We start from the raw sequence: 47518 nt of genomic DNA, 5'->3' as shown, positions 1-47518 counted from the left end.
TCTTAAATAAGGGATAAAAATCCAAATCGTAGTGAGTCCTTTAGGACTCTCTACCCTCTTAAATTAAGTGAAGAAAGCCCTGAAGGGCTTACTACAGGTTATGAACACTGAACCGGGAAAAAATAACGAGAGTATTAGTATTTTAGGGGATTTCTATCCCTAAATTATGGCGTTGAGTGCTATTCTTAAATAAGGGATAAAAACCCAAATCGTAGTGAGTCCTTTAGGACTCTCTTCCCTCTTAAATTAAGTTAAGAAAGCCCTGAAGGGCTTACTACAGGTTATGAACACTGAAGCGGGAACAAATAACTGGAGTATTAGTATTTTAGGGGATTTCTATACCTAAATTATGGCGTTGAGTGCTATTCTTAAATAAGGGATAAAAACCCAAATCGTAGTGAGTCCTTTAGGACTCTCTTCCCTCTTAAATTAAGTGAAGAAAGCCCTGAAGGGCTTACTACAGGTTATGAATGATATTCCAGGTTGGCGTTTATCTTTAACAAGTGCATTACACCGAAATCGCCATTTAGTTTATTCTCGTTATTTCCAATTAGCAACGGTTGGTTTAGAAGGTCGTCCGGCTAATAGAACGGTTGTTTTTCGAGGGTTTTTACCGGAAACCAATCAACTGCAAATAATTACGGATAGTCGCAGTCAAAAAGTTAATCAAATTCAGAATCAGGCTTGGGGAGAAGTCTGTTGGTATTTCCCAGAAACCCGTGAACAATTTCGTCTATTTGGGGAATTAAAATTGATTTCCGATAGCCATCCTGATTTAACCTTAACCACCGCTAGAATAACCCTTTGGCAATTTTTATCAAATGCGGCGAAACAACAATTTTACTGGCCAGATTCTCGCCAACCTCGTTCAGAATCTACCGCTTTTAACCCCCTAGCAATTATTCCCCTTGAACCTCCATCTAATTTTATTTTATTATTACTTGAACCCCAGGAAGTTGATCATTTAGACCTCCAAGGAGAACCTCAAAATCGTACCCTTTATTATTATGATTCTGAACAAGGTTGGTTCACAGAAATTGTTAATCCCTAAACAGGCTGTTAACCGTCAACCGTTAACCGTCAACAGCCCACCTTTGATCTCAATTTCCTCTGGCGGCTTTAACATTGGGTACAGCAGAGCCATAATTGACTCGACACCCCAAATTAAATAAACTAGAACTACATTCTAGGGGAACAACTTGTTCACCTAATAAGGCGCTACAGCTAACATAATTATCATTATTTGTATCTTTCAACACACATTCAATGGGTTTCGCTCCCGAACTTTTTGTCCACAGTTTCATCCCAAATTCTGCAACCCAATGTTGATAAAAGAAAGCCAAAATCCCAATTCCTAACAGCACAATTGCCAGTAATGTAATTCTGACTTTCCAACTACTCAGAATATTCCCCAAAAACCCTTTGATACTGTCCATGATTGATGCAGTCATCGGGGTTGCTGTATCTACAGGTTGATTCTCTGTCATAGTATCGTTCCTCTAAAATAAGGGCTGCTGAGGTTAAATCCGATTTAAGTTTAACGCTCAGGGTCTTACTTTCGTATTTTAACTGACTTTACTGAAGTTCAAACTGGATTTACACCAATAGGTATAGGGATTTTTAGGGACATCCCATTAATATACTAACGCTATTCTGCTTTAATCTTATCTAATAATTGATAAAAAGGTTGCCAATTATCCTCAACGGTAATCGGTTCCCAAATTGCCTCAATTTCAGGACGAACAATCACCACTTGAGGATTATAGTCTTTTAACCGTTGTTTGATTTCATCGAGTTCGGGATAGGATAAAGTTTGTAAATGATGATAATACAGTTGTCGCCAACGATCTAAATGCTGCATGGGTTCAGCGTCTTTTAAAATATTTTGCGGTTCGTCTTGCCATTGCTCACAAAACTGTTCTCGCAGTTGAATAAAAAAGTCATGATAATGAATCAAATTATCTTTAAGTAAATTAATCGTAATTTGCAAAAGTTCTTCCGCTTCTGGTGTGGGAATTTGGGAAAATCCTAAACGATTGATCATCCGTTGACGATAGAAATCTCGATAATACTGTTGAAATAAAGTTAACCCGGTTTGAAGGTCTTCTGAAGGAATGACTAAAGATAATGGTTTTTGTAATAACTCTAAGTTTCCCTCACAAACAAAGGGTTGATTTCCATAACAATATAATCCTCCATAATCAAAATAGGCGGCGGTAAATCGGAGGTTATAGTGAGGCATAAAAGCGTAGGGGCCATAATCGAAACTTTCCCCCGTAATTGACAGATTATCGGTATTTAAGACCCCATGACAAAACCCTGAAGCCATCCATTGTGCGGCTAATTCTGCGACTCGTTTCACTAATTCGGCATAAAATAAAGCATAGCGATCGCGTTCTGATGTTAAATTAGAATAATAATAAGTAATGACATGATCTAACAATTTTTCGATTAAATCCGGTCGTTTAAAATAGTGTAGTCGTTCAAAGGTTCCGAAGCGAATATGAGAGCGACTAAACCGCACCATAACGGATGAGCGAGTCGGGGAAGGTTCATCTCCTCGCCAGAGTTGTTCTCCGGTTTCAATTAAACTTAAACAGCGAGACGTTCTAACTTTCATGCGATGCAACATTTCGGCGGCTAAAACTTCCCGGACTCCGCCTTTTAAGGTTAGTCTTCCATCTGCATTTCTGGAGTAGGGCGTTCTTCCCGATCCCTTTGTGCCAAAATCATATAATTCCCCATCAATTCCCCGCACTTGACCATATAAAAACCCCCGTCCATCTCCCAAATAGGGGTTATATTCTCCAAATTGATAACCGTGATAGCGCATGGCTAATAAGGGTTGCACGGTTTCAAATTTGCCAAAGGCTTCGATAAAATGCTCGTCTGTAACGGTTTCAGGGTTGAGTCCTAACTGGGTTAAAACTGCATCATTACGAAACCGCAGAATATGGAGCCCAAACTCACTGGCTGCTACAACATCGGAATAGTCACCGCCTAACGCCTCAAATGCGGGTTCATAGTCGAGGTGCAGGAACGGATTAGACATAAAATCCCCAATGATAACTTATTGACAATATTAGCCTAATTTTTAAATCCTGTCAATTTCTTATGTTTAAAAATCTTAAATTCCCTATCAGATATCCAGGGATAAATGCTATTATTTTTCATGAATCATTAGCCCTATGGTGCTACGGGAAGCGGGAACAGGGAACAGGGGTAATACTTCTAGCTGTTTCAGATCAGTTTTAAATTATTACAACCTATTTGGGATTGCTATATCTCAATATTTTTAAATAGAAAAATAAAACAGGAGTTAAGTCAATGAGTGAATTAATTAAAGCAATTCAAACGGGAGAAATTGAGAAAGTTCAAGCTTGTTTCAATCAAACCCTTGATCTAAATGCTCAGGATGAAAAGGGAAATACGGCATTAATTACCGCCATTAATTTAGGGCAAAAAGAGATAGTAAAACTATTATTAGAAGCCGGAGCCAATGTCAACAGTAGCGATAATGATGGTTGGACTCCCTTAATGGAAGCCTCAGCGAGTGGCAACTTAGAAATTGTGCAGTTATTATTAGAGTCTGGTGCAGAGATTAACGCTAAAACCAATTTTGATTTAACCGTATTAATGGCAGCCGCAGGAAGCGGACATAAACCGATTGTCGAATTCTTATTAAATCGAGGAGCAGATTTAACCGCTAAAGATCAGAATAGTTGGACAGCTTTAATTTGGGCTGCTTCTGAGAAACATACCGAAGTTGTAGAATACATTAAACAATTTCGAGATCATCATTAAAATAGGGAGTGAAGCGGGCAGGGATACCCGCTTACAATCCACTATCTAACCGTCTTATTCATCCTCATCATCCTCATCATCTTCGTATTCATCATCAATCAACTCATCATCGAGAATAGAGGACAATAAAGGATCATCTTCACTATCTTCATAGAACGCTTTACTGGTTTTACCGGGTTTCGCAGGAGGAGTTTCCCGTTCAAAACTGCTATAAACCCGTGCAGTTTGGTCATCCAAAACCACATCTCGCAGTTCGTCTTCGTCCTCTTCATCCAAATACAAACTGCCATTATCAAAGCCATAGTCAGCACCACCCGCTTCCTCATAGGCATTGAAACCAGTTCCGGCCGGAATCAGACGTCCGATAATCACGTTCTCTTTCAGACCCCGTAACCAGTCGGATTTTCCTTCGATAGCCGCTTCCGTCAAGACCCGTGTGGTTTCTTGGAAACTGGCGGCGGAAATAAAGCTATCGGTATTTAACGATGCTTTGGTAATCCCCAATAACACAGGAGTATATTTCGCTGGAGCGCTTCCAGTAATGGACATGGCATCATTCACCTGTTCCACCTGGCGCAATTCTACCAGTTCTCCAGGTAACATCGTTGTATCCCCGCCATCATCAATCCGCACTTTCGAGGTCATCTGACGGACAATCACCTCAATATGTTTATCGGAAATATCAATCCCCTGAGACTGATAAACGGACTGCACCTCGTTCACCAAGAAGGTTTGACACTGTTGGAAACTGCCCAAGGCCGCATCATACATTCCTTCCCCTTGTTCGAGATAATGATCATAGAACACTTCCAAAATCTCGTGGGGATTAGACGGGCCATCGGTTAGAGGTTGCCCCGCATCTACTTTTTGACCCTCAGAAACTAACGGGGTTTGACCAGAGTTTAAGGGATAATCCGTAACAGTGCCATCGCTTTCGACCACCCGCAGTTCAGCAATATCCTCATCCATCGAGACTTGGGCGGTTCCAGGGCGTCGGGCTAAAATACAAGCTTCCTTGGGTTTACGGGCTTCTAATAACTCTTCAATCCGAGGCAACCCTTGAATAATATCTCCGGTTTTGGCTCGTTCAAACACCAGTAACACCAGGTTATCCCCCCGTTGTACCAAGTCTCCATCCTTAACATGGAGAATTGCACCCGGAGACACCCGGTAAGGACGACCCCGACGCAGTTTGATTTGATTGGCTGCAACCGGAGTGGTTCCGCCGCCCGTAATCTTATCGCCAATCGCAATCACTTGACCGGATTCAGGTAAGGTGAATCCTGGGGCTATTTCCATCCCTGCGACTATCAGTTGACCCAGTTTAACGGTTGGTTGCACCCCTCCCGGCAAGTTAATAGTCATCGTATCCCGTACATTCGCACGCAGCGTGATTGTAATCGGTTTTGTCCACTGTAAGCTAAAGAAACTGCTCAGGAGTTTTGTAAATGGTGGAACCAACTTGGCTAAGTCACCTACCTTGAGAGTGGTACCAACGGCTGCGATTTTGTTACCTTCAAGCGCAATTTCAATTAAGCTATGTAGTCCTTGCTCACCTAAAACAAAACCAACAGTTTCAGCAACATATCCTAACCCAGGAATAAGAATTAACTCTTTTAATTTTCCTGTTAATTCTTTCTTAGGAAGCCCAACAAGAGACATCAGATTACTAAGACCAGTAGCACCCTGATTAATGATCTCGTCTATGAAAACTGATGCTAGGATAGCCAATGCCTTTTTGATAATTGGTATTTGAAAACTAGCAGGCAGCTTGTTGAAAATTGCATCACTAATTGTTTGAATAAGTTCGATCCGAACTGATCCAATTGTCGTTATCGCGCCGACTCCTAGAGGTATTGTTGAAAGAATAGATGCAAAAGAAGAATCAGCAATTGCATTAGCTAATAGATCGGCTAAGAATTCTATTGCTTCAGCCAGTTTATTTTTCCACTCAAGCCCTAAATTGACATGACTAGAGATAGAAACAACCTGCCCAGATATTGGAGATAAAAATCCAGTAGCAATAGGTTGCCCTTCAAGAATATTATCTCCTTCTGTGACTAAAGGAATTGTTCTGACTTGTAATGTCAACTCTTCAGTCTCGCGCACCACCAAACAACGGCGCAGAATTTCCGACCCCGACCGAATCCCCTGAATAATGCCATATTCCTTACACAGAATCTCGGTGCGGGTGACAACGGCCCCTTTCTCAATTTCTAGTCCGTCGTGAACCAGTAACCGCGTCCGGGTGCTTCCCTGAGTCGCATCAGCCGTTACGTCCCGACGAATCACCAAAGATTCTAAAATCACTAACTGTAACCGCATGACATCGGGGCTACTTTCATCAGGAAGTAACTCAATATCAGCCGCTAACTGCGGGGCTTCCGTGCCAATACTAATCACCAACTGGGTTCGCAGGAGTTCCACCCCTTCCACAGAGCGCACCCGTTCCCCATCTTTGTAGGTTAACCGTTGCACGGCTCGTAGAGCAATGGACTCATTTAAAGACTCCTGAGACGGCACGGGTGGGGTTTCGGGAACGCTAAATTCTACAACGGGACGCAACAACAATGCAGGGCCTTCGGGGGTTTCCACATATTCCACATAATGCAAGTCTGGAGAGATAATCCCTGGAATTACCTCTTGACCGGGATTAACAATCTGGCCATCAATCGCCATCACCATTTCCGGGTCATCCACTAAATGTAATTCCCCCGGTTTGATCACGATTTCTCGGAGAATATCATTTTTCTGAGTTACTTCGATCACTCCGTTGGTTTGACAGAAGATATCCTTGACCACTTCGGTTCCGGCTTCTACATACTGTCCATCCTCAGTTAAAAGTAAGGAAATATCCTTATTCACCTCATGGCATTCTTCAGGAATCCATAACAGAGTTCCCCCCTGGGTGACTTCATAACCCTGTTTCCCCTTACCCCGTTTGGCGACTTCCACCCCGGCGTATTTGATAATCCCCCCGGTTTTTGTCCGGTAGCTATCGTCCATGAGTTCCGCAATTACATCATGGTTTTCTACCTTGGAACCGGGACTAACTTTCAGCAAGAAGCGGTGATTACTATTGGTCTCAATAATATATTGTTCCCGTCCCTGCATTTGTACCAACCGCACCAAGGCTTCATCCAGCAGCACAGAGGCGGTAATAATCTCAATTTCACGGGGTAACTCATCGGGGCCAATTTGTTCGCGAATTCGGACTAATCCCCCATGTTCAGAGACGAGTTTGGTTTGGGCGAGAACGCTTCCGGGTTCTACCGAATCTCCGTTTTTCACCGCAGGTTCAGCCCCAGGAGGTAAGTTATAAACTTCTCCCCCTAAAACCCAAATCAGACCCCCCCGTTGGGCGATGCGGGTCATATTTCCTTGACGGTCGGTTTTTTCTTCAGGAACCACATCCGCAAACTTGACTTCCCCAGCCAAATCCGTCGCTACGTCCTTCGTTGCTTTTTCGGTGGTTTTCCGGGCTGTCCGACCTCCGGCGGGAATTTCAGCTAAGATTTGGTCAGCCTTCACCCGTTGACCCTCTTGAACAACAATGGTTGTCCCTTGGGAAAGACTGTGTTTTTCTTGTTTCTTCTCCCCAGTCTCCACCACAATATGGCCATTGCTTTCCACAATGAACGCATCATCTCCGTGACGGGTACGGAAGGGACGGGCGCGTAAGGTTTTCGGGAACTTAACAACTCCATCACTATGGGCGCGAATTACCGCAGCGGCTTCGGCGGTAAACACCCCCCCGGTGTGGAAGGTTCGCATCGTTAACTGGGTTCCCGGTTCGCCAATACTTTGAGCCGCAATAATTCCAATGGCTTCCCCTAAATCCACATTATGACCGTGGGCTAAACTCCAGCCATAGCACGTTTGACAGACAGAGCGGTTGGCTTCACAAGTCAGGGGTGAGCGTAAAAACACCTCCTGAACCCCAGCATCCTGAATGGCGACAGCTAACTCCTCACTAACCGCCTGATTTTTAACCGCCTGTTCCCCTTGATATTCAACAATTTCTCCGGTTTCGGGATGGCGAACATCTTCCCCTAACACCCGACCCATGAGTCGGTCTTTGAGGGGAATTAACACCCGGTCGCCATCGGTCATGCTGCGAATCCGAATTCCCCGTGTTGTTCCACAGTCAATTTCCCGCAGAATCACATCTTGGGAAACGTCTACTAAACGACGAGTTAAATACCCAGAATCGGCGGTTCGCAAAGCGGTATCTACCAACCCTTTCCGCGCCCCATAGGAAGAAATAATATATTCTGTTACCGTTAAACCTTCACGGAAGTTGGTTTTAATCGGTAAATCGATAATTTCCCCTTGGGGGTCAGCCATTAATCCCCGCATTCCCACTAACTGACGAACCTGGGAAATATTTCCCCGTGCGCCAGAGAATGCCATCATATAAACAGAGTTTAACGGATTACTGGCTTTGAAGTTTTCTACCACATGATCTTTTAAGGTTTCGGAAGTACCATTCCAAGTATCAATTACCTTTTGGAAACGTTCAACTTCAGTAATTTCCCCCTTCATATAACGGCGTTCTGTGTTGCGAATTTCTTCTTCTGCTTCTTCTAAGAGCACTCGTTTGGACGGGGGAACTTGTAAATCATCTACACTAATCGAAACCCCAGCTTTTGTGGCATAGCGGAATCCCAAATCCTTTAATTCATCAGCAATTTGGGCGGTTCTGGCTGTACCATGATTCATAAAAGCCCAGGACATTAATTTTTTTAATTGTCCTTTATCAATCACTTGATTCCGAAAGATTTTTTTCATAATAGGGAATAGGAAATAGAACGTAGTAAGCCCTTTAGGGCTGAGAGTCCTGAAGGACTCACTACTGTAGTAAGCCCTTTAGGGCTGAGAGTCCTGAAGGACTCACTACTGTAGTAAGCCCTTTAGGGCTGAGAGTCCTGAAGGACTCACTACTGTAGTAAGCCCTTTAGGGCTGAGAGTCCTGAAGGACTCACTACCGTAGTAAGCCCTTTAGGGCTGAGAGTCCTGAAGGACTCACTACTGATTATTGATGACTGAAAACACGGTTTTATTGAAAATCACCCGTCCTGGGGTGGTACGAATATATTGAGTTAGAATATTACCCTCCTTATCTTCTCGAACTCGACGTAAGAGTTTACCCGTTTTCTTACCCACATAGGTTTTAGTAATTATCCCAGTGAGAGCATCCTCCTGTTCAATATTGACCTGTTCAGCTTCATCGGATAACATTTCTCCGTCAAAGCGTACCATCACATAGGAATGTAACTCTAAAGACCCTTGTTGATAAGCAACAATGACATCCTCCAAATCGGCAAAATAACGCTCTTTTTGATCTTTAAATTTGGGATTTTCTGCGGTTAAATAGTAACATCCCAAAACCATATCCTGACTAGGGGTAACAATCGGTCGTCCCGTCGCTGGAGATAGAATATTATTGGAAGCTAACATTAATAGTCGAGCTTCCGATTGAGATTCAATAGACAGGGGAACGTGAACCGCCATTTGGTCACCGTCAAAGTCAGCGTTAAAAGCTGGACAGACTAACGGATGCAACTGAATCGCCCGACCATCCACTAAAATGGGTTCAAAGGCTTGAATCCCTAAACGGTGCAATGTCGGGGCACGGTTTAACATCACCGGATGTCCTGAAATCACCTCTTCTAAAACATCCCACACACTGGCATCATTGCGTTGAATCAGTTTTTTCGCCGCCTTAATATTATTGACTAATCCTTGACGAATCAAACGATTAATCACAAAAGGTTGGAACAATTCAATCGCCATTTCACGAGGTAAACCGCACTGGTGCATCTTTAATTTTGGCCCCACCACGATGACAGAACGACCCGAATAATCTACCCGTTTTCCTAATAAGTTTTGGCGGAATCGTCCCTGTTTCCCTTCAATAATATCCGACAAAGATTTTAACGGCCGATTATTCGCTCCAACCACCGTTCGACCTCGGCGACCATTATCAATTAAAGCATCAACCGCCTCCTGTAACATCCGTTTTTCGTTACGGATAATAATTTCAGGCGCTAAAATTTCTTGCAATCGAGCTAATCGATTATTGCGGTTAATCACCCGACGATATAAATCGTTTAAATCCGAGGTGGCAAATCGTCCCCCATCCAACTGCACCATCGGGCGTAAATCAGGCGGAATCACGGGAATCACATTCAAAACCATCCATTCTGGTTTAGAACCCGTAGCCACAAAATTATCAATTACCCGCAACCGTTTAATTAATTTGGCACGTTTTTGACCCTTGGCTACGGCAATTTCTTCCCGCAATTTCTCCGCTTCTTCTTCTAAAGGAATATCCTCCAATAAACGAGCAATGGCTTCCGCCCCAATTCCCACTTCAATACCCGTTAAAGTGGATTCTTCACTATAAATTTGGTCTTCAATTTCTAACCAAGTATCTTCAGTTAATAACTGTTTATAAGACAAGCTATCATGGTTGCCTGGATTTAACACCACATAGGCATTAAAATAAACCACTTGCTCCACATCCCGCAATGGCATATCTAATAGAATTGCCATATAACTCGGAATCCCCTTGAGATACCAAACATGGGTAACAGGAGCCGCTAATTTGATATAACCCATGCGATGACGACGGACACGGGATTCTGTCACCTCCACCCCACAGCGTTCGCAGACAATTCCACGATGTCTGACCCGTTTATATTTGCCACAATGACATTCCCAATCCTTGGCAGGGCCAAAAATTCGTTCACAAAATAGCCCGTCCATCTCCGGTTTTAGGGTTCTGTAATTGATGGTTTCGGGTTTTGTAACTTCTCCCACCACTTGACCATTCGGCAGCGTTCTCTCGCCCCACTGACGAATTCGTTCTGGAGACGCTAATCCAATTTTAACGTAATCAAACCGTTGTTCAAGTTTAGCCATGTTTCAGTTATCAGTTATCAGTTATCAGTTATCGTAGGGGCGGGGTACCCCCGCCCGTACCAGTCAACAGTCAACAGTCACAAGATTGATTATTCGTCTTCTTCTTCCACTGAACTACTTAAGTCATAAGTGGGTTTAGCGGGAGCAAAGTTATTCGCAGTGTAGGTCATGCGAGTTGCAGGAATATCAGCCATTAAGTCTACTTCCACATCTCGACTTCCTCCTTCGTCGGTGGTTTCCACTTTATGTACCGCAATATCCAAACACAAAGATTGCAACTCCCGCATCAACACTTTGAAGGATTCTGGTGTTCCGGGACGGGGAATAGTTTTGCCCTTAACAATGGCGTTGAGGGCTTCATTACGTCCCTGCATATCGTCGGATTTGACCGTTAACAACTCCTGCAAAGTATAAGCCGCCCCAAACGCCTCCAACGCCCACACCTCCATTTCTCCAAACCGTTGACCTCCTTGCTGTGCTTTCCCTCCCAAGGGTTGTTGCGTCACCAACGAGTAAGGGCCAGTAGACCGGGCGTGAATTTTATCATCCACTAAGTGAACCAGTTTCAGCATATAGGCAATACCCACCGTCACGGGTTGGTCAAAGGGTTCTCCGGTGCGGCCATCATAAACTAAGGTTTTCCCCGGATAATTTTCATCAAATAACCAATTTTTCTTGGTTTTATCACGGGCTTGGCGTAATTTCGCATGAACGGTTTCCCGTGACATTTCAGACCCGTGCATTTCATCAAAGGGAACGACTTTGAACCGTTTTTTCAGGTTTTGACCCGCCCACCCTAATAAACATTCAAAGATTTGACCAACGTTCATCCGGCTGGGTACACCCAAAGGATTTAACACAATATCCACCGGGCGACCATCGGGTAAATAAGGCATATCCTCAATGGGCAAAATCCGAGACACAATTCCTTTATTTCCGTGTCGTCCGGCCATTTTATCCCCAACTTGGATTTTGCGTTTTTGGGCAACATAGACCCGCACCACCATATTCGCACCGGGGGGAAGTTCATCTCCTTGTTCACGGGTAAACACCCGCACATCCACCACCCGACCTTTCTCACCATTGGGAACCCGCAGGGAGTTATCCCGCACATCCCGTGCTTTTTCTCCAAAAATCGCCCGCAGGAGTTTTTCTTCCGGCGGTTGGTCAGATTCCCCTTTCGGAGTCACTTTCCCCACTAAAATATCCCCAGATTCAACCCAAGCTCCAACGCGGATAATTCCACTCCCATCGAGTTGACGCAGGGAATCTTCCCCAACGTTAGGAATTTCACGGGTAATTTCTTCGGGGCCGAGTTTGGTTTGTCGGGCTTCAATTTCGTATTTTTCAACGTGGATAGAGGTATAAATATCTTGTTGTACCAGACGCTCACTAATTAAAATCGCATCCTCGTAGTTATACCCTTCCCAAGGCATATAGGTCACTAAAATATTGTGACCCAGAGCCAACTCCGCCCCCTCCGTTGAAGAACCATCCGCTAGTACCTGTCCAGCTACCACTTGATCTCCTTCATAAACCAAGGGACGCTGGTTTAAACAAGTATCTTGGTTAGAACGTTGATATTTTTGTAATTCGTACTCGATATAGCCAGCGTATTTTTGCTTCCATACCGAGGGCTGTTTGGTTTTGAGGTCGAGGTCGTCGTATTCGCGAATCAGGAAACTTTCTTCGCTAGAAGTAGACTCGGCATCTACCGACAGGGATTTGACAATAATCCGAGAGCCATCAATATAGCTGACTTCCCCGTCTGTCCGAGACACAATCACCATCCCACTATCACGGGCAGCCTGAGCCTCTAACCCGGTTCCCACTAAGGGCCGTTCAGGACGTAACAAAGGCACAGCCTGACGTTGCATATTAGACCCCATCAAAGCTCGGTTCGCATCATCGTGTTCGAGGAAGGGAATTAAAGAGGTTGCTACAGATACAATTTGTACCGGAGACACCGCCGCATAGTCTACCTGCATGGGAGTTGTCGTGGTGAACTCCTGGCGATAGCGCACTGGAACAATTTCCCCTAAAATTGTCCCCTCGGCATCGGTACTGATATCTCCCGGCGCGACCCGCAAATCGTCTTCCTCATCAGCCGTCATGTACACCGCAGGTAAATCCAGGCGGACTTTGCCATTCTCAACTTTATTATAGGGAGTGGCAATGAATCCGTAGGGGTTGACCCGTGCTAAGGTTGCCAAAGACCCAATTAACCCGGCGTTTGGCCCTTCAGGGGTTTCAATGGGACAAATCCGACCATAATGGCTGGGGTGAATATCCCGCACCGCAAACCCCGCCCGTTCACGGGTTAATCCTCCAGGGCCAAGGGCGGATAAACGACGTTTATGGGTCAGTTCCGCCAAAGGATTCGTCTGATCCATAAACTGCGATAATTGAGAACTACCGAAAAACTCTTTAATCGCGGCAACAAGGGGTTTGGGGTTAACCAAAGACGCAGGAGTTAAAGCATCGGCATCACTTACCGTCATCCGTTCCCGAATAATCCGTTCTAAACGGTTTAACCCGACTCGGACTTGGTTTTGCAGCAGTTCTCCCACCGAACGTACCCGACGATTTCCTAAGTGGTCAATATCATCGGTTTCGCCGATATCGTATTCCAGGTTAACTAAATAATCAATCGCTGCCAGAATATCAGTAGACGTTAAGACCCGTGTGGTGTCGGGAATGGTCAGCCGTAATTTTTTATTGAGTTTATAGCGTCCCACCCGACCCAAATCATAGCGTTTGGCATCGAAGAAACGGTTATTGAGTAACTGTTCCCCTCCGGCTACCGTTGGGGGTTCCCCAGGACGGAGTTTGCGGTACAGTTCCATTAAGGCATCGTCTTCGGTAAATTCTCCTTCCCGTTCAATGGTTTTTTCAAAGTATTCGGGATGGCGTAACGCATCAAAAATTTCGTTATTAGTAAGACCCAAAGCTTTTAATAAAACTTGGGCTGATAGTTTGCGGGTTTTATCAATTCTCACCCACACTAAATCATTTTTATCGGTTTCAAATTTTAACCAAGCCCCTCGGTTAGGAATTAAGGACGCGCTATAAGTCCGCCGTCCGTTTTTATCAATTTCAGATTTATAATAAACCCCTGGACTTCTGACAATTTGGTTAACAATAACTCGTTCAGCCCCGTTGATGATAAAGGTTCCCCGTTCGGTCATCAAGGGTAAGTCTCCAATAAAGACTTCTTGTTCTTTAATTTCTCCTGTTTCTTTATTAATTAAACGAGTCGGAACATACATCTGCACGGCGTAGGTACTATCCCGCCGTTTGGCTTCATCGACATCATATTTGGGGCGCTTGAGTTTATAATCTTTGGCTAAAAAATGCAGTTCCAACTTACCCGTATAGTCGGTAATGGGTGAAAAACTTTCCAACTCTTCAATTAGCCCCGCTTCCAAAAACCAACGAAAGCTTGACCGTTGAATTTCAATTAAGTCAGGAAGCAAGAAAGTAGGTTCGTTGTGGGTTAGATTTGCCATTTATCAGTTATTAGTAATCAGTAATCAGTTATCAGTAATCAGTTGTCAGTTATCAGTGATCAGGTTTTCAGTTATCAATGAAGAGTTAATGGTTGATAGTTAGTCGTTTATAAATGTTAGCTAAAAACCACAAAACTCATAACTGATGACTGATGACTGATAACTGATAACTGTATTAGGCTCTCCGCACGTCTCTACACTGATAATTGAAACAGTTGACAAGCATTATGGGTGGTTTGTTGACAGAGGGTTTCTAGGGGAATGTTCCGCAGTTGAGCAACCGTTTCTGCAACATGACGCACAAAGGCAGGTTCGTTGCGTTTTCCGCGTTTAGGAACAGGGGCTAGAAAAGGACAATCCGTTTCCACTAAAATCCGATTAGAGGGAACTTGACGAGCGCAGTCTTGAATAGCAATCGCTTTTTTAAACGTCACGGTTCCACTAAAGCTGATATACAACCCTAACGCCAAAAACTGCTCTTGTTCTTCCGGGGTTCCTCCCCAACAGTGCATCACCCCAGAAACTGTCCCCCGTTGTTCCCAAAATTTTTGTAAGAGATGAATCAGGGTTGCGGCTGCATCCCGACAGTGAATGATCACAGGTTTATTCAATCGATAGGCAATCTCTAGCTGTTCGGTGAACACCTGGATTTGTTGCTCTCGGTTATCGGCTTTATAAAAATCAAGCCCCATTTCGCCAATGGCAACGACTCTATCATCGGATTGGGCGAGTTGGGTAATGGTTTCCGCCGAGGTAGAATTCCAGAGTTGGCTATCCAACGGATGCAACCCAACAGCAAAGCTGAGTTCAGGGACTTGATTAGCAATATCCTGTATCTCCTGAAATTCTCCAGGATGAACACAAGAATGGACTAAACGAACGACTCCCGCTTCTTGCCATCTCTGTCGAATTGCCTCTAAGTCGGATGCCAATTCTTTAAAATTAATATGAACGTGGGTATCAATCAGTTGCATAGTCTGTATAGTCACAGTAATCAGTTATTAGTTATCAGTAATCAGCAATCCGTTGTTTCGTCCCCGCTTTCTTGTGGGTTCACAATAGACAACTGTTGACGCTTCACTGTTGACTCTTCACGATTGACTGTTGACTCTTCACTGTTTACTGATAACTGTTTACTGATAACTGATGGGTTAGGCAGCAACGGTTTGGTGACGCTTTAAGGCTCTTGCCAAGCGAGATTTTTTGCGTGCACCATTGTTAGGATGCAAAACCCCTTTTTTGACAGCTTTGTCAATTTTACTAAAGGCAGCCGACATTTGTTGATTGACGGCGGCGAGATTATCGGTTGTAGGGTCAGCCCCGTATTTATCAACTGAGGTCAGACATTTTTTCATTAAGGTTTTAACGGCTGACTTGTACGATTTGTTACGCAACCGATTGCGCTCTGCAATTTCGACTCGTTTGACAGCAGATTTAATATTGGCCATAGGTTCTGGTTGAAGAAGACGCAGGTATTCCGATTAGAGATACTAAGTTACAGACCTACTACTATAACATTTATTTTGTCAAATTCAACCCCACTTCCTATGGACTCACAGGAAGCCAAAAAATTCTCGATTCTGGCATTCTAGCAAAAAAAAATCGGTTTCAAGCCCCATCCTAGAAGGACAGCTTTTTATGCTATACTCAATGGGGTATGTATCCCCTGAGTATTGGCAAGGAAGCAAGGGGGATAAGTTCTGAAACTGTGGTCAGTTTGGCCCAGCCCTTAGAAAGTGAATCCTTGTTGTCTGTTTCCTATCTCGGCCCTAGTTTCTTAAGGTTGGCACTCCGAATCACCATGCTGCGAATTATTACTCAGTGGGTTGAAGCACAAGCTGAATTGCGACGGATCTCTGACCGTACCCATGATGACACGATGATCCATAAAGAGGCAACGGTGCGGGAGGTGCTGCAAACAGTTCGGCGTCAAGGGGATAAAGCACTTCTCCACTACACGGAAGAATTTGATCAACAGACCTTAACATTAGACCAATTGCGGGTGAGTGGTTCAGAGTTAGACGCAGCTTACCAACAAGTGTCTAAAGAATTACTCAATGCCATCCAGTTGGCCCGCAAACAAATTGAAGCCTTTCACCGCCAACGGATTCCCAAGTCTTGGGTTCAGTTTGAAAATGACGAGGTGGTTCTCGGAAAACGATATACTCCCGTTGATCGGGCTGGACTTTATGTACCGGGGGGTAAAGCTTCGTACCCTAGTACCGTGTTGATGAATGCGGTTCCGGCCCAAGTCGCTAAGGTTCCTCGGATTGTCATGGTCACACCCCCAGGGCCAGATCATAAAATTAATCCGGCGGTTTTAGTCGCGGCTCAGGAAGCCGGGGTACATGAAATTTATCGGGTCGGGGGAGCGCAGGCCGTTGCGGCTTTGGCCTATGGCACGGAAACGATTCCCAAAGTGGATGTAATTACCGGCCCTGGTAATATTTATGTGACGTTGGCGAAAAAATTGGTTTATGGAACCGTGGGCATTGATTCCCTAGCGGGGCCATCGGAAGTTTTAGTGATTGCGGATAGCTTGGCGAACCCGGTTCATCTGGCGGCGGATTTATTGGCCCAAGCGGAACACGATACCTTAGCGGCGGCGATTTTATTAACAACGGATTCAGCTTTAGCCCGACAAGTGGTGGCTGAAGTGGAACGGCAGTTAGTCAATCATCCCCGACGCACCCTAACCGAAAAAGCCATCGCCCATTATGGTTTAGTGGTTGTCGTCGAATCCTTGGAAGCGGCAGCCCAGTTGTCCAATGAGTTTGCCCCCGAACACTTGGAATTAGAAGTGGCCGAACCTTGGGATTTACTCGAAAGTATTCGCCATGCCGGAGCCATCTTTTTAGGGTGTTCGACACCGGAAGCCGTTGGGGATTATTTAGCTGGCCCTAACCATACCTTACCGACATCCGGCGCCGCCCGTTATGCCTCAGCGTTAGGGGTGGAAACCTTTATGAAACATTCCAGTTTAATTCAGTATTCTCCAACGGCTTTACAGAAGGTGGCTGGGGCCATTCAAGTCTTGACCGCAGCCGAAGGTTTACCGTCTCATGGGGACTCGGTACGCCTAAGAATGGAACCTTAGAATCAGCGACTTCTCTCAACATTCATGGGGATGTGTAACGTCTTGCCTTTAGAATAGGAGTTTGAGTCCTGCTAGATTTCAAATTCCAGATTTTTCAATTGTTTTAGAGGAGACGTTGCTGTGCTGAATACGATTTTGGTTGCTGTGGATGATTCACCGACTGCGAAGTTTGTGATTGAGGCACTGGGCCAACTACAATTGCAACCCACAACAAACGTGATCTTCTCTCATGTGGTGCCAACGGTGGCATCGGATTTTGATTTGGTGGCTGATAGACCTCATCTGGGTAGTGATGAGTTTCCTTATCGTCATATTGAAAAGCAACTTCGCGGTTATCAGGATCAGTTAGATTGTGAAAGTGAAATTGAAATTGTGGCAGGTGACCCAGCAGAGGAAATTATTCGGTTAGCCAATATTTATCAAGCGGATTTGATTATCATTGGCAGTCGGGGACTAACGGGGGTCAAACGAATTTTACAAGGGTCGGTGAGTTCTCAGGTGGTTTCAGAGGCGAATTGTTCGGTTTGGGTGGTTAAGGAAGTTGAGGATTAGTTGAACATTGCGATCGCTACATATCTCCCCCCGTATTAAGGAACGTTGGGGGGATCATCCATCGCGCTGATAACTGTATTTCTGATTAGGAACGAGATTGACTGGCTTGCAATTGTTGTAACATTTCCTCAGAACTTTGGGCGGGTTTATTACATTTTAATCCCTGACAAACTAACCCGATAATATCATTAGGAAGGGTATGATCTGCTTTAAAAATAATAGCGGGAAAATATTGAACACTCAATGCTGAAATTTGTTGGGGAGACGTTCTAACTAAGGTATTATTCCGATACCAATCTAAGGCTGTAAATAAACTGGGACAGGCTTGGGGGGATTTTTGCATCACCGAACTAAAGGCGGTTAAGCCTTGTTCAGCTAAATCTAAAAGTTCCAGATTTTCTGTTAATAAAAACAGACGGACTAAATTAGAAATTGCTACCCCATTGGCGGCGGTCGTTGCATTATCAATATAGCTGCGTTCGCGAATTAATAAATCTTCTCCTGTGTCTTTAGCAGTATTAAAATATCCGCCCAATTCCACACTCCAGAGTAAATTATTAAATTCTTCTTGAACTTTTTTGGCTTGTTCTAACCAATAATCTGACTGTACAGAATCAGTTGTTACCGTTAAACTGGCTTGATGTAAATCAATCAACGCTTTAATCAATAACGCATAATCTTCAGATTGAGCAACAACGTCCGGTTGTCCTTCATAATTTACCCGATGTAAGCGTCCATCTATCCACTGGTTTTTAAGAATAAATTGAGTGGCTTTTGTAGCTAATTCTAAATATTCAACGTCTCCCAAAACTCTCGCGGCTGTGGCTAAACCAGAAATCATTAAACCATTCCAAGCGACGATCATTTTAGTATCTGTAACGGGGGGAATTCTTCCTAACCCAGGATAGGTTTTTGCTTCTTGATTATTACGAGCCGGAGCAAAGGTTTTTACCGTTTCTGGTAATTCTCCATAGCGAACTTTAAAAAGTTTTGCTAAAGCCGATTCAATAATATGGTTGAACTCATCTGCATTGGTTCGTTGTAGAACATTTTTTCCTTCAAAATTTCCCGCTTTTGTAATCGTAAATTGTTCTTGCAAAACGGCATATTCTTCGGGGTTTAAAACTTTTTCTAGTTCGCTATTATGCCAAACATAAAAGGCTCCTTCTTCCGGTTCTGATTCATCGGGAGCGGTAAAATTATCGGCATCTTGAGACGCATAAAAATACCCTTCTGGAGCCGTCATTTCCCGTTTTAACCAAGCCACTGTTCCTTGTATTGATCGTTTAAACGCTGGTTTTTGAATTCCTGCACTCCATAAATTTGCTAAATATTCAACAATTTGTCCATTATCATAAAGCATTTTTTCAAAGTGGGGAACTGTCCAAGTCGGGTCAACGGTATAGCGATGAAATCCTCCCGCAACGTGATCATAAATTCCCCCTAATGCTAAATCTAAACCCCGTTGAGTACAAGCTTGTTTAGCATCATATTGATCCTGAATATTAAACCGAATTCTTCGCAAAGCCATGTCTGTATAGGGAATCATGGGAAACCTTGGCCCCCCATATTCATTGCGACTAACAACCCCGGTATTGGCTTCTAATCCTTTTTGTAATAAATCTTCCGTTAATTCAGAAATTGGTAAGATTGTAGCTTGTTGCAAATGCGTCATAATTTCATCTTTAAACGCTTGCAATTTAGTTTTTTCTAAGTCATAAAATCGACGAATGGCTTGTAAAACTTCTAAAAATCCAGGTCTACCATAACGGGGTTCTAAAGGAAAATAAGTGCCTCCATAAAAGGGAATTCGTTCATCAGGAGTTAAGAATATATTTAACGGCCATCCCCCTTGACCCGTCATCATTTGTAAAGCTTGCATATAAATACTATCAATTTCTGGTCGTTCTTCTCGATCTACTTTAATCGGAAGAAAATGTTGATTCATATATTGGGCAATTCCTGGGTCAGAAAATGCCTCTCCTTCCATCACGGTGCACCAATGACAACTCGAATAACCAATAGATAGAAAAATCGGTTTATTGGCTAACCGTGCTGTTTCTAAAGCCTCGTCACACCAAGGCCACCAATCAATGGGATTTTCTGCGTGTTTGCGAAGATAAAGACTTTTGGATTCAGAAAGACGATTAACCATGAGAAATACCTAAAAATTTATTAAGATTCAATTAGTTTAACATTTTGATTTGCTGATCGGTGGGTATTAATTGAGGTTGAGTTGGGTATTAGGAATTTATGGTTTAATATTAAGTCTGGGTAGAGACGCGCCAAAAGCCTTACGGCATGGCGACCCCATGGCACGTCTCTACGGGGATTATTTATTATATTCAGGGTTTTAATATTATGGTTTCTCGCCGACAGTTTAATCAACTTGCTGCTTATTTTTCTCTGGGATCATTAATTCCTCCCTCTATTTCTAAGCTGTTTAATTTTAACACAACAGAAGCCGAAATTCAACAGGAATTCAAAACATTATTATCGATTTTAGATCCAGAAATTGAACTTTTAGTCCCCACCTATTTAGGCAATGATCAACGGCGTTTTTATGGTCGAGGTGTGCCTGAAAATATTAAACAAATTCATAAATTTCCATTAGGAACCGGGGTTACTTATGTCGGACGAACTCGTAAAGTTTGGAGTGGGGCAGGATGGACAGGACAACCCACAATTACAAAAGATCGAGGGAAAACCTATTTAATTATAGGGGCATTTGACTATTATTTAAGGAAAATTGAGTTAGAGACACAGCAGGAAATTTGGAGGTATAAATTTGATGATGTGATTAAAGGAACATCCAGTATTTATATTGATGAAACAGCAACGGATGAGAATCGGATTGTTGTTTTACAAGGCAGTCGTAGTAGTTTATCTAAAGGCGGATTAGCCACCAGTTTTCGGGCAATTTCCTTTAGGACTGGAAAAGAACTTTGGAAGCTAAATTTACGTCCTACCCCCAGTTATAGTCGAGATAATGATAGTTCTCCTTTATATTTAGGAGATGGAGTCATTTTTAATGCGGGAGAAAATGCCATTGGTTATTTTCTCAATAGTTCGGTTAAAACGGCGGAAAAAAAATCAGGATTTTTACAACCTCAAATTTTATCGGAAGTGAAACTCTATCAAGATGGAGATAGTAGCCGACATGGGGGAAATTTAGTCAGTGAATCTTCTCCATCGCGGTTAGGAAATCGAATTTTTATGGCATCGGGTTCAGGACATATTTATGGAATTGATTTAAAAACGCGAAAAATTGTTTGGGATTTTTATACAGGTTCAGATATTGATGGTTCGGCGGTTATTTCTCAAGATGGCAAGCTATTCTGTGCAATTGAAAAACAATATATTCCGGCAAATGGAGGGATTCTTAAACTCAATCCTAACCGGAAACCGAAAGATAGTGTGGACTGGTTTTTACCGACTAAAAATCAAAAATTTAATACTTGGGATGGCGGTATTATTGGTTCTGTGGCGTTGAATGATGAATATAACCCCGATGGATTTCCGGCTATTTTTGCCACCAATGCCATTGATGGGTATTTATATATTGGATCTCAAAGGATTACCACCGGAAAAACAGTCACTGGGCCCTTAGGAACGGGACAATATAAAACCCCTATAATTTTAGTACAGGAGAAAATCGGAGCTTCGATTTCAACGCCTATTTTTACCGATGGTTATAAATTAGTGACGGCTGGATATAATGGGGTTTATTTATTTAATTTATATTGGGAAGAAGCGAGAGCCAATCAAAGTAATGTCATTCCTAACGAACGGGGGGAATATTATCGGTTAAGAGTGGAACAAACGGGACGATTTAAACCGGAAGTTTCTTTCGAGTCAACTCCTGTGGTTTGGCAGGGTCAGGTGATGATTTGTGGACGGGATGGGGGATTATATACCTTGGGTTAATTGAATCAACTCAGTTTCGCCATGATGATCTCGTTTTTGGTGTGAACCTCTGCAAAATTTTCTAAGTCTAGTTACTATAAAAGTAGGTGAGTAGATTCATTCCAAGAGGTCATTCTGAATTAAGGCGTTGGAGTCCTCGATAAACGGAACTCAGACCTTTTCTGAATCACTTCTAAATAGACCCTGATGTCTACGACTTCTAATAAGGAGATTAGGATAATTCTTATGACAAACTCAGATACTCAAATCAGCCGTACCTATTTACAGGAAGATATACAAGAAATTCTCTATATTGCCATTTGTCGCAAACAAGATAATGAGGAAATGACTCGTCAAGATTTGTTAGAAATTGCTAAAGATTTAGGAATTTCTTACCACGATTTAGAACTGGCTGAACAGCAATGGCAGTTACAGAAACAAGAAGCCGATGAAAAGTTAGTCTTTAATGTCTATCGTCGAAATCGACTGAAACAAAATTTAATTCAGTTTGCTATTGTTAATGGTTTCTTGATTTTAATTAATCTGGTGATTGCTCATAGTATTGGATTTGCAGCGTTTGTCTTTCTATTTTGGGGATTATTTTTAACCCTCAGAGCTTGGAAAACTTATCAAACGGAAGGAGAGGATTATGAAACGGCTTTCAAAGCATGGCGCTTGAAAAAAACCGTTGGCAAATCCATTAATGCTTTTGCGGATAAAGTTTTAAAAGGATTGCAGTCTTAACGGATGAAATAGAAGAACTCGGCAAGAAACTGATGTAGAGATGAGTAAATTTACCGCTTTACATGAGTTTCTCCCGTTCAGGCTTAAGTATTTCTAACAATTAAAATATATTGCATAATTTAAACAAATGTAAACTTGAACTGAGTGCAAATAAATGTTGCAAACTGACACACTTTCTAATTTTTCCCCTAAAATAATAAGTATAGAAGACTGACTGATTCTTATGAGGTGAGGCAGTATGAACATCTTAAAATCTGTTAAGGAAATGATGACCTATCTGACGGAAGCCGCAGGACGGATGTTTGTCGTCAGTGATGATATGTACCCCGAAGTCGGTACCCAACCCTTTGAAGGAACTCCCAACAAAGATCCGCGTTGGAAACACTAAAGATAACAACACAATTGAATGTGTGATTACCCCTTGTTTTTTCTCTTGTTTTCAAGATCACTTTAAATCCCTCGTAATGGTTTACGGGGGATTAATCTTTTTAGAGGATTTGATTAAGAAAAAAAGCTAAGGACGCACTTCCAAATGGAACAGTAAGATTATCAATTCCATATTTTGAAAATGTTTCTAACGTCGTTGCTACAAAGGCTACAACTATTGAAATTATCCAAGTTGGTTGATCATTTCCCTGAATAACTAACAAAATGCTAAGGGAAATCATAAAACTAACGCATAGCATGGTTAGGGAACCTTCCCAACTTTTGCAACTTCCTAAAAAACAATATTGATGTTTACCCCATTGTTGACCAATCACGGCGGCTAAACCATCCCCCCAAGCCATGATTAAAATCCCTAAAGCAGCATATTGAGGTTGTTGAATTGTCCAAAACCAACCGATTAAAACCCCAATACTAATGGCATAGAAAAACGTTCCTAAACTGTTTCGTCCAACACTATTAATACTGGGAAGAATAGGAGTTTGATAGGAAATAATGGCAATGATTCCTGAAATTACACTAGCAGCAATTCCCACCCATGCGGGAATCTGTAACCACCACGCTAATAGTATCACATTTCCAGTTCCGATATGCACAATTTTTCGGGAGACTTCAGCATTCACTGAAAAAACGCGGTTGAGTCCTTCTGCTATTACTAAAATTAAACCTAACCAAACCGCAACTAACGTGATTTGGAATCCTAAAGAAGGAATTTCAGTTAAACTCGGCATGGAATTAATGGGGTGTAAATTAATCTAAACTATTAGTATACGCTGATTGTTGTATTTTCAGAATTCCTCTAACCTTTATTCTTTTTAAGTATGTCAGAACTCAGCTACTCCAATGATGTATTATCTAAGCATCAATTTTTGGTCAAAGAAAAATTTGGTCAAGTTAATGTTTACGGAAAAAATGCTCAATAAGATGCTTTTCTACAATCTCAGATTACAAATTATTGAAAATTACCATAGATTTATATCAATGGTTTTCATTAATTATGAAAATACTATTGTTCATTCAAACACTTCAGTCACCCCATTTCGGGATGATTGGATAAATTTTTAACAATAGTATTGCATTAACGGACTCTAACTTATATATTGAGACTAATTTGCTTTATTCTCTAGCATCATCTATTCAACTTCAATTCACCTTTCACTATGTCCCGCAAAAAAACATTTTTTGAATCCCTAACCCATTGGTTTAGCGACGAACATTTTTTAATGATATTAGAAGAAGTTCAAGTTGCGATCGCTAAAACCTTATCCCTTGCCATGGTGGTGATCATTGTAGTTTGTTGCGGTCAATTAATTTTATATTTAACTCAAAAATTACTAACGGATTCTACTTTAATATTTAAAGTTTCTTTATTTGAAATCTTTGGATTGTTTTTAAATGTCTTAATTGCATTAGAAATATTAGAAAATATATCGTCTTATTTAAAAAAGCACGTTATACAAGTTGAATTAGTCATTATTACATCTTTAATTGCTGTTGGTAGAAAAATTATTATTTTTGATTTGGATAAAAAAGGAGGTCAAGATTTAATTGGGCTGGCGTTGGCTGTTTTAGCATTATCCATTAGCTATTTAATCGTTAAGCTGAATAAAGGGAAATAAAAACTAACATACCATAACTTAGGGGTTTAAGGGTGCGTAACTTCACGAAAAACCCTTCCTAAAACTGGAAATAAAAAGTATAAAATCATACAAACCCTGTCAGTTTTCCCCTATCTATATTATTGCCAAATACACCCCCAAGCAGAAAAACCTTAAGTTCACAAATTGTATCATTCTATCAAGCCAAGATCAACTAAACTAACAACCAGCCAGAAATTCAGCATTCAGTCTTTTTAACGCTTAATTCTATGGAAACCCTATTAAACCAATTTTGGCATTTTGTTTCAGGAGCATTTACCCTTAACCCAGATGTCTTTAAAGAAATTAGCACCCTACCCAATAGGTTAACGATCGCATTAATGATAGTTCTAGCGGCGGGTTTATCTCAATCCATTGGACAATGTATTGTTTTATTCGCCAATAAAGTTAAACCTGTTCGGTTTGTATTAAGTTTAGGAATTTCTGCGATTGTTTTTACCCTCAGTTATGGATTATGGGCAACAAGTATTTGGATTACCAGTAGTTTAATTTTCAAGATTCCACTCAGTTTTAGCTTGATTTTTACAATCGTAGGGGTGAGTTACGCCCCCCAAATGTTAGGGTTTTTAATCGGTTTACCTTATTTAGGAATTGCCATTGGGGTATTCCTTTCAATTTGGAGTTTACTCGCTCAATTTGTAGGATTAGAAACCATTGCCATTTTTGATGATTGGTCAGCTTTTATTTGTACTTTAATTGGGTGGGTTGTCTTACAAATTCTGCAACGAACTATTGGTCGTCCGATTTTAGCATTTAGCCGTTGGTTATCAAATTGGGCGGCGGGTACTTCATTAATTACAGACCCAAAACAATTAGAGCAAATGCTGATGGATGGCAGTGATCCGCAACTGGTTACTGTTGGTAAAGAACTTTGGTTAGAAGCAGAACAGCAAGAAGAAACACCCCAACGAAAACCCTCATCAATTATTAAATTTATTGCTCTAGCAGCCTTAGCTTTATTATTAATTTTAATCTTGACCCCCACCGATAAAAATCCTTTTTACATCTGGTTTGGATTATTAAATGATTCTTTCCGATTGGCTTTAAAATTAATTCAATATAGTTTAATCGCCCTGTTAATTTCTATTATTTTAACTCCCCTAGAATCCTTAAGCTGGTGGGCGGGATGGTATGGAGTTCAACCGTTACAAAATCCGGGGAAATTAGTATCAGAAGCTTGCCCAGATACTCCCATCAATCATTATGTTGTGTATTTAGATGGCATCAATCAAGGTTCCTATCAATATTTACCTGAAGTTGAACGCTTTTTAGATGATTTAGCAGCAGCCACTCCTGATAATATTGCCATTGTTAAAGGGATTATGCCCTATTCTGTCACCAATAATCCCTTAACTCAAAATCGACCTTTTGCCTTTTTGTGGCGCATTGTAGACTCGATGGCGGTTAACAATCCTGCCAATCCCATTGGGTTTATTATTAATGCTCGCAATATTGTCTCGGTAGCGGTTTCGGCTGATCCTCGTTATGGCCCGATTCAAAATCAAGGTTTAGCGCAGGTTTTGTATAATAGTTTACTTAACTATGGTTATCCCCTCGGTAGTTCGATTCCGGTGACGTTAATTGGCTATAGCGGTGGTGGTCAGATGTCAATGGGGGCTGTAACCTTCCTCAAACGCACCCTTAATGCTCCGATTACAGTAATTTCTATTGCAGGGGTTATCAGTGGAAATACGGGGGCAATGGTGACAGAACATCTCTATCATCTGGTGGGTGAAAAAGATAGTGTTGAAAAAGTGGGGGCAATTATTTTCCCTGGACGCTGGCCAATTGCGTTATTATCCAATTGGAATTGTGCTAAACGCCGAGGAAAAATTAGTTTTATTTCTTTAGGGCCCGTCGGACACAATATGATGGGTGGCCCGATGGGAGATGAGAAACTCCCAAATGGTAAAACCTTTCTGGAACAAACCGTTGATATTGTCACTGGAATTTTATTAGAAAATTGGGAACTGACCGGGTTAGCGCCGGAAACGCTGAAAAAACCCAGTAACTATGAACGCTACAAACGAGCGGCTTTTAATCAGATTAATTATTATCCGATTCAACAAACCCTTGATTCTCCCTATTATCAACCCGTAGGAACGTGGATTGGTCGCTTAATTTTACCCGAAGAATCAGACCGTCAGCGCGTCAAAGGCGTGTTGTTTGAAATTTATCACGCGGACGAAAAAAATCAACATCGAATCGGTCAAATTGTCAATTTGAGATGGGATTTTGATAACCCCACTGTTAAATTAAGAGTACAATTAGTCACCCAAGATTTAAACTTTATTGAGCAGGTCAGAGTGAGTGAATCCCAGGGAAATATTCACCCGGAACGGATTAATGGTTGGTCAAAAGTTGATCCTTTAGAATCTATCGCCGGAGCTAGACCCCAGGATGATGTGATTGTTGTGTTAAAAGAGCCTGTGCTTTTAAAAGATACCGGAGCAGAACCTCCAAGTCTTTATATTCAGCATGATCCTGTAGAAATTACTGGGCGATTTTATGGGTTAGTTACGGTTGTTCAAAATTTAGGAAAAGACCTCTTTTTAGTTCGTCATTATCAACCTGAATCTCAAGGATTTGATGGCCCCGAAGAACAAGTGTATTTACCTTCTGTGGTAGCTAATCGAGATGGGATTTTGTCTTCGGTTAATCAAGATTTAGAACGCTCTCCAATTAATCCTTCAGGATGGTATATTTTTGGGCAAAAAAATATCGATGGTCAATTTGTAGTTCAAGCACTCGCACCGCATCGATTATTTTCCCTCAATCCAGATGTTGTGATTTCGGGACAACAACAAACCCTAGATTATATTAATCATGAATACTGGAAAAATAAAGTTACCCCCAAAGGGGAAATTAAGACGATTTTACTCAATCCTAATCAGGAGAATTCGATTTATTCTGTTCATCCTGAATCCCTTTGGCAAGAAGGTGATCGCGCATTATTAATGCACGTTTATGGAGGCATTGGAGGCCCTAATGGAGATCATACTCCCTTTGGGATTTACTTCGGACATTTTGCCTATGGCATAGCTACGGTTGTGCGCGATCGCATCACCCAAGAGTTACGCTTTAATATTGAGTATCGCCAAATTTATACCCATAATTGTGATGGGATTATCTCAGGAAATTTAGACTGGACACGCTATAGCGGTGATCGTCAATTTGGGTGGTTAGGATGTCGTCCTTTTACCGATATTCTGATTAAATTTCCTCCCCTAACTCAAGATTATGATTTTGATGGGTTCAAATTTTCTCCCTTGGATGTGGTGATTAATGAACTTGATATTATGACGGCTCGATATCGCATTGGAGATGGTACGGGAACCACCTTTGTGAGTGCGATTAATTCCTGTTCTCAAGATTCCAGTCAAGCTCTGTACTTATCTCTGAGACGAATGCTGGCTCAATTTGAATTAAATCCCCTATTAATGAAATGGTTGCGAGAAAATCCTCACCATGAACAAACCGAACGATTCTTCCAATTAAATACCTTAGTGAGAAGTTTAGAAAAGATCTTAACACCGATGGGAAAAGTCAGGAAAGATTGGCAATATAGTGCCCCAACTTTAGGTCGTTTTCCCGAAGAAACTCCCTTAAAAACCTTGTCTCGATTAGCGGACAGTTGGCGATCTTTATTACCTCGATTAATTAACGATCAAATCGCCATGATCTTTCTACAATTAGGAGCTTATGTCTGGATTCTCCGTACCAATCAAGTCGGCGGAAACGATTCCTCGATTGAACCCCTAATTCCTACAGATTTTTGGTTTGGTATTCCTAAACTGGAACACTTTAAATATGATTCATGATCCCCAAATCTTCTAAAAATGGCCCAATCCTGATTGTAACTTCAGATTTATTGCGAAAATGAACGTCTAATAACGGTAAAATAAATTCCGTTCAGAACCCCCAGTTTAGGTTGGCATCCCAAACCCTGATGTTTGTGATTCAATTTGGGATGACCACAAAACTGGGGATTGTTCACAAGGTCAAATCAAAACTTCGTGCAATTATCCAATCGTTCTAACCAGTCCACCCTAAACCCGTTACCGAGTACAACCTCAGAGTTACCCTTTACTCTTCAAGACGTGAAAGCTGCGATTCCCGCCTACTGCTTTGAACCCTCGGTGTGGAAATCTCTGAGTTACTTCTTTATTGATATTTCCATCATTGCAGCCCTTTATTTCATCGCCTATAAACTCGATTCTTGGCTATTTTTCCCCATTTTCTGGGTGATGCAAGGAACGATGTTTTGGGCGTTATTTGTTGTGGGCCATGATTGCGGTCATGGGTCTTTCTCAAAAATCAAATGGCTCAATAACTTAATTGGCCATCTCTCCCATATCCCCATTCTGGTTCCCTATCACGGTTGGCGAATTAGCCACAGAACTCATCACGCCAATACAGGAAATATTGACACTGATGAAAGTTGGTATCCGGTGACGGAAACTAAGTTTAATATCATGCCTTGGTATGAAAAGCTATTTCGCTTTTATATCCCTTTATTGGCTTATCCGATTTATCTATTTCGGCGCTCTCCCAATCGTCAAGGGTCTCATTTTCTTCCCAGTAGCCCCCTATTTAAACCGTCGGAAAAATGGGATATTATTACCAGTACATCCCTGATGATTGTTATGGTAGGGTTTTTAGGATTCCTGACTTATCAGTTTGGATGGCTGTTTTTTGTCAAATACTATTTCATGCCCTATTTAGTATTTGTAATGTGGCTGGATTTGGTCACTTATTTACATCATACGGAAGCCGATATTCCCTGGTATCGGGGGGATGATTGGTATTTCCTGAAAGGAGCATTATCGACTATTGACCGCGATTATGGCTTTATTAACCCGATTCATCATGATATTGGGACTCACGTTGCTCACCACATTTTCTTGAGTATTCCCCACTATCATTTAAGAACAGCCACAGAAGCGATTAAACCCCTTTTAGGTGACTATTATCGTTACTCTAATGAACCGATTTGGAAGAGTTTTATTCAATCCTATTTGTCTTGTCATTTTGTTCCTGATCACGGTTCAAAAATCTATTATCAATCCGGTTGGAATTCTGACAAAACTGTTGATTAAAGACTGATCAATTCAGATGCGGGGTTTCAGGTTAGAAATCCCGTTTTTTTTCTTTCTACAATTAGAGTATCCGTTTATGTCTTTTTACAAGCAAAACCTAGAAGCATTTCTGCAACTGTTACAGGAACAACCTCAGTTATTTACTGAGTCAAAACGTCAAGAATTACTGGCTGTAATTGAACCGCTACCGGATGAGATTGAAACGTTATCCATTGCGATCGCCAGTTGGTATGAAACTGATGATGAAATTGTGGATGCTCAGTTAGAAATCCTGAATAATTCTATTTTAATGGCTAATAATCCGTCTGGCGATCGCACCACCGAATTAGCATTAGCCCGTTTTCCTAAAAATAACATTGAAGATGTTCCTAAATTGAATCAACCGTTAAACAAAGAAACCTTAAAAACTGCCATTCAAAAATTGATTAACAATTCGTAATTCGTAATTCGTAATTCGTAATTCCCTTATTTAAGCCTTTTCTGACATAAGTTTCTATCTTCAGGACTAACCATTAAATTTGTTTTTAAATAATCTTTTACCCAATGGCAAGCATAAGCAAAATCATTCAAGCTTAAAACCTGATGTAAATCCCATAATATAACAGTCTTATCAGCACTCGCTGAAATCAGGGTTTTGCTATCGGGACTAAACTTAACATCATCAACTTCATTATCATGAGCATTCAAAGTTTTAACTAAACTACCATCCATTTTCCAGAGTTTAATTGTTTTATCTTGACTAGCAGAAGCAATAAAATGCTGGTCAGGACTAAAAGCCACCGCCATAACAGTTCCAGTATGTCCCGTTAAGGTATGTTCATCAACAAAAGATTTCAGTGATGGATTCCACCGCCATAATTTTACCGTTTGATCTCGACTAGCTGAAGCTAAAACCTGTCCATCAGGACTAAACACGACATCCCAAACCCCATCTTGATGACCCGTTAAAGTTTGTAACAGTTGACCTTGAAAATTCCAGATTTTAACGGTATTATCGTCAGAACTAGAGGCAATCCATTGATGTTCAGGTTGAATTGCAATTCCCCAAACTTGACCCTTATGACCCTCCAAGTAGGAGCGAAGTTTGCCATCCAGTCCCCAAATATTAATGTGTTTATCCCAACTTCCTGAAATCATAGATTGACTATCAGGACTAAATTTCACATCCCAAACCCCCCATTTATGTCCCTCTAGGGTTTTATAGGGTTGGGTGTTTAACAATCCTGTCTGAGTTCTTTGCCAAAGTTTAATCGTTGCATCATCAGAGGTTGAAGCTAACCAGCGACCATCAGGACTAAATTCTACCCGATTTACCCGCCACTGATGTCCAGTTATCAAGGTTTGTAATAATCGACCTTTCTTTGTCCAGAGTTTAATGGTTTTATCTAGGGAAGAGGAAGCAATGATTTGACCATCCGGGCTGAAATTAACACCCCAAACGGCATCTTGATGTCCAATCAAGGGCATGACTAAAGCATAGCCAATTTTCGAGAGTTTAATACTTTTATCCCAACTTGCAGAAGCAAGAGTTTCACTATCGGGACTAAACGCAACAGCACTAACTTCTCCCTGATGTTGCCATAATGTTTTATAGGGGTTATAGAGGGAAGTCGTCGAATCTTTTCGCCAAAGTTGGATTTGTTGATTCCGAATCGCCCCTGCTAAGAATTTGCCATTAGGACTAAACGCCACACCCCAAACTTCATCTTCAAAGGGGCCAAAGGTCTGGAGTAACACCCCCTCCCGACTCCAAAGTTTAATTGTTTTATCCCGACTGGCGGAAGCCAACTGTTGACTATCAGCACTCCAAGCCACCGACATCACTTCAGCTTGATGTCCGGTGAGGGTTTTTAACAATGTGCCATCGGATTTCCAAATTTTAACCGTTTGATCTTCACTTCCAGAGGCGAATCTTTGACCATCGGGACTAAAGGAAACGGTTTTAATTTTTTTTGTATGGGCGGCTATGGTTTTTAACAGTTTCCCGTCTATTGTCCATAATTTAAGGGTTTGATCAAAACTCGCAGAAATGAGTGTATCTTCTGTGGGACTAAAACTCACAGCCATCACCGGGTCTTCATGTCCACTCAGGGTTCTTAGGTATGTCCCGTCCGTTTTCCAGAGTTTAATCGTTTTATCGTTACTGGTGGAAGCCAGAAGCGGTTGACGGGGACTAAAAGCAACACTAAAAATAGCATCTTGATGGCCGATTAAAGTCTTAACCAATGAACCATCGGGTTTCCAAAGTTTAACTGTTTTATCTAAACCCCCAGACGCAATTAAATCTCCTTTGGGACTAAACCCTACGGAATGGATAAGGCTGGTATGTCCCAAGAGTTGATTATATTCTTGAATTCCATAAACGGATTTTTGTAAAGTTAACTGCACACTTTCACGGGTTTTAGAATCAACATTGGGTAAGGTTTGTAATTGTTTATAAGCTTTCATCGATTGAATTAACGCTTCAAATCGTTGATTTAGGGCAAATAAAGCTTCAGAAGATTGGCGTAAGGCTTTCATTTCATTGGTTTTTGCTTGTTGTTCATTCACCCTCGCTTGATGATATTGAAACCAACTAATTCCACTTAATCCCATCGCAATAATTAAAGCACCACTCACTGATAACAGTAAAAATCGTTGCAGTTTTGCCGTTTGTTTTTCTTGAATAAGACGAGCTTCTACTTCCTGCATTCGGGCGGCTTCTAAAGCTTGCTGCATTTCCCGACGGTCTAATTCTTCACTTTTAGCTAAAAATTGATAATCTAAATCACTAATACTGCGACCACTTGACCAATTTTGAGCTTCTTTTAAAGCTTGTCCTCGTAAGAGTCGGGAAGAATCTTGTTGATTTGATTGTAACCAGGCATCAAAAGCTTGAGAATAGGGACGCAGGCTACTAAGTTGTTGGGTAACCCAATCGGGATCAAATACTTCTTGATAAATTCGGTTTTTGACCCAGAGAATTCCGCCAGTTTTGATGACTAAACCGGATAAAATTAGTTCTGATTGTTCGTTACTATCATCAGTAACAACTTCTAACCCCTGGAGAATATTTTGATAGATACCAAGGATTCTTCCTAAACGATACTGATTATATTCTATGCGGTTACGGATGGTTTTTAAATGTTCCGGTTCATCTTGAGATTCCCATTTATAAATTATATGCGATCGCACTAAAGATTCTACCCAAAATCCTTCTGTCCCAGGGGGAATTGTTAAAACGTCATTGAGGGTATCCTGAGCAGAATTAAGTACCAATTGGCAGATTTTTTGAGTTAAAAAGGGTTGTCCTCCTGTCCATTTAATAATTTCCCGCATCACAGCCTGAGCATTTGTAATTTTTTTCTCTAAACCTGGAATTAACGGTTTAACTTCATTGAGGGTAAAGCCTTCTAATTCAATAGCTGTGCCAATATTAAAGGGGGTACGACTGCGATCAGAAATTAAATCGGACGGTGTAGCAACCCCAAATAAAGCAAAGCTAACCCGGTTATATTCAGGATTAATTGCTCTTTGGTTATAACAAAATCGAATAAAGGCAAAAAAATCATCAACTTTAAAGTTTAAACTTAAAATACTATCAATTTCATCTACAAAAATAATTAATTTTTTATCGGGAAATTGAGTCAATAAAATATCCTCTATAAAGTTACTTAATCGTTGAACTACTGAAATATCTTCTTCTTCTTTCCACCAATTCTTTAAATTAAATTTACCTAACAGGTTAAAGCCGCGCCATAATTCGCTAACAATTCCTTTATACCATTGTTGCGCTGTTACCATTTCGCTGCCAATGCGCGTCATATCTAATGTTGTACACTGAAAGTCTTCTTGTTGTAAACGATAACGAGTTTTAACCAGCAAAGAGGATTTCCCCATTTGTCGAGAATTTAAAACATAACAAAAATTCCCTTGATGTAATTCAGCATACAAATCTGAATCTGCTTTTCTCACAACATAAGTCGGAGCATCTTGGGCTAAACTTCCCCCAATTTGATAGTTAGAATAAATCATGAGATCTAGGGCACACCGAACAGCTTAATGGGTAGCAGTATATTATTTTTTTGAGCCTCTTGCCTTAAGATCCCGATTAATGGTATAGGATGACAGAACATTTTAATCTGCTTAAAAATTTAACACAGATGAACAAAAAACTGGCTGTTTCTCTCTTGACTCTTCTCTTTACCGTTAATTTTCCTTTATTAGGTTGGGCTGAAACCGTGTTAGAAAAAGTAAACCGGACAGGGGTGCTGACCGCAGGGGTGAGGACGGATGCGGTTCCCTTTGGTTATACTGACAACAATAACGCCTTACAAGGATATTCTGTTGATTTAATTAAATTGATTCAACAGCGTTTAGAGAAACAATTGAATAAACCGATTAAATTAGAATTAAAAACCGTCACCTTAAAAAATCGATTTACTCAAGTAGAAACAGGTCAATTAGATATTGTTTGTGAAGCCACCAGCATTACACCAGAACGAGAAGAAATGGTTGATTTTTCCATTCCCTATTTTACCAGTGGAATTCAACTGCTAGTCCGAGAAGCGGATGCAGAACGTTTAGATCCCACAAAAGCCTCAGAAACTCAATTAGAAACTATCCGAGAAAATAATATCACCGTTGGATTTTTACTCGGAACCACAACAGATGATGAATTCCGTCCGATTTATCCTGAAGCAAAATGGCAAGTTGTGGGTAGTCGTGCGGATGGAATTCGTCGGTTAAGAGCAGAAGAAATTGATTTAATGGCGAGTGATGGAATTCTATTATTAGGTGAATTATGGGAACAAGGGGAAGATTTTAAAGGGTTTCGTTTAGTACCTGAACAACCTTTAACCTTTGAAAATTACGGCTGTATTTTACCTCAAAATAGTGCTCAATGGGGAACCTTGGTTAACCAAACCATTACCAGTGAAGAAAATACTCAACTGTGGAATCAATGGTTTGATCCTAAAACAGGGCGTTTTCCTTACCAACGTTTTCAAAGTAAAGCTAAACCTTAAAAGGGGAAAGTCCTCTCCTTTTCCTTTTTATTCCTAGTATCATTAATGTCAAATTCAACTGAAAACCTCTGATTAGATCCCCCTAAATCCCCCTTTTTAAGGGGGACTTTGAATCTAATCCTTTAGCTGTTTTCAGATTTGTAAAATGTAGGTTTTAACCATGGGAGGACGGAACATTCGGTTTGATTAACCGTTGAATACTAACGTATATTGCTAATAGGATTACTCCTGCGGATAGAAAACTAAACAAAACCGTTCCCATTGTGAATAAACCTACAACCAGGGTACGAACTGCTGTTGATATTTGAATCACCGTAAAATTCTCGGATTGAATCGGTTTGTTAGCGAATTTTTCAGCGATAATATGGGTTAATTTATAAAAGACTAAGGCAACTCCCCCATACATTAACCCATTTGTAATACAACGGAATAAATTAATGGCATCTGTTTGTGAGGTCGTTTGAGGTGTTTTAGAAGTTGGTTCAGTCATAGTTTATGAGTGTGCTAAACGAATACCAGTAGAAATAAATTTTGCTGTCCAAAACTCTAATTCTGGATTAGCGATTTGGGTTTTTACAGCTTCTAAAACCCGTAAAGCTTCGGCTTCAGATTCTGTTAAGGCAAACACCGTTGGCCCGGAACCGGACATCATGGTTCCCAGAACACCTTGAGCCTCAAAAGCTTCTCGCAGTTGTAAGACTTGGGGATATTCGGGTAAGGCGACTTTCTCTAAATCATTGTGCAGTAATTGACCAATTTCTGCCCCATCTCGGTGCATAATGGCAGAAACCATCGGCCCAGAATGAACCCGTTGTTGACGAGTTTGTAAATCCTGGGCTGCTGAAATGTAGGTATCGTTAAACTGTTGACGATAGGTTTTATAGGCCCAAACTGTCGAAATTCCCAAGTTCCGATATTTGGCTAAAACCACATACAAATGATCTAAATTTGTGAGGGGAGAAAGTTGTTCACCCCGTCCCGTTGCTAAAGCAGTTCCACCTTGAATACAAAAGGGAACATCGGAACCAATTTGAGCCGCTAATTCTTCTAATTCACTTTGAGTTAAACCTAATTGCCAGATTAAATCTAAACCCACTAAAACCGCCGCTGCATCCGTTGAACCTCCGGCTAAACCTGCGGCTATAGGAATATTTTTTTTGATATTAATTTCCACTCCCCCAAATTGTGCCATAGCATCGGGGAATTGTTGGGCTAATAATGCCGCCGCCCGATAAGCTAAATTGGTTTGATCATTGGGAACTTCTGCATGGGTACAGCGCACACTAATGGTATCAATTCCAATCGATTGAATGTCAATTTGATCGGCTAAACTAATACTTTGGAGTACCATTGCCAATTCGTGATATCCATCGGGGCGATCGCCTATAATTTCTAAGTAGAGGTTAATTTTTGCCGGAGCAATTAAAGAATAGGAACGCATTTGTATTCACAAGACAAACAAAGTTGTTGATTGTTTACAGGTAAGGGCGGGGTGACCCCGCCCCTACAACTGTTGATCGTTGACTGATAGTTCAGTCCATAAACAGTTACTCAAATTTACCCATTGTTCAACACTGAGGTCTTCGGCGCGAACTTGGGGGTTAATCTCTAATTGTTCCAGTAATTGGGTTAATTGATCTCGACTGACCACACTTTGTAAATTATTTCTTAACATTTTGCGTTTACTGGAAAATCCTAATTTGAGTAAAGTTTCCAAATATTGGGGGTTAGAGGCGGGATGTTCGATGGGACGGGGACGCAAACGAATCACCGCAGAATCCACTTTTGGCGGGGGATAAAAGGCTTTTGCGGGGACATCACAAATATAATCGCAGTCGGCGAGATATTGGACTCGAACAGACAACGCCCCAAAGGTTTTAGACCCTGCATGGGCGGTGATACGTTGAGCGACTTCTTTTTGAACTAACAGGACAATTAATTCATAGGGGTTGGGGTTTGGTTCCCCAATGGTTCCTAATAATTGTTCAACAATTGGCCCGGTAATATTATAGGGAATATTAGCAACAACTTTATTGGGATTTTGGAAATTGGGAAAATCCTGTAATTGCGTTGCAATATCTAAGGTTAAAATATCCCCTTGTAATAATAAAAAATTCTCTTTATTGCCTAATCGTTTAACCAGATTTTTGCATAAATCCGTATCAATTTCAACCGCAACAACAGACGTAGCTCCTGATAACAATTGAGTCGTTAAAATCCCTGTTCCTGGGCCAATTTCTAAGATTCGATCTGAGGGAGATAATGACGCAGATTTAACAATTTTACTTAACGCTTTTTCACTGCGTAACCAATGTTGAGCAAATTGTTTTCGAGGTTGGGGCGATCGCATAGATGAATTAAATAATGGGACTACCATGATGATGAATTAAATACCATTGATTTGCCATCCGAGTATAAATATTCGTTGCCATTGATGTTGCTTGCAGGCGACGGCGACCGACAATTTGCATCACATTTTCTGTTAAAATAACATAAGCAATATCTCCATTAATTTCCGTTGAGATAATTTGGGTTTCAATTTCTAAATATTGAGTGGCTTTAAAAATTTGCTCCCAGGAAGCTCGAATAGCTTCCCATCCTTTCACCGCTTTCCGTCCAGGATGAATGCAAACCGAAGCAGTACCCTTTGACCAAAGGGTACTCATGGCTTCTAAATCCTGTTTTTCAAAAGCTCGATAAAATGCTTTATTGATCGTTAATACCAGTTGTTCATCCGTCATAACGCTGAAGTAGGGTGAGGGGGTGAGGGAAAGCAGAATAAGCGGCTCTCTTCACAAGTGGCCCGAATTATGTCAGTATCATTTCCAGCATCAGGTGTTAGGGATTGGTTAACGGTTAACCGTTGGCTATCAACCGTCAACATCAAAATGTGACAGACTCGCTCAACTTCTCACCCAAATTAGGCCGTGTCAAATCGAACTCAATTGTTAGTTAGTCGTGTTTTAGTGGCTGTGATTGCCATGACCACACCACAAATTGCTCAAGCTACGGAAATTGTAGCTCAAGCCAACCCCCAAGCCAACAAACAGCTTAATGATTTGTTAGAACAGGGCCGAAAGTTGGTGGATGCTGGAGATCTGGAAAATGCCATTACCATCTATACCCAAGCGGTTGCTTTAGATCCTAGAAACGCTAAAATTTATTCAGGGATTGCCTATTTAGAAGCGTTACGCGGTAACTTCCAAGTTGCGGCTCAATATTATCAAAATGCCTTAATATTAGAACCGAATAATGCGGATTTTCAGTATGGTTTAGGGTTTAGTTTAGCCAATTTACAACAATATGATGCGGCGGCGGATGCCTATCGTCGGGCGACAATGCTCAAACGCGATAATATTCAAGCCCATCAAGGGTTAGCCGCAACCTTATTCCGTAAAGGGGACTATACAGGGGCAATTCGAGCTTATCAAACTATTCTCACCCTTGACCCGCGTAATTGGCAAGCTTATTCTTCGATGGGAATGGCATTTCTCAAGCAAGAAAACGTGATGAAAGCCTTAGAAGTGCTGCAACAAGCGGCAATGATAGCCCCCAATGAAGCGAGTATTCAAATTAAATTAGGAGCCGCTTTATTAAAATATGGCGATCGCAATGGGGGTGTTGCCGCCTTTGAACGTGCCGCCCAACTCGCTCCCCGTGATGGGGATGTACAATTCCAAATTGGTGAAATTTTTAAAGCTGAGGAAAACTGGGAAGCCGCCAGCCAAGCTTATCAACGGGCTTTAGCGTTAAAACCAACTTTGATGGAAGCGAATGCAGCCCTCGGAGAATTGCAACTCGCACAACAAGATTATGTCGGGGCAATTATTAGTTATCGTCGGGTGATTGAAAATAATCCCAATGATGCCTCTGCCCATTTTAATATGGGATTGGCGCTGAAAGGTCGAGGCAGTCGAGAGCAACAAGCGATCGCATTTTTCCAAAAAGCCTTAGAACTTTATCAGCAACAAGGCAATCCCGAAGGCGTCAAAAAAACCCAAGCTGCTTTACAGCAATTACAACCGAAAAAAAAGTAAATTGATGTTATTAGCGATCGCCTTTCCATGAGAAACAAATTAAGCTGTTTTGAGGAACGTGCGATCGCACAAGGCTATCTCAAATATTTGTATTAGGTTTACGAGATATTCCCTTCTGTTAGTCTTTCAAGAGAAACAAAATTTCTAGGTTTAAAAAAATAAACTATCCTTTTGAGAGTTAGCTCGTAAATAGTCAATTAAAACATCTGTATCTATTAATAATCTTTCTTCCATTTTTCTATTTTAACGATTCAATTCCGCTCTCAATTGTTCTAAGTTAGGAATATCCTCTCGATGTTGCCAAATCCCCCTAGCTTGTTGCATGAAATCTAAGCGTTTTTTATGTTGTTAACTTTTAATTAGTTCTTCAATGGCAAAGGTAATTAATTCCTGTTGAGATTTCCCTGTAAAGTGAGAGATTTCTCTCAGGGCTTGTTGATTTTGTTCAGTTAAGTTAATTTGAGTTTCGCTCATAGCTCATTTGTTTGTGCTCAGGGTAATTCAATTTTACACCAATTTGCAGGAAAAGATGTTTTCACCCTTTGTTCCTACAATTACAGTCACCACTAAGGGTAATTTATTGATAGAATCAATGGATAAAATTAACACAGGTCTTTCTCCTGCTTGTTCTCGGCCCTGAACTGGATTAAGATTAACAAAATAAATCTCGCTTCTTTGAATGGTCATAAATTGGTTAAACCATCCATTTCAGTGATTTTAAATTCCTGTTCTATTTGCTGAATCTCAGCTTGAATAGATGGATCGTTTGCCATCGCTTCTAATTGTGTTGTTAAGTTAGAAACGCTGATTTCTATTTCTTGATCTCCATAAGTAGCTTTTAATTTTTCTAAAAAGCTCTGATCAAGTTCACTAGCTTTTAAACGATAGGTAGTTACCATTTTGAGTGATTGTTTTTGTTTTGATTTTCGGCCTGACTTCTTCCCCTATTATACCTCATAATCCGCAAGAAACCGGGTTTCTTCACTATCTAGTTTTCGCCAAAAGTTCCTAACTAAAAACCCAATTTCTCCCCTAAAATTCCTCTAACCAAGTTTAAATTACTCCTAACAAATTATCCTAATTGGGAGGAAACCCGCGTCAAAGTGCTAGGGTTCATCTCATCACAGTTGAGTCTATATTGATTTGCCAATTTTCATCAATAAATTGTAGATTTTCATCATAAATAATCGTCAGTTCACCCAGATTTTTTGGCTGATTATGATTAGATGAATCTTCAGCAAAACTAGGGTTAACCTTAAGGCAAAACTTGAGTTGAAGCCAGCGTTTTTGACCTGTGAAACCAATAGCACTACTGACTAATTCAGGAGACAGGGAATGGGGTAAAATAATCTCTTCATAAAATTCATCTTGTTCATCCCAGTATCCAGATATTTTATAATCGCATAATTCCAAATGTTCTCTGACAAGTGCGTTAGCATTTAGATTTTCTAATACTTCAGTTAAATCTTGCCAAACTGGATGATTTTTAAATTCAACTATTGTCATAACTTTCTGTAATTAATGTTCTGTTACCAAACCCGGAAAATGTAATACTCCATTAATGATTCTTGCATGAAATCGCCTATCTCCTCCTTTCCCTAATACTTTTGATTTAAAATCAAACCCTTCTACTTCTGAAACCACTAAACCCATATTACCACGAGGGGAAACTATTCCTCTTTCAATCGCTTTTAAATGTTTATTATTCTGATCATATTTTAGCCCTAGTTGGATTTGATCTATGCTAAAAGATACTAACTGACCATTAGCAGTTTGATAGATTATATTAGGCTGAATTTCTGCCCAGCTATTGGGTAGAGTTTCCATTGAATTTTTACTAAGATTATCAAATTTTATTCTATCATTTCCTCTAACCAACTTTGCAGTGTCCCTAACAAATTATCCTGACTAGGAGGAAACCCGCGCAAAGGTATCTCTAGGGGTTCATCGATTTATTGAACTCGGAAAGATTGACCAATAGCTTCAAATTGATCTACGTTTTGTTGTGTTAATTTTCGTCTAATTTCCGCGAATCTTTGGACTTGGGCAGGAGTGTATAAGCGTTCACCGCAGTTTAAACAAACTTGTGCAGGAATTTGAAGAATCGCAGTATGATTCCCTCCTCGTAAAATTTTTTCAACTTCTTTCTCTATCATTTCTCCTGAACAAATTGGGCATTTTTTGAGAGTTTGCATTTTAGTATCTCCTTTTTTTATAATTGAACCATCGTTGAGAATCAGGACGGTAAACAGTTACTAGGGTGGCTGTTTTGGTTTCTACATCATAATCCCAAACACTGTGTACGGGTTCATGGGAAAAAGTGTCACCATAAATTAAGCAGCGAGGATAAGGGGAGTTATTAGGATAGGTTTCAATGATTTCACCATACATGACAGAAAAATAAATTTCATCAAAGGAAAGTTGATCTTTGGCGGCTTCTTCATCGGCATGATCGGTAATCCAGATTCGCTGATCTAATATGGCATCAATAATATTTTTTAATTGCATTGATATTCATCATGATTAATATTGGGTAAAGGTTCTCTTTAATTTGTGCTAAAATTAGTCAATTTTATTATATCATTTCCTCAATCCAAGTTTGAATTACTCCTAACAAGTTATCCTGACTGGGGGGAAAACCGCGCAAAGGTGCTTCCAGGGGTTCATCGGTTATCCAGAGGATGTGTAAACCCAGTTTAGCATTGGCAATTTTGCGACAGCAGGTGAGGAGTGGGGGATGAGGTTTACAGTTATGGAAAATTAGGGCAAGGTGGGGTTTTTGCAGTTGACGTTTTACGTTGATAATCAGTTGTTTGAGTTGGGCAAAGTTGCTGACAGTGGGGATGTCTGTTTGACATGATATAATATTAACAAGTCAATTTCCACCACTTGAAAATTAGGAGTATTCGCCCATGCAACTCGAAGACTATTTTGACTTTCAGCGACCCGATGATATTCGGGTTAAAGGAACGCGAATCGGCATTGAAACTATCCTCTATGATTTCATTCATCGCGCTCGCACTCCTGAACAAATTGCTCAAACTTATCCATCTCTTAACCTGGAACAAGTTTATGCGACTATTCTTTATTATCTACACAATAAAGAAGCCGTTAGTAACTACATTGCTGATTGGTTGGAGTGGAGTCATCAGCAACTAAAAGCACAAGAACTTAATCCATCCCCTTCTGCTATCCGCCTGAGAAAACTAAGAGCCGAAAGAGATCTTGTTGAGAAAGCATAATGCCTTTAAAATATTTGCTGGATGAAAATGTAGATCCGATCTACAAAATAGGATTAAGTAAAAATGAGTCTGATGTAATCGTTTGGGCGGTGGGTGAACCTCACTGTCCCCGCAGAGGTACTTTAGATCCAGAAATTTTACTTTGGTGCGAGGAGTATAATTTTATATTGGTGACGAATAACCGTAAATCTATGCCTGTCCACTTGGTGGATCACATCAACGAAAGTCGTCATATACCAGGAATTTTTCTTCTCAATGTTAAGTTAACCGTGGGGCAAAATATTGATGAGTTGATTTTCTTAGCACAGGTATCTTTTGAAGGTGAATATCAAGACCAAATTATTCATTTGCCCCATAGTTATGTTTTAGGAGTGCAATAATCGCTCCTAACAAGTTATTCTGACTGGGGGGAAAACCCCCTTAATGGTGCTTCTAGGGGTTCATCGATTCATTGAACTCAGAAAGATTGACCAATGGCTTCAAATTGATCTAAATTTTGTTATGATTTAAACGGATTAATAATAGTAAGTTGCTGAGAAACAATTAACCCATCTTGCATATCTTCAGAATACAGAGTATCTGCACCACCCGATAAAGCACTGGCAACAATCAAACTATCCCAAAACGAGAAATTATATTGAGTGCGTAAATCAGAAGCTATAACAATAATATTGCGATTAATATCCATGACAATACAACCCTGATAAAATTCTTCAATAATTTGTCTAATTTTAATTTCACTAAGTTTGGCTTTTTTGCATAAAACAGCACAAACTTCATTAATCACTTGGGTACTAATCAAAATGTTTTTTTGATTAGTCAAATTGATAGCAATGTTATGCTTTTTAATTTCTTCAGAACGATCACTATCTGGATCTATCAAAAATTGATATAACCATAGATTAGAATCACAAAAACTCAGATTATTTGGCATAACTAGAGTTGATGTATGTCATCTTTGGTTAATTTACGCACACCCGGAACGGAAATTGGATTTTGCGTTAATTCGGCAATGATTCCCGTTTGAGAAATTCTTTTAGGTTGTTTGAGGATAATCACTGTCACCTCGTTTTCTTCTCTTAAATCCTGTTGATATTCTTCTGGGATCTCGATGATACCTTGTTGGATTTTTGCTTTAAATTCAACGGAATTAGCCATCTTGTATTCTCCTTGTCTATGATTAAGCTTGATCAATCTGTTCGCGGGTGAGACAACCATTGACTTTAATCGGCTTTTCTGTTAAAATATCAATGATATCTGTTTTTTTCATGTTGACTTGGGAACTGGCTAAATGATCGAGTTGGTTTTTAGCTTGAAACGCCTCGATAATGGCTTGGATTTGTTCAATTTGTTCTGGTCTTAACCCACTAATATTAATAGTTTTGCTCATAATTGATGCAGATGAATGAGATAGGATAATTTTAACACAATTCCTCAATCCAACTTTGCACCGCCCCTAACAAATTCTCCTGACTGGGAGGAAACCCGCGTAAAGGTACTTCCAGGGTTTCATCAGTTATCCAGAGGATGTGTAAACCGAGGTTAGCATCGGCAATTTTGCGACAGCAGGTGAGGAGTGGGAGATGAGGTTTACAGTTATGGAAAATTAGGGCTAGGTTGCGTTTTTGCAGTTGTTTTTTTAGGGTGAGAATCTGTTGTTTGAGTTGGGCAAAGTTGCTGACAGTGGGGATGCCTGTATCGGGGAGTGCGAGGGAGTAAATTAGGGTGCAAAGTTCTTGACAAATAGTGATGGTGTCTGTTTCATCTGCTAGGGATTGAATGTTGATTGGTAGGGGGTAAGTTTGGGGAGTGGGTTGGAGTTGGGAGAGGATATCGAATGTCAAAATCACGTGATTATCTGACTTTTGGGAGGTTATTGCTCTTAGTCCATTAAATGCGGTGTTTACTATCTGAACACCTAGCCATGCTTTTACCGCATTTTCAGCTACACCCAAGCCTCTACCTGCGAGTGTCATCCAAATTGGCGTGCTAGTTTCAGAATCATACAAATTTGACCAACTCACGGGATTTTCTGCCGGATTTTGACAAATTACAGGCAACCAACTTGCACAAGGAAAATCTTTTTCTAATCCGTGTAACTGCTCTCGCGCTTCTCTGACAGAAATATATAAAGAGTTACCATTAGAAAATGAACTTAAAAAATATTTCAAAAATTCTTGAGCCACTAAATCGGGTACAGGTTCCCGCATGACAATCATTTGAGGCATCTGTAACTCAGTTAAATCTCTAGCAATTCCTAAACCATCACAGGAATTGAAAATCGCTAACTGTAACCCTCGTTCAATTGCCTTTTGTAGAGCATATTTTAAATCGGGAATCGTCAAACTTTCTTTAGAATTAATATACATTTTTCCCGTCGTACCATCGGGATTACTGCTACTATGTCCAGCAAAAAATAAAATATCCCATCCGTTCTCATCCCAAAGTTTTTCGTTAAATTCCTGGCGGTTGGGTTCAACTAAAAACTCCGGTTCAGCATTAGATAAATTTTCCAAAAATTTCCGATCTGCATTAATATCAATACCCGTTTTATCACCTAAAATCGCTAATATCCTAACTTTAGGTTTAGGTTTAACCAACTTTTCTACTCGTTCAAAGGCTGAGGAAAACAGCGCCACTTCTGCTAAACGATAACTGGCAAATAAATCCCACAAATACCAAGGCAATCTTCGCAATAGAGGATCTTCCGTCTGAATAATGACCCGCACAATATCATCGGTTTTTATCTTTTCCAGAAACTTCTCTTTAATGGGGCGAAAGAGTTCTGAATTAAGCCAATGATTTAACTGTTCTTTTAAAAGATTACCGTTTTTTATTAAATCAAGATTTGAAAAGCTGTTAACTGGATTAGATAGTGTCATCATCCTAAAACCTGACAGTTTTTTGCGATATTCTGATTGCCAAATGAGGTAAGTCCAAGGAAATTCAGTAATATCGAGATTTTTCTGTATTAACAAGTATGCAAGGTGATGTAACCCTCTCTGGACACAAAGATAAAAGGCAAAACTAATGACTATTGGTTTAGGAATACTAAAGGGGGGAAGTTTGCCATCAAGGGAGGTGTAGGAGCGATCGCCCTTTTCTGAGATCTGCAAGTTGACCGGAAACCCTTGCTCAAAACTGCCTTCCCCAATTTTAAGAATAACTAACTTTTCCATAGCTCCAGTTTATTAATTTAATAGATAAGAAGGGCGATCGCAATTTCTTTGCATCACTTAAATGAGCAGGAACTTTGCGCTTTCACTTGTAATGATTATGGCAGCATTGAAGCGCAACAGGCAATAGGATTACTGTAAATTAACTTAACATTTTCGGGTTAAATATTGCGATCGCTCAATAATGTAATAAGCTAAAGTCCCATGTAAATTGTGACTTGTTTTTTCAACTGTTTAGCAAAAGGATTTGATCTTCTCTTCATTTTTGACAGATCGTATTCCGGTTCCATTGGTTTATCTCCTATATTCTTTACTTTCGTTTTCAGTAGGTTTTCTGGCTGATATGATTCTAATGATAGTGGTTCTCATACTGATGATGCTACAATATAGCGATCGCTCCAAGAATTACCGATCAATATGCCTAAACTCAATTCAAATTTGATTAGCCAAAACCTAGAACTACCCAATGCTGAAGTAATTCTCTATCCTCGCCTATTTCAACCCCCAGAAAGCTATCAACTATTGACCCAATTATTGAACCAAATTGAATGGAAACATGAACCCATAAAAATTTTTGGCAAATCCGTCCTTCAGCCTCGGTTAACTGCTTACTATGGAACTCAGGCTTATACCTATTCTGGTGTCACCATGCAACCCTTACCTTGGAATTTACCCTTATTACAAATTAAAGAAAAAATTGAGCCTTTGGTTAATACTCAGTTTAATGGAGTTCTCCTGAATTTATATCGAGATGGTCAAGATTATATTGGCTGGCATAGTGATGATGAAAAAGAATTAGCCCCAGGTGCGGTAATTGGTTCTTTGAGTTTGGGGGAAACCAGGCGGTTTATTTTTAGACGTAGGGATAATCATCAAATCAAAGTTGAACTGAATTTAGGTGATGGTGATTTTTTAATTATGGGTGGTGAGACACAGAAGTTTTGGCAACATCACGTTCCTAAAAGTGCTAAATCCACTCAGCCCAGAATTAATCTAACTTTTCGGGTGATTAAATAAATTAATTTGAGAAACCGGGTTTCCCAACAGAACTTCTAGAAACCGGGTTTCTGTCATAACTTTTGTTTCTTAACCGAAAGATAGCTTAAGAAACCCGGTTTCTGTTATAACTTTTGTTAGTTAACCGAAAGATAGCTTAAGAAACCCGGTTTCTGTCATCAGGTAAAAATATAAAAAGTTAAGGAACAAAATAAATTCGATTTTCTTCTAAGAGATTGCGGAAAGAAGCTGAGTTATACCAGCCAATACATTCCTCATAATCTCTAGGAATTCCTAGATTAACTCCAATAATTCCTCCATATTTTTCAGCTAAAATTAACACAATTTGACTAAGTGCTTTTTGAAAGATATCACTTTTGCCCAACATATATACAAACAGTTCACATTGAGGATAAAAACCAAAGTCATTTTCTATTTCCTCAATTTTAATCCAATCTTTAGGCTGACGCAGAATGATAAAAAAATATACGCCATAGTCTGCTAATTCCCAATTAGGGTTACCATCATAGCTATGCAAAAAATAAGGGGAAACAAATTTTCTTCCTAATTTTAGATAAAAATTTTTTTGAGATTTTCCTTGAGATATCTATCTCTATCTCTTTGAGTTAGATTTTTACAATATTGAAATTTTCCATTTAAGAAAACATCTAGTTTTCTAGCACTAATGCGATCAGGAATTAAAACACTAGCTTGGATACTTCCCATAATTATAACTCCTTACTCAAGATATTATTTTTGTTTGAAACCAAAAATTGTGGCTTTCCCGGTTGATTTTACCTCAATGCGATCTCCCCTGAATCAGAAACCCGGTTTCCCAACAGAACCCCTAGAAACCGGGTTTCTGTCATAACTTTTGTTGGTTAACCCAAAGATAGCTTAAGAAACCCGGTTTCTGTCATAACTTTTGTTGGTTAACCCAAAGATAGCTTAAGAAACCCGGTTTCTGTCATAACTTTTGTTGGTTAACCCAAAGATAGCTTAAGAAACCCGGTTTCTGTCATAAGTTTTGTTGGTTAACCCAAAGATAGCTTAAGAAACCCGGTTTCTGTCATAACTTTTGTTGGTTAACCCAAAGATAGCTTAAGAAACCCGGTTTCTGTCATAACTTTTGTTGGTTAACCCAAAGATAGCTTAAGAAACCCGGTTTCTGTCATAACTTTTGTTGGTTAACCCAAAGATAGCTTAAGAAACCCGGTTTCTGTCATAACTTTTGTTGGTTAACCCAAAGATAGCTTAAGAAACCCGGTTTCTGTCATAACTTTTGTTGGTTAACCCAAAGATAGCTTAAGAAACCCGGTTT

44 protein-coding genes are annotated in these 47518 nt (G+C 40.5%); 16 read left to right on the top strand and 28 right to left on the bottom strand.

All coding sequences use genetic code 11. From position 1 onward, the window contains the following. Nucleotides 1-466 precede the first annotated feature (466 nt). On the top strand, nt 467-1051 hold the full coding sequence (locus tag IQ236_RS17355) for an Npun_F5749 family FMN-dependent PPOX-type flavoprotein (RefSeq protein WP_193870452.1): 585 nt from the start codon (nt 467-469) through the stop codon (nt 1049-1051). A 49-nt stretch (nt 1052-1100) separates the two neighbouring features. Here IQ236_RS17355 and IQ236_RS17350 read toward each other — a convergent pair whose 3' ends face one another. Together IQ236_RS17350 and IQ236_RS17345 are read right to left on the bottom strand one after the other, a co-directional pair. Beyond that, nucleotides 1101-1487: a hypothetical protein gene (locus IQ236_RS17350; protein ID WP_193870451.1), complete on the bottom strand. Its 387-nt coding sequence runs from the start codon at nt 1485-1487 to the stop codon at nt 1101-1103. Between the two features lie 161 nt (nt 1488-1648). Next, nucleotides 1649-3052, bottom strand: coding sequence for a protein adenylyltransferase SelO (locus tag IQ236_RS17345; RefSeq protein ID WP_193870450.1), 1404 nt, complete (start codon nt 3050-3052; stop codon nt 1649-1651). Nucleotides 3053-3327: 275 nt separating this feature from the next. Between IQ236_RS17345 and IQ236_RS17340 the strand changes: the two genes are divergently transcribed. Beyond that, complete coding sequence (locus IQ236_RS17340) at nt 3328-3804, top strand: ankyrin repeat domain-containing protein (RefSeq protein ID WP_193870449.1); 477 nt, start codon at nt 3328-3330, stop codon at nt 3802-3804. A 54-nt stretch (nt 3805-3858) separates the two neighbouring features. Here IQ236_RS17340 and IQ236_RS27815 read toward each other — a convergent pair whose 3' ends face one another. The 5 genes from IQ236_RS27815 to rpsT all read right to left on the bottom strand — a co-directional run bounded on the left by IQ236_RS27815 (nt 3859) and on the right by rpsT (nt 15688). Then, nucleotides 3859-8595 carry a DNA-directed RNA polymerase subunit beta'' gene (locus IQ236_RS27815; RefSeq protein WP_228041698.1) on the bottom strand — a complete coding sequence of 1579 codons (4737 nt, stop codon included), beginning with the start codon at nt 8593-8595 and terminating at the stop codon, nt 3859-3861. A 237-nt stretch (nt 8596-8832) separates the two neighbouring features. Then, the gene (locus IQ236_RS17325; RefSeq protein WP_190523724.1) at nt 8833-10731 is read right to left on the bottom strand and encodes a DNA-directed RNA polymerase subunit gamma; all 1899 of its coding nucleotides are present in this window, start codon (nt 10729-10731) and stop codon (nt 8833-8835) included. 89 nt (nt 10732-10820) lie between these two features. Further along, nucleotides 10821-14240: a DNA-directed RNA polymerase subunit beta gene (gene rpoB / locus IQ236_RS17320; RefSeq protein ID WP_193870448.1), complete on the bottom strand. Its 3420-nt coding sequence runs from the start codon at nt 14238-14240 to the stop codon at nt 10821-10823. 194 nt (nt 14241-14434) lie between these two features. After that, nucleotides 14435-15214, bottom strand: a complete 780-nt coding sequence (locus tag IQ236_RS17315; RefSeq protein ID WP_190523799.1) for a TatD family hydrolase — start codon at nt 15212-15214, stop codon at nt 14435-14437. A gap of 177 nt (nt 15215-15391) precedes the next feature. Further along, nucleotides 15392-15688: a 30S ribosomal protein S20 gene (gene rpsT / locus IQ236_RS17310; RefSeq protein WP_072718443.1), complete on the bottom strand. Its 297-nt coding sequence runs from the start codon at nt 15686-15688 to the stop codon at nt 15392-15394. A gap of 353 nt (nt 15689-16041) precedes the next feature. On the opposite strand from rpsT, the gene hisD reads away from it, so the two are divergent. Beyond that, nucleotides 16042-17337 carry a histidinol dehydrogenase gene (gene hisD, locus IQ236_RS17305; RefSeq protein ID WP_193870447.1) on the top strand — a complete coding sequence of 432 codons (1296 nt, stop codon included), beginning with the start codon at nt 16042-16044 and terminating at the stop codon, nt 17335-17337. 120 nt (nt 17338-17457) lie between these two features. Beyond that, entirely contained in the window at nt 17458-17889 is a 432-nt protein-coding gene (locus IQ236_RS17300; protein WP_193870446.1) for a universal stress protein, read from the top strand. Between the two features lie 85 nt (nt 17890-17974). On the opposite strand, the gene IQ236_RS17295 is transcribed toward IQ236_RS17300, so the two are convergent. Next, the gene (locus IQ236_RS17295; protein WP_193870445.1) at nt 17975-20044 is read right to left on the bottom strand and encodes a thioredoxin domain-containing protein; all 2070 of its coding nucleotides are present in this window, start codon (nt 20042-20044) and stop codon (nt 17975-17977) included. Between the two features lie 146 nt (nt 20045-20190). Here IQ236_RS17295 and IQ236_RS17290 point away from each other — a divergent pair, with 146 nt between their 5' ends. The 3 genes from IQ236_RS17290 (at nt 20191) to IQ236_RS17280 (ending at nt 22927) form a co-directional block, all read left to right on the top strand. Continuing rightward, nucleotides 20191-21816 (top strand): PQQ-binding-like beta-propeller repeat protein, encoded by a 1626-nt coding sequence (locus IQ236_RS17290; protein WP_228041697.1) that lies wholly within the window; start codon nt 20191-20193, stop codon nt 21814-21816. A 225-nt stretch (nt 21817-22041) separates the two neighbouring features. Beyond that, the gene (locus IQ236_RS17285; RefSeq protein ID WP_193870444.1) at nt 22042-22539 is read left to right on the top strand and encodes a 2TM domain-containing protein; all 498 of its coding nucleotides are present in this window, start codon (nt 22042-22044) and stop codon (nt 22537-22539) included. Between the two features lie 238 nt (nt 22540-22777). After that, nucleotides 22778-22927, top strand: coding sequence for a hypothetical protein (locus tag IQ236_RS17280; protein WP_193870443.1), 150 nt, complete (start codon nt 22778-22780; stop codon nt 22925-22927). Nucleotides 22928-23027: 100 nt separating this feature from the next. Here the strand turns inward: IQ236_RS17280 and IQ236_RS17275 are convergent, their stop codons facing one another. Next, nucleotides 23028-23714, bottom strand: coding sequence for a diacylglycerol/polyprenol kinase family protein (locus tag IQ236_RS17275; RefSeq protein WP_193870442.1), 687 nt, complete (start codon nt 23712-23714; stop codon nt 23028-23030). A 429-nt stretch (nt 23715-24143) separates the two neighbouring features. On the opposite strand from IQ236_RS17275, the gene IQ236_RS17270 reads away from it, so the two are divergent. From IQ236_RS17270 to IQ236_RS17255, 4 genes are all read left to right on the top strand, one after another. Further along, nucleotides 24144-24602, top strand: a complete 459-nt coding sequence (locus IQ236_RS17270) for a phosphate-starvation-inducible PsiE family protein (RefSeq protein WP_193870441.1) — start codon at nt 24144-24146, stop codon at nt 24600-24602. 248 nt (nt 24603-24850) lie between these two features. Beyond that, nucleotides 24851-28462, top strand: coding sequence for a Yip1 family protein (locus IQ236_RS17265; RefSeq protein ID WP_193870440.1), 3612 nt, complete (start codon nt 24851-24853; stop codon nt 28460-28462). A gap of 195 nt (nt 28463-28657) precedes the next feature. After that, the gene (locus IQ236_RS17260) at nt 28658-29740 is read left to right on the top strand and encodes a DUF3474 domain-containing protein (RefSeq protein ID WP_193870439.1); all 1083 of its coding nucleotides are present in this window, start codon (nt 28658-28660) and stop codon (nt 29738-29740) included. Nucleotides 29741-29816: 76 nt separating this feature from the next. Further along, a complete protein-coding gene (locus tag IQ236_RS17255; RefSeq protein ID WP_193870438.1) occupies nt 29817-30179 on the top strand; it encodes a hypothetical protein in 363 nt (120 codons plus the stop codon). Nucleotides 30180-30205: 26 nt separating this feature from the next. Here the strand turns inward: IQ236_RS17255 and IQ236_RS17250 are convergent, their stop codons facing one another. Next, nucleotides 30206-33754 (bottom strand): AAA-like domain-containing protein, encoded by a 3549-nt coding sequence (locus IQ236_RS17250; RefSeq protein ID WP_193870437.1) that lies wholly within the window; start codon nt 33752-33754, stop codon nt 30206-30208. Between the two features lie 128 nt (nt 33755-33882). Here IQ236_RS17250 and IQ236_RS17245 point away from each other — a divergent pair, with 128 nt between their 5' ends. Beyond that, entirely contained in the window at nt 33883-34746 is an 864-nt protein-coding gene (locus IQ236_RS17245) for an amino acid ABC transporter substrate-binding protein (RefSeq protein ID WP_193870436.1), read from the top strand. Nucleotides 34747-34900: 154 nt separating this feature from the next. Here IQ236_RS17245 and IQ236_RS17240 read toward each other — a convergent pair whose 3' ends face one another. The 4 genes from IQ236_RS17240 to IQ236_RS17225 all read right to left on the bottom strand — a co-directional run bounded on the left by IQ236_RS17240 (nt 34901) and on the right by IQ236_RS17225 (nt 37487). After that, entirely contained in the window at nt 34901-35236 is a 336-nt protein-coding gene (locus IQ236_RS17240) for a DUF3082 domain-containing protein (RefSeq protein WP_193870435.1), read from the bottom strand. A 3-nt stretch (nt 35237-35239) separates the two neighbouring features. Beyond that, entirely contained in the window at nt 35240-36187 is a 948-nt protein-coding gene (ispE, locus tag IQ236_RS17235; protein WP_193870434.1) for a 4-(cytidine 5'-diphospho)-2-C-methyl-D-erythritol kinase, read from the bottom strand. Between the two features lie 63 nt (nt 36188-36250). After that, nucleotides 36251-37096, bottom strand: a complete 846-nt coding sequence (rsmA, locus tag IQ236_RS17230; RefSeq protein WP_193870455.1) for a 16S rRNA (adenine(1518)-N(6)/adenine(1519)-N(6))-dimethyltransferase RsmA — start codon at nt 37094-37096, stop codon at nt 36251-36253. A 7-nt stretch (nt 37097-37103) separates the two neighbouring features. Continuing rightward, complete coding sequence (locus tag IQ236_RS17225) at nt 37104-37487, bottom strand: nuclear transport factor 2 family protein (protein WP_190523760.1); 384 nt, start codon at nt 37485-37487, stop codon at nt 37104-37106. Nucleotides 37488-37673: 186 nt separating this feature from the next. Between IQ236_RS17225 and IQ236_RS17220 the strand changes: the two genes are divergently transcribed. Beyond that, nucleotides 37674-38783 carry a tetratricopeptide repeat protein gene (locus IQ236_RS17220; RefSeq protein ID WP_193870433.1) on the top strand — a complete coding sequence of 370 codons (1110 nt, stop codon included), beginning with the start codon at nt 37674-37676 and terminating at the stop codon, nt 38781-38783. Nucleotides 38784-39131: 348 nt separating this feature from the next. Here the strand turns inward: IQ236_RS17220 and IQ236_RS28060 are convergent, their stop codons facing one another. From IQ236_RS28060 to IQ236_RS28370, 8 genes are all read right to left on the bottom strand, one after another. Further along, nucleotides 39132-39257 carry a hypothetical protein gene (locus IQ236_RS28060; RefSeq protein WP_265578693.1) on the bottom strand — a complete coding sequence of 42 codons (126 nt, stop codon included), beginning with the start codon at nt 39255-39257 and terminating at the stop codon, nt 39132-39134. A 33-nt stretch (nt 39258-39290) separates the two neighbouring features. Beyond that, entirely contained in the window at nt 39291-39470 is a 180-nt protein-coding gene (locus IQ236_RS17215) for a type II toxin-antitoxin system PemK/MazF family toxin (RefSeq protein WP_228041695.1), read from the bottom strand. Further along, nucleotides 39467-39682, bottom strand: coding sequence for a hypothetical protein (locus IQ236_RS17210; RefSeq protein WP_193870458.1), 216 nt, complete (start codon nt 39680-39682; stop codon nt 39467-39469). Before IQ236_RS17210 ends, IQ236_RS17215 begins: the two co-directional genes overlap by 4 nt. 214 nt (nt 39683-39896) lie before the next feature. Then, nucleotides 39897-40289, bottom strand: coding sequence for a hypothetical protein (locus IQ236_RS17205; protein WP_193870432.1), 393 nt, complete (start codon nt 40287-40289; stop codon nt 39897-39899). 12 nt (nt 40290-40301) lie between these two features. Then, nucleotides 40302-40661 (bottom strand): hypothetical protein, encoded by a 360-nt coding sequence (locus IQ236_RS17200; RefSeq protein ID WP_228041694.1) that lies wholly within the window; start codon nt 40659-40661, stop codon nt 40302-40304. Nucleotides 40662-40735: 74 nt separating this feature from the next. Then, nucleotides 40736-40978 (bottom strand): YgiT-type zinc finger protein, encoded by a 243-nt coding sequence (locus tag IQ236_RS17195; RefSeq protein WP_193870431.1) that lies wholly within the window; start codon nt 40976-40978, stop codon nt 40736-40738. A gap of 1 nt (nt 40979) precedes the next feature. Further along, the gene (locus IQ236_RS17190) at nt 40980-41291 is read right to left on the bottom strand and encodes a DUF4258 domain-containing protein (RefSeq protein WP_193870430.1); all 312 of its coding nucleotides are present in this window, start codon (nt 41289-41291) and stop codon (nt 40980-40982) included. Nucleotides 41292-41358: 67 nt separating this feature from the next. Next, nucleotides 41359-41628, bottom strand: coding sequence for an NACHT C-terminal alpha/beta 1 domain-containing protein (locus IQ236_RS28370; protein WP_407676159.1), 270 nt, complete (start codon nt 41626-41628; stop codon nt 41359-41361). A gap of 67 nt (nt 41629-41695) precedes the next feature. On the opposite strand from IQ236_RS28370, the gene IQ236_RS17185 reads away from it, so the two are divergent. Both IQ236_RS17185 and IQ236_RS17180 read left to right on the top strand, forming a co-directional pair. Next, entirely contained in the window at nt 41696-42025 is a 330-nt protein-coding gene (locus IQ236_RS17185; RefSeq protein WP_083618452.1) for a DUF433 domain-containing protein, read from the top strand. Further along, complete coding sequence (locus tag IQ236_RS17180) at nt 42025-42405, top strand: DUF5615 family PIN-like protein (RefSeq protein WP_193870429.1); 381 nt, start codon at nt 42025-42027, stop codon at nt 42403-42405. Before IQ236_RS17185 ends, IQ236_RS17180 begins: the two co-directional genes overlap by 1 nt. Nucleotides 42406-42524: 119 nt before the next feature. On the opposite strand, the gene IQ236_RS17175 is transcribed toward IQ236_RS17180, so the two are convergent. The 4 genes from IQ236_RS17175 to IQ236_RS17160 are packed head-to-tail and all read right to left on the bottom strand — an operon-like array spanning nt 42525 to nt 45204. Next, on the bottom strand, nt 42525-42959 hold the full coding sequence (locus IQ236_RS17175) for a PIN domain-containing protein (RefSeq protein WP_193870428.1): 435 nt from the start codon (nt 42957-42959) through the stop codon (nt 42525-42527). A gap of 2 nt (nt 42960-42961) precedes the next feature. Next, nucleotides 42962-43183 (bottom strand): hypothetical protein, encoded by a 222-nt coding sequence (locus IQ236_RS17170; RefSeq protein ID WP_083625634.1) that lies wholly within the window; start codon nt 43181-43183, stop codon nt 42962-42964. A 22-nt stretch (nt 43184-43205) separates the two neighbouring features. Continuing rightward, the gene (locus IQ236_RS17165; RefSeq protein WP_193870427.1) at nt 43206-43415 is read right to left on the bottom strand and encodes a hypothetical protein; all 210 of its coding nucleotides are present in this window, start codon (nt 43413-43415) and stop codon (nt 43206-43208) included. Nucleotides 43416-43446: 31 nt separating this feature from the next. Next, a complete protein-coding gene (locus IQ236_RS17160; RefSeq protein WP_228041693.1) occupies nt 43447-45204 on the bottom strand; it encodes an NACHT C-terminal alpha/beta 1 domain-containing protein in 1758 nt (585 codons plus the stop codon). Between the two features lie 414 nt (nt 45205-45618). Between IQ236_RS17160 and IQ236_RS17155 the strand changes: the two genes are divergently transcribed. Next, on the top strand, nt 45619-46218 hold the full coding sequence (locus IQ236_RS17155) for an alpha-ketoglutarate-dependent dioxygenase AlkB family protein (RefSeq protein ID WP_193870426.1): 600 nt from the start codon (nt 45619-45621) through the stop codon (nt 46216-46218). Between the two features lie 178 nt (nt 46219-46396). Here IQ236_RS17155 and IQ236_RS17150 read toward each other — a convergent pair whose 3' ends face one another. Further along, nucleotides 46397-46735, bottom strand: coding sequence for a hypothetical protein (locus tag IQ236_RS17150; RefSeq protein ID WP_193870425.1), 339 nt, complete (start codon nt 46733-46735; stop codon nt 46397-46399). 32 nt (nt 46736-46767) lie between these two features. Beyond that, complete coding sequence (locus IQ236_RS17145) at nt 46768-46923, bottom strand: hypothetical protein (RefSeq protein WP_193870424.1); 156 nt, start codon at nt 46921-46923, stop codon at nt 46768-46770. Nucleotides 46924-47518: the final 595 nt, after the last annotated feature.

Origin of the sequence: Planktothrix mougeotii LEGE 06226, assembly GCF_015207485.1 — a bacterium.
In the GTDB taxonomy this organism is placed as follows: domain Bacteria; phylum Cyanobacteriota; class Cyanobacteriia; order Cyanobacteriales; family Microcoleaceae; genus Planktothrix.
Note: the sequence above shows the minus strand (reverse complement) of the source record. Positions and strands in the feature narration are given on the sequence as shown.

Excerpts from the sequence above, each read along its gene's own strand:
- IQ236_RS17355 (WP_193870452.1), top strand. The coding sequence starts at position 467 with ATGAATGATATTCCAGGTTGGCGTTTATCTTTAACAAGTGCATTACAC.
- IQ236_RS17350 (WP_193870451.1), bottom strand. The coding sequence starts at position 1,487 with ATGACAGAGAATCAACCTGTAGATACAGCAACCCCGATGACTGCATCA.
- IQ236_RS17345 (WP_193870450.1), bottom strand. The coding sequence starts at position 3,052 with ATGTCTAATCCGTTCCTGCACCTCGACTATGAACCCGCATTTGAGGCG.
- IQ236_RS17340 (WP_193870449.1), top strand. The coding sequence starts at position 3,328 with ATGAGTGAATTAATTAAAGCAATTCAAACGGGAGAAATTGAGAAAGTT.
- IQ236_RS27815 (WP_228041698.1), bottom strand. The coding sequence starts at position 8,595 with ATGAAAAAAATCTTTCGGAATCAAGTGATTGATAAAGGACAATTAAAA.
- IQ236_RS17325 (WP_190523724.1), bottom strand. The coding sequence starts at position 10,731 with ATGGCTAAACTTGAACAACGGTTTGATTACGTTAAAATTGGATTAGCG.
- rpoB (WP_193870448.1), bottom strand. The coding sequence starts at position 14,240 with ATGGCAAATCTAACCCACAACGAACCTACTTTCTTGCTTCCTGACTTA.
- IQ236_RS17315 (WP_190523799.1), bottom strand. The coding sequence starts at position 15,214 with ATGCAACTGATTGATACCCACGTTCATATTAATTTTAAAGAATTGGCA.
- rpsT (WP_072718443.1), bottom strand. The coding sequence starts at position 15,688 with ATGGCCAATATTAAATCTGCTGTCAAACGAGTCGAAATTGCAGAGCGC.
- hisD (WP_193870447.1), top strand. The coding sequence starts at position 16,042 with ATGCTGCGAATTATTACTCAGTGGGTTGAAGCACAAGCTGAATTGCGA.
- IQ236_RS17295 (WP_193870445.1), bottom strand. The coding sequence starts at position 20,044 with ATGGTTAATCGTCTTTCTGAATCCAAAAGTCTTTATCTTCGCAAACAC.
- IQ236_RS17290 (WP_228041697.1), top strand. The coding sequence starts at position 20,191 with ATGGCGACCCCATGGCACGTCTCTACGGGGATTATTTATTATATTCAG.
- IQ236_RS17285 (WP_193870444.1), top strand. The coding sequence starts at position 22,042 with ATGACAAACTCAGATACTCAAATCAGCCGTACCTATTTACAGGAAGAT.
- IQ236_RS17280 (WP_193870443.1), top strand. The coding sequence starts at position 22,778 with ATGAACATCTTAAAATCTGTTAAGGAAATGATGACCTATCTGACGGAA.
- IQ236_RS17275 (WP_193870442.1), bottom strand. The coding sequence starts at position 23,714 with ATGCCGAGTTTAACTGAAATTCCTTCTTTAGGATTCCAAATCACGTTA.
- IQ236_RS17270 (WP_193870441.1), top strand. The coding sequence starts at position 24,144 with ATGTCCCGCAAAAAAACATTTTTTGAATCCCTAACCCATTGGTTTAGC.
- IQ236_RS17265 (WP_193870440.1), top strand. The coding sequence starts at position 24,851 with ATGGAAACCCTATTAAACCAATTTTGGCATTTTGTTTCAGGAGCATTT.
- IQ236_RS17255 (WP_193870438.1), top strand. The coding sequence starts at position 29,817 with ATGTCTTTTTACAAGCAAAACCTAGAAGCATTTCTGCAACTGTTACAG.
- IQ236_RS17250 (WP_193870437.1), bottom strand. The coding sequence starts at position 33,754 with ATGATTTATTCTAACTATCAAATTGGGGGAAGTTTAGCCCAAGATGCT.
- IQ236_RS17245 (WP_193870436.1), top strand. The coding sequence starts at position 33,883 with ATGAACAAAAAACTGGCTGTTTCTCTCTTGACTCTTCTCTTTACCGTT.
- IQ236_RS17240 (WP_193870435.1), bottom strand. The coding sequence starts at position 35,236 with ATGACTGAACCAACTTCTAAAACACCTCAAACGACCTCACAAACAGAT.
- ispE (WP_193870434.1), bottom strand. The coding sequence starts at position 36,187 with ATGCGTTCCTATTCTTTAATTGCTCCGGCAAAAATTAACCTCTACTTA.
- rsmA (WP_193870455.1), bottom strand. The coding sequence starts at position 37,096 with ATGCGATCGCCCCAACCTCGAAAACAATTTGCTCAACATTGGTTACGC.
- IQ236_RS17225 (WP_190523760.1), bottom strand. The coding sequence starts at position 37,487 with ATGACGGATGAACAACTGGTATTAACGATCAATAAAGCATTTTATCGA.
- IQ236_RS28060 (WP_265578693.1), bottom strand. The coding sequence starts at position 39,257 with ATGAGCGAAACTCAAATTAACTTAACTGAACAAAATCAACAAGCCCTG.
- IQ236_RS17215 (WP_228041695.1), bottom strand. The coding sequence starts at position 39,470 with ATGACCATTCAAAGAAGCGAGATTTATTTTGTTAATCTTAATCCAGTT.
- IQ236_RS17210 (WP_193870458.1), bottom strand. The coding sequence starts at position 39,682 with ATGGTAACTACCTATCGTTTAAAAGCTAGTGAACTTGATCAGAGCTTT.
- IQ236_RS17205 (WP_193870432.1), bottom strand. The coding sequence starts at position 40,289 with ATGACAATAGTTGAATTTAAAAATCATCCAGTTTGGCAAGATTTAACT.
- IQ236_RS17195 (WP_193870431.1), bottom strand. The coding sequence starts at position 40,978 with ATGCAAACTCTCAAAAAATGCCCAATTTGTTCAGGAGAAATGATAGAG.
- IQ236_RS17190 (WP_193870430.1), bottom strand. The coding sequence starts at position 41,291 with ATGCAATTAAAAAATATTATTGATGCCATATTAGATCAGCGAATCTGG.
- IQ236_RS17185 (WP_083618452.1), top strand. The coding sequence starts at position 41,696 with ATGCAACTCGAAGACTATTTTGACTTTCAGCGACCCGATGATATTCGG.
- IQ236_RS17180 (WP_193870429.1), top strand. The coding sequence starts at position 42,025 with ATGCCTTTAAAATATTTGCTGGATGAAAATGTAGATCCGATCTACAAA.
- IQ236_RS17175 (WP_193870428.1), bottom strand. The coding sequence starts at position 42,959 with ATGCCAAATAATCTGAGTTTTTGTGATTCTAATCTATGGTTATATCAA.
- IQ236_RS17170 (WP_083625634.1), bottom strand. The coding sequence starts at position 43,183 with ATGGCTAATTCCGTTGAATTTAAAGCAAAAATCCAACAAGGTATCATC.
- IQ236_RS17165 (WP_193870427.1), bottom strand. The coding sequence starts at position 43,415 with ATGAGCAAAACTATTAATATTAGTGGGTTAAGACCAGAACAAATTGAA.
- IQ236_RS17160 (WP_228041693.1), bottom strand. The coding sequence starts at position 45,204 with ATGGAAAAGTTAGTTATTCTTAAAATTGGGGAAGGCAGTTTTGAGCAA.
- IQ236_RS17155 (WP_193870426.1), top strand. The coding sequence starts at position 45,619 with ATGCCTAAACTCAATTCAAATTTGATTAGCCAAAACCTAGAACTACCC.
- IQ236_RS17145 (WP_193870424.1), bottom strand. The coding sequence starts at position 46,923 with ATGGGAAGTATCCAAGCTAGTGTTTTAATTCCTGATCGCATTAGTGCT.